This is a genomic window from Rhodanobacter koreensis, assembly GCF_054782855.1.
Window position 1 is genome coordinate 1,204,602 of record NZ_BAAGRR010000001.1, and the last position, 57,671, is coordinate 1,262,272.

47 protein-coding genes (2 of these 47 cut by a window edge) are annotated in these 57,671 nt (G+C 64.3%); 20 read left to right on the top strand and 27 right to left on the bottom strand.

All coding sequences use genetic code 11. The features are described 5' to 3' along the window. From recF to dnaA, 3 genes are all read right to left on the bottom strand, one after another. Nucleotides 1–785: the 5' portion of a DNA replication/repair protein RecF gene (gene recF, locus ACYVKM_RS05045; protein ID WP_460876541.1), read on the bottom strand. Its footprint begins 295 nt before the window's first position; 785 of the gene's 1,080 nt are visible here — the first part of the coding sequence; the start codon lies at nt 783–785; its stop codon lies beyond the left edge, outside the window. A gap of 95 nt (nt 786–880) precedes the next feature. Next, the gene (gene dnaN / locus ACYVKM_RS05050; RefSeq protein WP_460876269.1) at nt 881–1,981 is read right to left on the bottom strand and encodes a DNA polymerase III subunit beta; all 1,101 of its coding nucleotides are present in this window, start codon (nt 1,979–1,981) and stop codon (nt 881–883) included. A gap of 254 nt (nt 1,982–2,235) precedes the next feature. After that, complete coding sequence (gene dnaA, locus ACYVKM_RS05055) at nt 2,236–3,570, bottom strand: chromosomal replication initiator protein DnaA (protein ID WP_460876271.1); 1,335 nt, start codon at nt 3,568–3,570, stop codon at nt 2,236–2,238. Nucleotides 3,571–3,760: 190 nt separating this feature from the next. On the opposite strand from dnaA, the gene rpmH reads away from it, so the two are divergent. The 5 genes from rpmH (at nt 3,761) to ACYVKM_RS05080 (ending at nt 8,982) form a co-directional block, all read left to right on the top strand. Further along, on the top strand, nt 3,761–3,895 hold the full coding sequence (gene rpmH / locus ACYVKM_RS05060) for a 50S ribosomal protein L34 (protein ID WP_007510029.1): 135 nt from the start codon (nt 3,761–3,763) through the stop codon (nt 3,893–3,895). A gap of 14 nt (nt 3,896–3,909) precedes the next feature. Continuing rightward, a complete protein-coding gene (gene rnpA, locus ACYVKM_RS05065) occupies nt 3,910–4,278 on the top strand; it encodes a ribonuclease P protein component (RefSeq protein ID WP_460876274.1) in 369 nt (122 codons plus the stop codon). Nucleotides 4,279–4,374: 96 nt separating this feature from the next. After that, entirely contained in the window at nt 4,375–6,105 is a 1,731-nt protein-coding gene (gene yidC, locus ACYVKM_RS05070; RefSeq protein WP_460876275.1) for a membrane protein insertase YidC, read from the top strand. Nucleotides 6,106–6,184: 79 nt separating this feature from the next. Beyond that, nucleotides 6,185–7,531 carry a tRNA uridine-5-carboxymethylaminomethyl(34) synthesis GTPase MnmE gene (mnmE, locus tag ACYVKM_RS05075; RefSeq protein WP_460876277.1) on the top strand — a complete coding sequence of 449 codons (1,347 nt, stop codon included), beginning with the start codon at nt 6,185–6,187 and terminating at the stop codon, nt 7,529–7,531. Between the two features lie 44 nt (nt 7,532–7,575). Continuing rightward, complete coding sequence (locus tag ACYVKM_RS05080) at nt 7,576–8,982, top strand: MFS transporter (RefSeq protein ID WP_460876279.1); 1,407 nt, start codon at nt 7,576–7,578, stop codon at nt 8,980–8,982. Here ACYVKM_RS05080 and ACYVKM_RS05085 read toward each other — a convergent pair. Further along, nucleotides 8,906–10,018 (bottom strand): helix-turn-helix domain-containing protein, encoded by a 1,113-nt coding sequence (locus ACYVKM_RS05085; protein ID WP_460876280.1) that lies wholly within the window; start codon nt 10,016–10,018, stop codon nt 8,906–8,908. The two genes, ACYVKM_RS05080 and ACYVKM_RS05085, sit on opposite strands and share 77 nt — an antisense overlap. Before the next feature lie 407 nt (nt 10,019–10,425). Here ACYVKM_RS05085 and ACYVKM_RS05090 point away from each other — a divergent pair, with 407 nt between their 5' ends. From ACYVKM_RS05090 to ACYVKM_RS05100, 3 genes are all read left to right on the top strand, one after another. Continuing rightward, nucleotides 10,426–10,950: a hypothetical protein gene (locus ACYVKM_RS05090; protein ID WP_460876282.1), complete on the top strand. Its 525-nt coding sequence runs from the start codon at nt 10,426–10,428 to the stop codon at nt 10,948–10,950. A 725-nt stretch (nt 10,951–11,675) separates the two neighbouring features. Further along, nucleotides 11,676–12,491 (top strand): sulfotransferase family protein, encoded by an 816-nt coding sequence (locus tag ACYVKM_RS05095; RefSeq protein WP_460876283.1) that lies wholly within the window; start codon nt 11,676–11,678, stop codon nt 12,489–12,491. Between the two features lie 125 nt (nt 12,492–12,616). Beyond that, nucleotides 12,617–22,882, top strand: coding sequence for an autotransporter-associated beta strand repeat-containing protein (locus ACYVKM_RS05100; RefSeq protein WP_460876285.1), 10,266 nt, complete (start codon nt 12,617–12,619; stop codon nt 22,880–22,882). 242 nt (nt 22,883–23,124) lie between these two features. Here ACYVKM_RS05100 and rbsK read toward each other — a convergent pair whose 3' ends face one another. Beyond that, nucleotides 23,125–24,021, bottom strand: a complete 897-nt coding sequence (gene rbsK, locus ACYVKM_RS05105) for a ribokinase (protein ID WP_460876287.1) — start codon at nt 24,019–24,021, stop codon at nt 23,125–23,127. Between the two features lie 118 nt (nt 24,022–24,139). After that, the gene (locus tag ACYVKM_RS05110) at nt 24,140–24,580 is read right to left on the bottom strand and encodes a hypothetical protein (RefSeq protein ID WP_460876289.1); all 441 of its coding nucleotides are present in this window, start codon (nt 24,578–24,580) and stop codon (nt 24,140–24,142) included. A 198-nt stretch (nt 24,581–24,778) separates the two neighbouring features. Here ACYVKM_RS05110 and ACYVKM_RS05115 point away from each other — a divergent pair, with 198 nt between their 5' ends. Further along, a complete protein-coding gene (locus ACYVKM_RS05115; protein WP_460876290.1) occupies nt 24,779–25,468 on the top strand; it encodes a glutathione S-transferase N-terminal domain-containing protein in 690 nt (229 codons plus the stop codon). A 37-nt stretch (nt 25,469–25,505) separates the two neighbouring features. Here ACYVKM_RS05115 and ACYVKM_RS05120 read toward each other — a convergent pair whose 3' ends face one another. The 8 genes from ACYVKM_RS05120 to lptM all read right to left on the bottom strand — a co-directional run bounded on the left by ACYVKM_RS05120 (nt 25,506) and on the right by lptM (nt 31,323). After that, a complete protein-coding gene (locus ACYVKM_RS05120) occupies nt 25,506–26,132 on the bottom strand; it encodes a hypothetical protein (RefSeq protein ID WP_460876291.1) in 627 nt (208 codons plus the stop codon). A 27-nt stretch (nt 26,133–26,159) separates the two neighbouring features. Continuing rightward, on the bottom strand, nt 26,160–27,500 hold the full coding sequence (hslU, locus tag ACYVKM_RS05125; protein ID WP_460876292.1) for an ATP-dependent protease ATPase subunit HslU: 1,341 nt from the start codon (nt 27,498–27,500) through the stop codon (nt 26,160–26,162). A 135-nt stretch (nt 27,501–27,635) separates the two neighbouring features. Next, complete coding sequence (gene hslV, locus ACYVKM_RS05130; protein WP_460876294.1) at nt 27,636–28,172, bottom strand: ATP-dependent protease subunit HslV; 537 nt, start codon at nt 28,170–28,172, stop codon at nt 27,636–27,638. A 77-nt stretch (nt 28,173–28,249) separates the two neighbouring features. Continuing rightward, nucleotides 28,250–28,582 (bottom strand): GlpM family protein, encoded by a 333-nt coding sequence (locus tag ACYVKM_RS05135; protein ID WP_460876295.1) that lies wholly within the window; start codon nt 28,580–28,582, stop codon nt 28,250–28,252. Between the two features lie 22 nt (nt 28,583–28,604). Further along, nucleotides 28,605–29,489, bottom strand: a complete 885-nt coding sequence (xerC, locus tag ACYVKM_RS05140; RefSeq protein ID WP_460876297.1) for a tyrosine recombinase XerC — start codon at nt 29,487–29,489, stop codon at nt 28,605–28,607. A gap of 6 nt (nt 29,490–29,495) precedes the next feature. Beyond that, the gene (locus ACYVKM_RS05145) at nt 29,496–30,182 is read right to left on the bottom strand and encodes a DUF484 family protein (protein WP_460876298.1); all 687 of its coding nucleotides are present in this window, start codon (nt 30,180–30,182) and stop codon (nt 29,496–29,498) included. 93 nt (nt 30,183–30,275) lie between these two features. After that, entirely contained in the window at nt 30,276–31,124 is an 849-nt protein-coding gene (dapF, locus tag ACYVKM_RS05150) for a diaminopimelate epimerase (RefSeq protein WP_460876300.1), read from the bottom strand. Between the two features lie 13 nt (nt 31,125–31,137). Beyond that, nucleotides 31,138–31,323, bottom strand: a complete 186-nt coding sequence (lptM, locus tag ACYVKM_RS05155) for an LPS translocon maturation chaperone LptM (RefSeq protein WP_460876302.1) — start codon at nt 31,321–31,323, stop codon at nt 31,138–31,140. A gap of 119 nt (nt 31,324–31,442) precedes the next feature. On the opposite strand from lptM, the gene ACYVKM_RS05160 reads away from it, so the two are divergent. After that, nucleotides 31,443–32,135, top strand: coding sequence for a hypothetical protein (locus ACYVKM_RS05160; protein ID WP_460876304.1), 693 nt, complete (start codon nt 31,443–31,445; stop codon nt 32,133–32,135). A 204-nt stretch (nt 32,136–32,339) separates the two neighbouring features. Next, nucleotides 32,340–32,612 carry a hypothetical protein gene (locus ACYVKM_RS05165; protein ID WP_460876306.1) on the top strand — a complete coding sequence of 91 codons (273 nt, stop codon included), beginning with the start codon at nt 32,340–32,342 and terminating at the stop codon, nt 32,610–32,612. A gap of 51 nt (nt 32,613–32,663) precedes the next feature. Here ACYVKM_RS05165 and ACYVKM_RS05170 read toward each other — a convergent pair whose 3' ends face one another. Next, nucleotides 32,664–34,163 (bottom strand): efflux transporter outer membrane subunit, encoded by a 1,500-nt coding sequence (locus ACYVKM_RS05170; protein ID WP_460876307.1) that lies wholly within the window; start codon nt 34,161–34,163, stop codon nt 32,664–32,666. Between the two features lie 133 nt (nt 34,164–34,296). Then, the gene (locus tag ACYVKM_RS05175; protein WP_460876309.1) at nt 34,297–34,770 is read right to left on the bottom strand and encodes a GNAT family N-acetyltransferase; all 474 of its coding nucleotides are present in this window, start codon (nt 34,768–34,770) and stop codon (nt 34,297–34,299) included. A 269-nt stretch (nt 34,771–35,039) separates the two neighbouring features. Here ACYVKM_RS05175 and ACYVKM_RS05180 point away from each other — a divergent pair, with 269 nt between their 5' ends. After that, the gene (locus tag ACYVKM_RS05180) at nt 35,040–36,524 is read left to right on the top strand and encodes a RimK family protein (protein WP_460876311.1); all 1,485 of its coding nucleotides are present in this window, start codon (nt 35,040–35,042) and stop codon (nt 36,522–36,524) included. Between the two features lie 37 nt (nt 36,525–36,561). On the opposite strand, the gene ACYVKM_RS05185 is transcribed toward ACYVKM_RS05180, so the two are convergent. Continuing rightward, complete coding sequence (locus ACYVKM_RS05185; protein WP_460876312.1) at nt 36,562–36,852, bottom strand: hypothetical protein; 291 nt, start codon at nt 36,850–36,852, stop codon at nt 36,562–36,564. 111 nt (nt 36,853–36,963) lie between these two features. On the opposite strand from ACYVKM_RS05185, the gene aroE reads away from it, so the two are divergent. From aroE to ACYVKM_RS05205, 4 genes are all read left to right on the top strand, one after another. After that, on the top strand, nt 36,964–37,794 hold the full coding sequence (aroE, locus tag ACYVKM_RS05190) for a shikimate dehydrogenase (RefSeq protein ID WP_460876314.1): 831 nt from the start codon (nt 36,964–36,966) through the stop codon (nt 37,792–37,794). 2 nt (nt 37,795–37,796) lie between these two features. Then, nucleotides 37,797–38,057 (top strand): YkgJ family cysteine cluster protein, encoded by a 261-nt coding sequence (locus ACYVKM_RS05195; protein WP_460876542.1) that lies wholly within the window; start codon nt 37,797–37,799, stop codon nt 38,055–38,057. A gap of 108 nt (nt 38,058–38,165) precedes the next feature. After that, nucleotides 38,166–39,938, top strand: a complete 1,773-nt coding sequence (locus ACYVKM_RS05200; RefSeq protein WP_460876316.1) for a peptide-N4-asparagine amidase — start codon at nt 38,166–38,168, stop codon at nt 39,936–39,938. Between the two features lie 160 nt (nt 39,939–40,098). Further along, nucleotides 40,099–40,656 carry an energy transducer TonB gene (locus ACYVKM_RS05205; protein WP_460876317.1) on the top strand — a complete coding sequence of 186 codons (558 nt, stop codon included), beginning with the start codon at nt 40,099–40,101 and terminating at the stop codon, nt 40,654–40,656. Nucleotides 40,657–40,674: 18 nt separating this feature from the next. On the opposite strand, the gene ACYVKM_RS05210 is transcribed toward ACYVKM_RS05205, so the two are convergent. Both ACYVKM_RS05210 and ACYVKM_RS05215 read right to left on the bottom strand, forming a co-directional pair. Continuing rightward, the gene (locus tag ACYVKM_RS05210) at nt 40,675–41,208 is read right to left on the bottom strand and encodes a gamma carbonic anhydrase family protein (protein ID WP_460876318.1); all 534 of its coding nucleotides are present in this window, start codon (nt 41,206–41,208) and stop codon (nt 40,675–40,677) included. Continuing rightward, entirely contained in the window at nt 41,205–42,971 is a 1,767-nt protein-coding gene (locus ACYVKM_RS05215; RefSeq protein WP_460876320.1) for a patatin-like phospholipase family protein, read from the bottom strand. The genes ACYVKM_RS05210 and ACYVKM_RS05215 overlap by 4 nt, the downstream gene beginning before the upstream one ends. A 142-nt stretch (nt 42,972–43,113) precedes the next feature. On the opposite strand from ACYVKM_RS05215, the gene ACYVKM_RS05220 reads away from it, so the two are divergent. Then, nucleotides 43,114–45,186 (top strand): M3 family metallopeptidase, encoded by a 2,073-nt coding sequence (locus tag ACYVKM_RS05220; RefSeq protein WP_460876321.1) that lies wholly within the window; start codon nt 43,114–43,116, stop codon nt 45,184–45,186. 109 nt (nt 45,187–45,295) lie between these two features. On the opposite strand, the gene ACYVKM_RS05225 is transcribed toward ACYVKM_RS05220, so the two are convergent. Then, nucleotides 45,296–45,505: a cold-shock protein gene (locus ACYVKM_RS05225; protein WP_007809889.1), complete on the bottom strand. Its 210-nt coding sequence runs from the start codon at nt 45,503–45,505 to the stop codon at nt 45,296–45,298. A gap of 335 nt (nt 45,506–45,840) precedes the next feature. Between ACYVKM_RS05225 and xth the strand changes: the two genes are divergently transcribed. The 3 genes from xth to ACYVKM_RS05240 all read left to right on the top strand — a co-directional run bounded on the left by xth (nt 45,841) and on the right by ACYVKM_RS05240 (nt 48,256). Beyond that, nucleotides 45,841–46,620, top strand: coding sequence for an exodeoxyribonuclease III (xth, locus tag ACYVKM_RS05230; protein ID WP_460876324.1), 780 nt, complete (start codon nt 45,841–45,843; stop codon nt 46,618–46,620). A 5-nt stretch (nt 46,621–46,625) separates the two neighbouring features. Continuing rightward, on the top strand, nt 46,626–47,303 hold the full coding sequence (locus ACYVKM_RS05235; RefSeq protein ID WP_460876326.1) for a YecA/YgfB family protein: 678 nt from the start codon (nt 46,626–46,628) through the stop codon (nt 47,301–47,303). A 119-nt stretch (nt 47,304–47,422) separates the two neighbouring features. Next, nucleotides 47,423–48,256, top strand: a complete 834-nt coding sequence (locus ACYVKM_RS05240) for a pirin family protein (RefSeq protein ID WP_460876328.1) — start codon at nt 47,423–47,425, stop codon at nt 48,254–48,256. A 42-nt stretch (nt 48,257–48,298) separates the two neighbouring features. Here ACYVKM_RS05240 and ACYVKM_RS05245 read toward each other — a convergent pair whose 3' ends face one another. The 7 genes from ACYVKM_RS05245 to ACYVKM_RS05275 all read right to left on the bottom strand — a co-directional run. After that, on the bottom strand, nt 48,299–49,120 hold the full coding sequence (locus ACYVKM_RS05245; protein ID WP_460876330.1) for a carbohydrate ABC transporter permease: 822 nt from the start codon (nt 49,118–49,120) through the stop codon (nt 48,299–48,301). After that, nucleotides 49,117–49,995, bottom strand: a complete 879-nt coding sequence (locus ACYVKM_RS05250) for a carbohydrate ABC transporter permease (RefSeq protein ID WP_460876332.1) — start codon at nt 49,993–49,995, stop codon at nt 49,117–49,119. The genes ACYVKM_RS05245 and ACYVKM_RS05250 overlap by 4 nt, the downstream gene beginning before the upstream one ends. Next, complete coding sequence (locus tag ACYVKM_RS05255) at nt 49,992–51,269, bottom strand: sugar ABC transporter substrate-binding protein (protein WP_460876543.1); 1,278 nt, start codon at nt 51,267–51,269, stop codon at nt 49,992–49,994. Before ACYVKM_RS05255 ends, ACYVKM_RS05250 begins: the two co-directional genes overlap by 4 nt. 53 nt (nt 51,270–51,322) lie before the next feature. Then, complete coding sequence (locus ACYVKM_RS05260; protein ID WP_460876333.1) at nt 51,323–52,789, bottom strand: glucoamylase family protein; 1,467 nt, start codon at nt 52,787–52,789, stop codon at nt 51,323–51,325. Nucleotides 52,790–52,870: 81 nt separating this feature from the next. Beyond that, nucleotides 52,871–54,391, bottom strand: coding sequence for a tryptophan halogenase family protein (locus ACYVKM_RS05265; protein ID WP_460876335.1), 1,521 nt, complete (start codon nt 54,389–54,391; stop codon nt 52,871–52,873). A gap of 120 nt (nt 54,392–54,511) precedes the next feature. Further along, the gene (locus ACYVKM_RS05270) at nt 54,512–57,541 is read right to left on the bottom strand and encodes a TonB-dependent receptor (protein ID WP_460876337.1); all 3,030 of its coding nucleotides are present in this window, start codon (nt 57,539–57,541) and stop codon (nt 54,512–54,514) included. 49 nt (nt 57,542–57,590) lie between these two features. Then, a protein-coding gene (locus tag ACYVKM_RS05275; protein WP_460876338.1) for a LacI family DNA-binding transcriptional regulator crosses the window boundary here: on the bottom strand, nt 57,591–57,671 show its final stretch. 957 nt of this gene lie beyond the right edge of the window; the window shows 81 of its 1,038 coding nt (coding positions 958–1,038); its start codon lies off the right edge, out of view — the gene reads right to left on this strand; the stop codon is at nt 57,591–57,593.

Consider the following 57,671-nt stretch of genomic DNA (forward strand, 5'->3'; position numbering starts at 1 on the left):
AAGGCGATCGACCAGTCGGCCCGATGCGCACCCAGCGTGGTGTGTCCCCGTGCCATGTCCCTGCTCCGCTGCTCTCGCAGTTGCTGAGCCAGATCGTGATCCTCGGACCAGCCACGGCGATAGCGCAGTTCGAGCGAACCCAGCTCCGGCAGCAGACCGGCAATGCTGGCGAGCAGTTTCGGGCGCAGCAGATCCAGGTAGGCACGGCGCTGCTGGTCGATCTGGTGTGCCGCCTGCGCCAATTCGGCTTCCCAGGGAGCGAACAGCGCATCGGTGGGTGCCCCGGTCGAGCGCAGCAAGCTGTTGCGTTGCTTCAAGGCCCGCTGATAGCGCCGCCAGCTGGTCAGGAAGTCGTGTTCCACGTGGAACACGCCCCAATCGAGATAGCGACGGCGTTCCTCCGCGGCGCCCGCAATCAGCGCGTGCGATCCCGGCTCGAAACAGACCACGGCACATTCGTGTACCAGTCGCCCGATCGTGACACCGGCACCGTCGACCTTTGCTTCCCAGCGCACACCGTCACGGCCCAGGCCCAGCCGACAGATTCGATCGTCCGCATGACGCAATTCGGCGAAAATGAACAGTTGCGCTACCCCCCGCTGCAGTAATGCTTCGCGAGCCCCGCTGCGGAACGAGCGTGCATGCGACAACAAAAAGGCAGCCTCAAGCACACTGGTCTTGCCAGCGCCATTCGCCCCCACAAACACGTTGATGCCGGGGTCCAGCGCGATGACGACATCGGTCAGGCAGCGCAAACCATGAATGCGCAGTTGCTCAAACCGCATCGGCATGCGCCCACAAGCAAGAACGCCGGGGAACCTGATGGATTCTCCGGCGTTGCCTGTTGCTGCTGCACCTGGTGACGACCATGCGTTGAGTGTCAGAGCCGCAACGGCATGATGACGTGGCGCGAATGCTCGTTGTCGTGTTCCTGCACCAGACAACTGGATTGTGCATCACGCAGGCTGAGCCGGGCCTTGTCACCTCGCAGCGCGGCTAGCGCATCGAGCAGGTAACCCACGTTGAAACCGACGGCCAGATCCGAGACGTGCGTGTCGGCTTCCACTTCCTCGACAGCTTCTTCCTGCTCGGGGTTGTGCGCCACGATGCGCAGCTTGCCGGGCGACAGTTCCAGGCGAACACCGCGGTATTTCTCGTTGGAGAGAATCGCGGCACGCTGCAAGGCACCCCGCAACACCTCACGGTCCAACGTGGCGTTCTTGTCGGCACCCAGTGGGATCACCGCCTCGTAATCCGGAAACCGGCCGTCGATCAGCTTGGACGTGAACACCACATCGCCGCGACGTACGCGCAAATGGTTGCGCCCAAACTCCAGCTCCACCTGGCCGTCGCCGGTTTCCAGCAGACCGATGAGCTCGTTGACGCCCTTGCGCGGAATGATGATCTGTCGACGCGTGGTCACCAAACTCTGTAGCTGGGTTTCCTTCATCGCCAGGCGATGGCCGTCGGTAGCCACGCAGCGCAAGGTGTGTTCCTGCAGGTCCAGCAGCATACCGTTGAGGTAATAACGCACGTCCTGGTTCGCCATGGCGAATGCAGTGCGCTCCATCAAGTCGCGCAACGCTTCCTCGGGCAGGCTGACCTTCTCCACCAGTTCGATTTCGTCGATGGTGGGAAATTCGCTGGCTGGCAGCGTGGTAAGCGTGAAGCGGCTGCGGCCGGCATTCAAGGCCACCCGGTCGCCATTGAGCTTGAGTTCGATCCGTGCACCATCAGGCAAGGCACGGACGATGTCGAACAACTTGCGTGCGGGAATGGTGATTTCGCCGTCAGCCAGTTTTTCGGCATCGGCTGTGGCCACCATCTCGACTTCCAGGTCAGTGCCCGTCATCGAGAGTCGGTTATTGGTGACCTTGACAAGCAGGTTGGCCAGCACGGGCAGCGTCTGGCGGCGTTCGACGACGCCCACCACTTGTTGCAGTGGCTTGAGCAACGCTTCTCGTTGGATGCTGAATTGCATGGCTTGGCTTCCCCTCTCTTGCTGTTTTGTCTTTAAAAGAAGTTTAGTGGTTGTAGTAGGCGCTGTGGGTAACTTTTTTTTCGCACTATTTCTTTAAATATCAGCAACTTGAATGAACAAAAAGCTGTGCTTGAAGTGGCTGTCTGACGGTGGGCTGTTTGTGGATAACTTCAGACACGATTCCATCCACCCATTATCCACAGCTTCAGCCCCCGGTTATCCATAAATTTTGTGTCCGTGCACGGACATCGGCTTCAGCCGGTCAGCGTGCGGATCAACTGTTCCCAATCCTGGCGCATGCGCGGATCGGTTTCGACAAATTTGCGGATCGTCTTGCAGGCGTGCATCACGGTCGTGTGGTCGCGCCCACCAAACGCCTCGCCGATCTCCGGCAGGCTGTGCTCGGTGAGCTCCTTCGACAGCGTCATCGCGATCTGGCGTGGCCGCGCCAGCGAACGCACGCGGCGCTTGGACAGCAGATCCTGCAGCCGCACGTTGAAATACTCGGCGGTGATCTTCTGGATGTTCGGTATCGTGATCGCCTGGGCATGCGTAGCCAGCAGGTCGCGCAGGGTTTCCTCGGCGAAATCGGTGGTGATCGGCTTGCCGTAGAAGTTCGCTCGCGCTGCCAGCGTGTTCAACGCACCTTCGAGGTCGCGTACGTTGGAGCGGATGCGCTTGGCCAGCAGCATCGCCACGTTTTCGTCCACCGCCACGCCCTTTTCGTGCGCCTTGGCCAGCAGGATCGCTGCCCGCGTCTCGAAATCCGGTGGTTCGATCGCCACACTCAAACCCCATCCGAGGCGTGATTTCAGCCGTGGCTCCAGCTTGTCCACTTCCTTTGGATAGCGGTCGCAGGTCAGGATGATCTGCTGCTTGGACTCGAACAGCGCGTTGAACGTGTGGAAGAACTCTTCCTGCGTGGTGTCCTTGCCGGCGAAGAACTGGATGTCGTCGATCAGCAATGCGTCGACCGAGCGGAAGCGCCGCTTGAACTCGTCCATGCTCTTGGTGCGCAACGCCTCGATCATCGAGCCGACGAACTGTTCCGAGCGCAGGTACAACACCTTGCAGCCCGGATTGATTTCGCGCATCAGATTGCCGGCGGCATGCATCAGATGGGTCTTGCCCAGGCCGGTGCCGCCGTACAGCAGCAACGGGTTGTAGGCGCGGCCCGGATTCGTCGCCACCTGCATCGCGGCAGCCTTGCCGAGCTGGTTGGATTTGCCCTCGACAAAGGTCTCGAAGGTGTAATGCGGATCCAGATTGTGGGTGAACGCGGGTGCCGGCGGTTGTGCATGTGTGGCCTGGAGCGCGGCGACCGGCTTGACCACGGCAGCGGGCCTGGCCGAGCTGGAACCTACGTCAAGCCGGACCAGGCAGGCGTGGCCGCTCAGCCGCATCAGCATGGCCTCGATCTGCGGCAGATAACGCTCGCGTACGGTGTCCAGCGTGTAGGAATTGGGTGCGAACAGTTGCAGACCGTCGGCATCCTCGCGTGCCTGCAGCGGCATCAGCCAGGTATGCAGGTCTTCAGCGCTCACATCGCCTTCGAGACGCTCAAGGCAGCGCCGCCACAGATCACTCATGGGTAAAATCAGCCACTTAGCTTGGCGCTGGTGCGCGGGTAATGAGCTAGTCTAGCAGCAGCATCCACACGGCCACCGCAAGATATCCACATGAGTATCCACAGGGCCGTGTCAAGCGCCATTTGACAGTGGTGCCGGATACCCGACATACTTTCCAACCTTTTTATCCACATTCCCTTCGGAGTAAGCCATGAAGCGGACCTTCCAGCCCAGCAAGCTCAAGCGCGCCCGCACCCACGGTTTCCGTGCCCGTATGGCCACGGCCGATGGTCGCAAAGTCCTCAACGCGCGTCGCGCCAAGGGTCGCAAGCGCCTGATCCCGTAAACGAGGCACGCGTCATGTCCACCGCCGGGCTGCCGCGCGATGCGCGGCTACGTCGGCCGGGTGACTTCGCCGCCTTGCGGACAAGCAGCGGACGCGCAGGCGGCCGCTGTTTTCATTTGCGTTATCGCAGCAACGAACTGGGCCATGCCCGGCTCGGGCTGGCGATCTCCAAGCGTGTTTCCAAGCGCGCGGTGGAGCGCAACCGCATCAAGCGGTTGCTGCGTGAATCGTTCCGGCGCATCCGTCACCAGCTGCCGGCGATCGACCTGATGGTGATGGCGCGCGAGCAGGCGGCCGGTGTTCCCGGTCCGCAATTGCTGGCCGAGCTCGACGGGCTGTGGAAAAAACTGCTGACGAACCGGTCCGAGGGCTCCAGCCATTGAAGCGGGCTGGCGCCACCGCCACAATCGAGTGTTGATCTTTTCCCTTTTGCCCTCCGCGGCGTTCAAGTGTCGTGGCGTTACCGGATCTGCTACGCGATGAATCAAACGCGCACCTTCCTCATGTTCGCCCTGCTGGCCGTGGCCTATTTCCTGTTCCTGGCCTGGGAGAAGGATTACGCACCGCCGCCGCCGGCTGCGGTCGCGGCGGCATCCTCCAGTGCCGCCATTCCCTCGACCACAGACGGCAGTGTGCCGGGTGCGATTCCGTCGGCCAGTGCAACATCCGGCAATACCCCGGCAATCGCCAGCGACGCAGTCGGCCACGCTCAGGCACAACTGGTCACCATCACCACCGACGTGCTGAAGCTGACCGTGGACACCCGCGGCGGCAGCGTGGTGCATGCGGATCTGCTGGCGTACCCCGATGCGCCACGCACCCACAAGCAGCCGAATCCGGCGCCAACGGTGCTGCTGGACAATGACCCGACGCACTACTTCGTGGCCCAGAACGGCCTAGTCAGCAGCAGTGACACGGCGCCGCAGGACCAGCCAAGCCATCAGGCCGTGTTCCAGAGTGCGAAGACCTCATACGTGCTGCCTGCAGGCCAGGACGAACTGAAAGTCGACCTGACCTGGCAGGACGCGGCCGGCCTCAAAGTCACCAAGACCTACAGCTTCAAACGCGGCAGCTACGTGATCGGCCTGAGCCAGCGTATCGACAATGGCAGCGACAAGCCGTGGCAGGGCAATGCCTACCAGCAGCTGCTACGGGTCGAGCCGCCGAAGGCCGGCAGCTGGCTGGCCAACTACACCAATCCCGAGATCCGCAGTTTCCAGGGTGCTGCCTGGTACACCGGCGAGAAGTTCGAGAAGCTGCTGTTCAAGGACTTCAAGGAGCCGAAGGACCAGCTGGACAGCCAGATCAAGGGTGGCTGGGCGGCGATGCTGCGGCTGTATTTCTTCGCGGCCTGGATCCCGCCGGCCGACCAGACCGATCACTACGTCACCGAGACGATCAACCCGGACAGCGCGCAGCCACGCTATCTGATTCGCGCCGTCGGCCCCGCGTTGAGCGTGGCGCCGGGACAGAGCACCACCAGCACGGCGCGTCTGTATATCGGCCCGAATGTGCAAGGCACGCTGGACGCGATCGCGCCCGGGTTGGACCTGACCATCGACTACGGCATGTTCAAGCTGATCGCCGTGCCGATGCATGGCGTGTTGTCCTTCCTGCATGGCATTGCACATAACTGGGGCGTGGCGATCATCCTGCTGGTGCTGCTGATCAAGGGCCTGACCTGGAAGCTGACGGCGATGCAGTACCGTTCCAGCGCGCGGATGCGCAAGCTGGCGCCGCGCATCCAGGCGCTGAAGGAGCGCTACGGCGACGACAAGCAGAAGATGCAGCAAGCCACCATGGAGCTGTACAAGAAGGAGAAGGTCAATCCGATGGGCGGCTGCCTGCCGGTGCTGATCACGATGCCGGTGTTCTACGGCCTGTTCTACGTGCTCGAGTACAGCCTGGAACTGCGCCATGCGCCGTTCCTGTGGATCCCTGACCTGAGCGCGCCCGATCCGCTCTACATCCTGCCGATCATCTACGCGATCGTGATGCTGGGCACGCAGTGGCTGAACCCGGCCGCCGCCGGCATGGACCCGGCGCAGGCAAAGATGATGAAGGTGATGCCGCTGCTGTTCACCGTGATGTTCGCGTTCTTCCCCGCCGGCCTGTGCCTGTACTACGCGGTCAACGGTCTGGTCGGTCTGGGCCAGCAGTGGTGGGTCACCCACCACATCGAACGCGAGGAAACCGCCAAGGCGGCCTGATCAATCATCTCCTCCGATACACCTTGTCAGCCGTGCACGGGTCACCGTCGCGGCTGACTTCGTTTAGAGTCCCTGCATCATGTCCGATCACACCGCCGAGACGATTGCCGCGATTGCCAGCGCGCCCGGTGCGGCCGGTATCGGCGTAGTGCGCGTGTCGGGCCCCTTGGTACCGCTGATTGCGCAGACCCTGCTCGGCTACATGCCGCAGCCACGCCACGCGCACTTCGCCGCGTTCCGCGACGCCGGCGGCGGCCTGCTGGATCGTGGCCTGCTGCTGCACTTCCCTGCCCCCGCTTCCTACACCGGCGAGCACGTGCTGGAGCTGCAAGGCCACGGCAGCACCGTGCTGCTCGATCAGTTGCTGCGCCGTGTCTGCGAACTGGGTGCGCGGCTGGCCCGGCCCGGCGAATTCACCGAGCGTGCCTTCCTCAACGGCAAGCTCGACCTGGCCCAGGCGGAAGCCGTCGCCGACCTGATCGCCGCGCGCTCGCAGGCCGGTGCACGCGCTGCGCTGCAGTCGATGGAAGGCGTGTTCTCGCGCAAGGTCGAGGTGCTGCTGCAGGCGCTGATTGCGCTGCGCGTACACATCGAGGCGGCGATCGACTTTCCCGAGGAGGAAATAGATTTTCTCGCCGATCCCGCCATCGCTCGTCAGCTCGAAGCCTTGCGCGCCGAACTGGGTGAATTGTTGCGTGAAGCGCAACGTGGCCTGCGCCTCAACGACGGCCTGCGCGTGGCGATCATCGGCCGCCCCAACGCCGGCAAATCAAGCCTGCTGAATGCCCTCGCCGGCAGCGATCGCGCGATCGTCAACGCTGCCGCGGGTACTACCCGCGACGTGCTGCGCGAAAGCCTCAGCCTCGACGGCATCGCATTGGAGCTCGCCGACACCGCCGGCCTGCGCGAGACTAACGACGAAGTCGAACGCGAAGGCGTGCGCCGCGCGCATGGCGAACTGGCACGCGCAGACGTGGCGCTGCTGGTGACCGATGCACAGCATGTGCAGCACGACCTGCGGCTGCTAACCGGGCTGCCGGCGAACGTCGAACGGCTGGTACTGATCAACAAGATCGATCTCGACCGGGCGAGTGCGCATCGCGAAGCGCATGACGGCATGACCTGGTTATGGGCTTCGGCGAAAACCGGCGCTGGTCTCGACGCCCTGCGCGAGCATCTCAAGCGGCTCGCCGGTGCCGGCGGCGGCGAAGGCACCTTCAGCGCGCGTCGCCGTCACGTACTCGCGCTGCAACAGGTCGCCGCACATCTCGATCACACCGCCGCCGTACTCGCCGGCAGCCGCGCCGGCGAACTTGCCGCCGAAGAATTGCGCCATGCCCAGCACGCGCTGGGCGAAATCACCGGCAGTTACAGCAGCGACGACCTGCTGGGTGCCATCTTCGGATCGTTCTGCATCGGCAAGTAGATTCATGTCCACGGACGTCCGCCAAACATTCGCTCGGAAGCACGATGTCCCGTGCGATGCCGATCCCCGCAAAGTCTTCCATTTCCTGGCCGCTAATGTTCAGACCCTTTCGAAGCCATAACGGGAAAACTGCAAGGCACAAGTCGGCAGCACCCGGGCACGATGCTGCTGGCAAGTTGACCCACGCCGGCTTCACGCGAGTCATCGCGGCGATCGCGATCGGCAACGGCTTCGTCACATACGACTTCACGATCTACAGCCTGTCGGCGGTGACGATCGGCCAGCTGTTCTTTCCTTCCAGCAGTCCGGTGTCGTCCCTGCTGTTGTCGCTCGCCACGTTCGGCGCGGGTTTTGTGATGCGCCCGCTCGGTGCGATCGTGATCGGCCATATCTCCGACAGCTACAGCCGCAAAGTGGGCATCGGCGTAGCGCTCACGCTGATGACGATCAGTACCTGGATGATCGCGTGCATGCCGTCTTATGCGTCGATCGGTCCCGTTGCGACGATACTCATCGTCGTTGCGCGATTGGTGCAGGGGCTCGCAGCCGGCGGGGAGATTGGCCCGGCATCGACCTTGCTCATGGAGTCGGTTGGATACGAGCGCCGCTGCTTCATCGTCAGCTGGCGCGGCGCCAGCCAGGGCGTGGCCGCGTTAGTGGCGGCGCTGATTGGGGCAAGTACCACGGCATTGCTTTCACCAGAGGCCATGCAAGCTTGGGGCTGGCGTATTCCTTTCGTGTTGGGCGGCTTGATCGGTCCGGTCGGCTGGTACCTGCGTCGCCACATGCCTGCGGCCCCCGAACGATCAAGCAGAAAGTTCATGCCAAGCCACTTGTTTGCCGAGCATGCCCGCCCGCTCGTCTACGGCATTCTGATGATGGCAGCACCGTCGGCGAGCTTTTATGTCACGGTGTTCTACATGCCAAGTTATCTGGTCCAGACACTGCACTGGCCCGCCGCGATCAGTCTGGTGACGGCCTGCCTCTCGGGTCTTGTCATTCTTGTGGTGACGCCGCTGGTCGCGGGCGTTGCCGACCGTCATGCGAGCCGAAAGACGCTGCAGTACCTGACTCTCGCGGCATCATTGCTGACGACCTATCCGGTCTTCTGGGCGCTGACCCATGGTGTCGGCCAGGTCGCTGCACTCGCCATCATTGCCGTGTACGTGGCGCTTTCGTTGAACAATGCTGGCGCCAGTTCGGTGTTGATGCTGGAGGCATTTCCGCGGCATCGGCGCGCGGCAGGCCTTTCGGTGATCTACAGCGTGGGGGTGGCCCTCTTCGGCGGCTTTTCACCGTTCCTTGTCACGTGGCTTATCCACGTGACCGGCAATGCCATGATGCCTGCGTGGTATCTGATGGCCACGATCGGTATCACGCTTTATGCGTTGAACCGGTTTCCTGAAGATGTCGATGCACGTGTTCTGCAGCACCGGGCAAATGCTTGCTGACCATTCTGGTTGCCTGGATTTGTTGCAGGCCAAGGGCCCGTGCGCGCATGTCTTGCGGATTCATGTGGAAGGTGCGACGAAACGCACGTGTGAAATCCGAGGCGCTCTTGAAGCCGAGCCCGTAGGCGATGTCGATCACCGGGACGTGCGGGAAACGCACGAGCTCGTCTGCAGCCATTCGCAACCGGCGGTGACGGATGTAAGCACCAAGCCCACCTTCGTGCTCGAACCAGCGATAGATCGTGGCACGCTTCAGTTGCAATGCGTCGATCACATGCGTGGGAGTCAGATCGCTCTGATGCAGGTTGGCTTCGATGAAACGACGCACCTGCCCCATCACCGCGGTTTGAAGGGCGGCGCGGTCGTCGCCCGTCAGGCGGGATGCTTTCCGGAATCCGGCGACCAGGAGCTCGGCACTAGCGTGCAACGCGTCGATCGCGCCGACGGTGTCGAGCCTTGATATTTCCCTGCCGACCGCCGTGACGTGATCCAGGACGAGGCCAGCAAGTGGCGTGCCCTGTGGGAGAACCCGACCATGAATCGACTCGCCATCAGGCAGGCCGGCATTCACGATGGCCCTCGGAACGAACAGGCTGAGAACACGACAAGCCGGTCGGTCGACATGAAACGGCTGGCTCAGGTCGAACGCAATGATTCCCCGGGTTGAGTCCGTCACGCTGCGCTTTTTATGAATGCCCGTCACATTGCCGATCTCACCTTCGAGAAAAAGGTGAAAGACATAGTCCCGACGGGAATCGGTGGAAACCCGCGCCACCGAGCGATCAATCACCATCGCGTCGGTGCGGCAGTCGGAAAAGGCCATGCCGTTGACCGCATAAAAATCGATATTTGCGACGAGCCCTTCCGTCACCTGCTTTTTCGAGGGTAGTACGTCGACCACATGCCCAACGCGCTTGCGCCAAGCCAGGACCTGCACATCGGCAGGCAGCGCGTGCGTGCTGAAACTGCTGGTGTCGATCCCCGGGCACTGCGCGTCGTCATCAACAGGCCGACGCGTCATTGAGCATTGAGTCATGGATGCATTCGACGAACGAAGGATACGGTTTCCGTGAAGCGACCCCTGCAAGTGCCACATGCGCAGCCGCTGAATGCGAAACAGGGTGCAAGTAGCGTACCAAGTGGCGTGATGCGAGGCATGACTACGACGCAATGGGTATGGACGGTCTCTGCATCGCAGGGAAGTCCGGGCGGCCCGGTTTGGTTCGCCAGATCAGCAAGCTGCTGCTGACGCATGGCGTCACCTCGCGCCCAAAGACGACTTTCGCGGATACGGTTTTTTGCTCAACCCTGCCATGACTGGCCGGTAGGGCTGGAGGTCGGCAGTTTCTCGATCAACCCGGTATCTCCGGTGGGTCAGCGCTTGGCATAGAGATTGCCTGCCAACTTGCTGCTGCGGGACATGCCCGTGGACAGGAATGCTCCATGATCAAAACGCCCTCGGCACCGGCTGGCCCACTCCAGGATTTTCAGGTCCAGTGGGTATTCGGCAACATATCGGAACCCCTGCGGCAGCAAATCGTGGCGTTCTGGTTGCAGGAAGGAGCGGTGACAAATCCGGACGAAGCATGGCGTCGCGCATGGGAGGTGGCATGCGTTCTCCGGGAAGTGGAAGGCGGCAATATCGCTGGCGTCTGCACGGTGGCGATTCGCCTGGATGACCATGGCGTGTCTTATGGATTCGTTCGCCTGTTCATCCGTCGGGCCAGCCGCCTGGCAGGCCTGAATGTTCGTCTGATGGAGACGATGATCGAAGGATTCGAAGCGATGGAGAGCGAGCCCGGGGCGCCTCGGCATCTGGTGGCCACCATCGAGAACCGCAAAATGGAACGTCGGGCTGCTCAGAGGATTCTCGCAAGGCTCCGTTTCGTCCACATCGGCACAGCAGCCAATGGCGAACTCGTCATGCAGCGTAGCCTGACGGCACAGCGCGATCAGTTAAACAGATGACGCGTCGCGATGCCTCGATCGGTTCATGCCCTGAGGCATCGCACAGGCACATTTGCCTGAAACACCCTCATGAAACTCATGCTCACGGCACTTCCGTTGAGAAGAGTGGAGGCTCGTGTCCGGCAATCCACAGCCTTCCATGCTGAGCGATGCTGCCAGCTGCCAGTCCTGGACTGGCTAACAACACCTGTGGCGGCATAAACAAGCCGAGCGCGTAGGCAATCTCGATCACCGGGAGCGGGGGGGGGAACGTACCCGCTTGTCGGTTGCCATTCGCAACCGCGGTGGCGGATAAGCCCATCCACGATGGCGCACGGCACGAGCAGCGTCAGCAAGCAGCTTATGACGCATGGCGTCACCTCACGCCCCAAAGCCGACTTTTGCCCGGCACCACCATGGCTGTCTGGTCGGGCTTGAAGAGGGCAGCGGGTCCTCGATCAACCCGGTTTCTCGGGGGTGTTTGCCCTTGGCATAGAGATTGCCTGCCATAAAAGATCGTTTTAGGAAAGTGAGACGCAGTGTCAAGGGTGCTGAATTTATGTGTCGATACTCACAGAAAAAGACATTGGTCGTGCCCTGGCTGCCTGTCTGGGTCGGTCGGACCCAGGTGAGTGGGTAGGCCTGACGCAACCCGCACAGGCATGGATGTACCGACATGCCGTTTAAAAATTGATGCGCAGAGTCTTGGTTGCCGCCCTGCGGAGCTGGCCTCTGCAGGGGGAAGGATGGGACGTCGATTTCACTTTATTTCGGGCCTGCCGAGATCTGGCTCCACATTGCTTGCGGGTCTTCTTCGTCAAAATCCGCAGTTCCATGCAGGCATGAGCGGCCCGGTCGGTGGCCTGTTCAACACCCTGCAAGGCGAGATGAGCGGTCGCAACGAATACTCGGTATTCATCAGCGACGCACAGCGCCGTCGTGTTCTGGAAGGCCTGTTCGATGCCTACTACGCCGCGGAGTATCCGGTGGAGGTGGTGTTCGATACCAACCGCATCTGGTGCAGCAAGCTGCGGGTGCTGAGGGAGCTGTTCCCCGCCGCCAAGGTGATCGCCTGCGTGCGGCATATGCCGTGGATCATCGACAGCATCGAACAGCTGGTGCGCAAGAACGCGTTCCAGCCCTCGTCCATCTTCAGCTACCAGCCCGGCGGCACCGTGTACTCGCGCGCCGAAGGCCTCGCCAATGGCGATGGCATGGTCGGCTTTGCCTACAACGCGCTGAAAGAGGCGTACTACGGCGAAGACAGCGCGAACCTGCTGCTGCTGCAGTACGAGACGCTGACCAGCGATCCGGCCGCCGCCGTGAAGGCGATTTACGACTTCATTGGCGAACCTGCCTTCGCTCACGATTTCGACAACGTCAGCTACGACGCCAACGAGTTTGACCTGCGTGCCGGCACGCCAGGTCTGCACGCCGTGCGCAAGAAGATCGAAGCGCGCGAGCGCAGCACCATCCTGCCACCGGACGTGTTCCGCCGTTTCGAGAACGACGCCTTCTGGCGCGATCCGCAGCTCAACCTGCGCGAGGTGCGGGTGGTCTGATCGGATCGCCAGCGCAACGCACGCATTGCACCCACATTTTGTCTTCCATCCGGATCGGGCGTGGCCTGACCGGAGCAGCACCTAATTATCCGAATTCACTCGTTACATCCTTCAGGGGGCACACCATGAATCGCATTTATCGTCTTGTCTGGAATTGTGCGCTTAACGCCGTTCAAGTCGCTTCGGAATTGACGCGCGCATCGAACGGGCACATGGCGACCAGCGCCCCGGCGCGCGCCAACCGGCTGAAGCCGCTGGTATTGGGCTGCGCCTTGGCGCTAGGCCTCACGATATCCTTGCTGCCGTTCGACGCGCACGCGGATGGCGGCAAAGGCGGCGTTTCCGGGCCCGGCATCGGTGTGGGGGGAGCGGGTGGCACGGTCGGCTCGCCGGCGGGTGGTGGAGGTACTTTTGGACCATCAGGCCCCTATCTGCCAGGTGCTGGTGGTGGTGGCGGTGCTGCGTATTTGACCGGCGCACAGGCTGGACAGGGCGCCAGTGGCGGTGCTGGTGGCAATGGTGGTGCAGGTGGTAGTGGCGGTGCGCTGAGTACGACCGTCACAGCGGATACGGTGGAGTCCACCAATATCACTGGTGGTGCGGGTGGTGGCGGCGGTGTGCCGACGAACCCCGTCGGCGGCATTATCGATGGCGGTGGCGGCGGTGGCGGTGGCGGCGGATTCGCCGTGGGTCTAACGGCTGGCAACCTGACGCTCAATGCAGGTTTTTCATTAACTGGTGGCGCGGGCGGAGCGGGAGGGTCGGGCAACACGGGCGCGCCAAATGGTTATGGCGGTGGCGGCGGCGGCGGACAAGGGGGCGGTGGCGCACTGCTTGGCAGTTCAGGGAGCACTTTCACTAACGCCGGTACCACCGTAGGTGGTGCGGGTGGTGCTGGCGGAAAGGGCGGCCCGGATGCGGGGGCCGGTGGTTTCGGTGGCGATGGCGGCGTGGGTGTTCTGTTCAACGGCTCAACCGGCGGTAGTGTTGTCAACACGGGCACCATCCGTGGCGGCGCTGGCGGTGCCGCGGGAGCCGGAGGTTCGTCGGGAGCCATCGCGGGCGTCGCAGGTGCCGGCGGCGTCGGCATTAGCGGCAGCAATCTCAGTGTGATCAATAGCGGCACGATCAGCGGTGGTTTGTCGGGTAACGGCGTTACTCAGGCTGCGGCCATTACCTTTACCGGTGGCACCAATTCGCTGGAACTGCAATCCGGATCGACCATCACTGGCAACGTCGTGGCCGTGGCCGGTGGCAACGATACGCTGGCCCTGGGCGGTAGCAGCAGCACGGGTACCACGTTCAATGTCGCGAACATCGGCGGCCAGTACCTCAATTTCAGGAATTTCCTCAAGAGCGGCACCGGCACCTGGACCTTGACCGGCACCACGACGGCAGTGACGCCGTGGACGATCAGCGGCGGTACGCTGTCGGTGTCCTCCGACGCCAGCCTCGGCGCCACCAGCGGCGGCCTTGCGTTCAACGGCGGCACGCTGCAATTCGGCAGCAGCTTCAATCTCGCCAGCACGCGTGCGATCACGCTCGATGTCGGCGGCGGTACCATCGACACCAACAGCTATGCCACGACGATCTCGCAGGCGATCACCGGCAGCGGCGGCATGACCGTGACAGACAGCGCCGGCGGCGGCGCGCTGACGCTCACCGGCGCCAACACCTACACCGGCAACACCTCCATCAACGGCGGTGGCGCACTGACACTCTCCGGCACGGGCAGCATCGCCAGCTCCAGCGACGTCATCGCCAACGGTACGTTCGACATCAGCAATACGACTAACGGCGCGTCCATCGTGTCGCTGGACGGCAGCGGCAATGTCAATCTGGGCGCGCAGTCATTGTCGTTGACCAACGCCACCGGCAATTTCGGTGGCGTTATCAGCGGTAGCGGAAGTCTCAGCGTGGCCGGTCGCTCCGAATACCTGGTGGGAAACAACACCTATACCGGCGGTACGGCGATCGGTAATGGTACTGAGCTGTTTATCGGCGCCCAGGGTACGACCGGTTCGATTGTCGGTGACGTAACCGACAACGGTATGCTGCTTTTCAACCGCACGGATGCCCTGACGTACGATGGCGTGATCAGCGGCACCGGTCAGGTCTATCAGTATTCCTCCGGTATCCTCACGTTGACGGGTGCCAGCACGTACACCGGGTCGACAGTGATCTACGGCGGCAGTTTGGCGCTGAGCGGCAATGGTGGCATTGCCAACTCCGACCGCGTCTACGATTACGGCACGTTCGACATCAGCAACACGACCAACGGCGCATCGATCAACTCTCTGTTTGGCACCGGCAACGTCAATCTCGGTGCACAGACGCTGACATTGACCAACGCACACGATGAGTTTGACGGTGTCATCGGCGGCGGCGGCGGCCTCACGGTGGCGGCGGGCAGCGAGACGCTGACCGGTGCCAACAGCTATACCGGCATCACCACCATCAACGGCGGCACGCTGGCGATCACCAGTGGCGGTAGCGTGGCCAGCACCGCGAATGTCATCGACAACGGCGCGTTGATCGTGGACGGCACCGGTTCGAGCATCACCTCGACCATCGGCGGCACACCGTTCCAGGTGGGCAGCAACGGCACCGGTAACCTGACGGCAAGCAATGGCGCGTCAGTCAATAGCGCGGGTGAACTCAACATCGGCCAGAACGCCGGTGATACCGGCATGGTGACTGTCACCAGTGGTGCTCAGGTGACCGCGGGGGCGAGCATCAATGTCGGTAAATACGGCAGCGGTACGCTGACGGTCTCCGATGGCGGTTCGGTCGACAGCAGCTTCCTCTCAATCGCCGACCAGTCCGGTTCGACCGGCACGATGATCGTGACGGATGCCGGTTCATCGGTGACAGTTGCGCCGGGCGGCCAGATCGTGGTCGGCAACCATGGCGGCAACGGCATGCTGACCATCGCCGACGGTGCTTCGGTGACCGGCGACAGCGTGCTGATTGCGGCGGATGCGGGCTCGACCGGTATGCTGAACATTGGTGCGGCCGCAGGCAGTGCCGCGACAGCGGCGGGCACGCTGGATACGAGTACCGTCACGTTTGGCGCGGGTACCGGTTCCCTGGTGTTCAACCACACCGATACCGGCTACACCTTCGATCCGACGATCAGCGGCAACGGTGCAGTCAATGTGCTGGCCGGCACGACCATTCTTACCGCAGACAACACCTACAGCGGTGCTACCACGATCAGCGGCGGCACGCTGGCGTTGAGCGGCACGGGCAGCATTGCCAATTCCAGCGGCGTGATCGACAACGGCACGTTCGACATCTCGGGTGTCACGGCCGGCTCCAGCAGCGGACCGGCCGATGTGGTGGTGGGAAGCCTTTCGGGCAACGGCACGGTTCTCAACGGAACGAATGCGCTGATCGTTGGCAGCAACAATGCCAACACCAGCTTTTCGGGAACCATCATCAATACGGGTGACGGCTGGGATGCTGCTTACGGTACCTTCTCGAAAGTCGGCAGCGGCACGTTGACCATCGACGGCGCGACGATTGAACATGGCGAGTCCTACATCATGGACGGAACGCTCGCACAAACGTCCGGCAACTCCGCGATTGACTATCTCTCGGTCGGAACGGGCACGGCGGGTAGCGCGCCGAATATTGGTGCGCTCACGGTCAGTGGCGGCACGATCACCTTTGGAACGGGCCTGCAGGTGGGTGATTGGGGTGGCACCGGTACGGTGACGCAAACCGGTGGCACGGTCGTTGTCAATGATGGTTGCGGCAACCTCGCGCATTGCGCGTCGCTCAACATCGGCAACCAGGGTGGCACGGGAAGCTACAACATTTCCGGCGGCACCTTGGCGTTTAGTAACGGCTTCTTCGATATCGGGCGCAATGCCAGCACCAATCCCGCGAGCCATGGCGAGCTCGCCATAAGCGGTGCTGCAACGGTGAGCGTCGGCAATAGCGGCGCGATGATCATCGGCGACTGGCTGTCCATGGGCACATCGGGCGCGGCGGCCGGCACCGGCGTGGTCAACCAGACGGGAGGCACGCTTGCCGTCGATGGCACGTCGCGGCTCTATCTTGCCGGCAGCGGCGATGGTACCTACAACCTCGCCGGGGGCATGCTTCAAATCGGCGGCAACTCGCTGCTCGGTGACTACAACAATCTTGGCGGCCATTACACCTTCAATCTGGGTGGCGGTTCGATCCAGGTGGTTGGTTCGGCGTTGAACACCAGCGTGAATGCCAATCTGGCAAGCGGGACTGCCTCGACCATCGATACGAACGGTATCGGTGCCACATGGAACGGCGTGCTGTCTGGCCAGGGTGCGTTGGCCAAGAGCGGCGCTGGAACGCTCACGCTGACCGGTGACAATACCTACGCGGGTGGCACGACGATCAACGGCGGCACGCTGGCGTTGAGCGGCACGGGCAGCATTGCCGGTTCCAGCGATGTGATCGACAACGGCACGTTTGATATCAGCAACACGTCAAACGGTGCGTCGATCGCGTCACTGGGTGGCAGCGGCAATGTCACCCTCGGGACGCAATCGTTGTCGCTGACCAATGCCAACGATACTTTCAACGGTGTGATAGCAGGTAGCGGAGGACTGGTTGTTGCAGCCGGTCAGGAGGTGCTTGATGGCGTCAACACCTATATCGGTGCGACGACCGTCCAGGGCGGCACGCTGCTGATCGGTGACAGCGCCAATCCAGGTGCGTCGATTGCCGGTGATGCCAATGTCGACAATGGCGCAACACTTGGCGGCTATGGCTCGATAGGCGGCAACGTGGATGTCGCCAACGGCGCGCATCTTGCCCCGGGCGTTGCCGGCAGCATCGGCACGCTGACGGTAAACGGCAACCTGACGGTGGCGCAGGGCGGCATGCTCGATTACGAGTTCGGCGCCCCGGGTGCGGGGTCTGGTGTGGCCGGCACCGGCGATCTGGTCAATGTCGGCGGCAACCTGACACTCAATGGCGCGACGCTCAACGTCAACGCCGATCCTGGCTTCGGGCAGGGCCTGTACCGGCTGTTCAACTACAGCGGCACGCTGACCGAAACCAACGGCGGCATCACGTTCGGCAGTGTCCCGGCTGGCGACACGCTGGCGATCCAGACGCTGACGACGGACAAGCAGATCAATCTGGTCAACACCGGCGGCCAAACCCTCAACCTCTGGAACGGCAACGGTCTGGCCTCGGCCACGCAGATGGGCGGCGGTACGGGTACGTGGTCGGCCACTTCGTCAAACTGGACTGACGTCAATGGCGACGTGTCGGCAACGATGAGCCCGCAGCCGGGCTTCGCGATCTTCGGTGGTGCCGCAGGCACGGTCAGCGTGGATGGCAGCGCCGGTGCGGTATCCGCTACCGGCCTGCAATTCATGACCGATGGCTACGCCATGAACGGCGATGCGCTGACCCTGGTCGCCGATGCCAACGGCAATGCACCGGTCATCCGCGTGGGTGATGGCAGCACGGCTGGTGCGAGCGATGTCGCCACGATCGACAATGTGCTGCAGGGCACCGACGGTCTGGTCAAGAGCGACTACGGCACCCTGGTACTGACCGGCGCCAACACCTATACCGGTGGAACCATGATCGAGGGCGGTACGCTCTCGGTGGCCAGCGATGCCAACCTGGGCGACGTCAGCGGTGGTCTGACTCTGGACGGCGGCACGCTGGAGAACACCAGCAGCTTCACCTCGGCCCGGGCGATCACCCTGGACGGCGCCGGCGGCACGTTCAATACCGATGCGGGCACCACGCTGACGCTGAATGGCACGCTCAATGACACCGCTGGCCTGACCAAAACGGGCAACGGCACATTGATTCTTGGTGGTCAGGGCACGAGCAACACGCCGTGGTCGGTCAGCGCTGGCGAACTGGATCTGGACGGCAACGGCAGCAGCTTCAACGGCGGTATCTCGCTGGCCAGCGGAACCACGCTGCTGGTAGGCGGCGCGGGTGCCGGCGTCAGCGTGACGGGTGCTGGCGGTGTGTCTGGTTCCAACGGCGGCACCTTCGCGACCAACGGTTCGGGTTCCAAATACTTCAAGGGTGGTGCTGGCGGCAACGGCAGTGTCGGCGGTGCCGGTATCAGCGGCAGCGGCTTTGCGCTGACCAACAACAGCAATATCAGCGGGGGTTCCGGCGGCGCCGGTGGCCAGGGCAAATATGCCAATGGGTTCAGCGGCAGCGGTGGCGCGGGAGCAGCCGGTGGTGCGGGCGTGAGTGGCTCGGGCTTCAGCTTGACCAACACGGCCTTTATCGGTGGTGGTACCGGCGGCTACGGCGGCCGTGGCGGCAACGGGGTCGCAAACGCGGGCCAGGGAGCGGCTGGCAACGGCTACAACGGTGGCGCGGGCGGCGCGGGCAATGACGGCGTCACGGGTACCGGTTTCACCTTGAGCAATGCGGGTGCCATTGTCGGTGGCTACGGCGGCCACGGCGGCCAGGGTGGTTACGGCGCCCAGGGTACGGTCGATGCGAGTCAGGCCGGTGGCAACGGCGGTGTCGGCGGCCATGGCGGCAACGGCGGCGTCGGCGTGAGCGGTACCCAGTTCAGTCTGGACAACAGCGGTCTCGTTCTTGGCGGCGCCGGTGGTTCGGCAGGCACCGCGGGCCCGGCGGGCAGCGGCAGCTACTCCAGCGGCAGCGCGGTGCCTGGCAACGGCGGCACGGGCGGCGTGGCCGGTGTGGGCGGTGCCGGCGGTGCCGGCGTGGCGGGCAGCTACTTCAACGTGACGAACGAAACGGCCAGCATCATTGCCGGCGGCCAAGGTGGCTACGGTGGCTACAGCCGCCGTGGCGGCCGTGGCGGCTCCACGGCGGGTGGCGGCGCGATCGGCAGCTATGGCGCAGGTGGTATCGCGAGCGTGGCGGGTGTCGGCGGTGCGGGCATCAGCGGCGATCACTTCGGGGTCGTCAATAATGGCGCGATCAGCGGCGGCTACGGCGGCTTTGGCGGCGAGCCCGGCGACAATGCCACGACTGCCGCGGCGATGGCCGGCGGTGCCGGTGGCGCCGGCGGTGCCGGCATCAGCGGCAGCAATGCCGACGTCACCAACAGTGCCACCGGTACCATCACCGGTGGTCAGGGTGGCACGGGTGGCTACGGCAGCTACAGCAACGCCACCGGAGCCACGTCCGGTGCGGGCGGCGCCGGCGGTGTCGGCGGTGCGGGTATCAGCGGCACCCAATTGCTGATCGGCAATGCGGGCGCCGTCAGCGGTGGCACGGGCGGTCGCGGCCACTACGGCGCTAGCGACTCCAATGATTCCGACGCGATGTCGGCCGGTGGTGCGGCTGGCGCGGGCGGCATCGGCGGTGCCGGTATCACGGGCTCATCCTTCAGCGTGACCAACACCGGCACGATTACGGGCGGCGTCGGTGGCGCTGGCGCCGTGGGCAACACGGGTCCCGCGGCGAGCGGGAGCGGTGCCAACGGCAATGGCGGCAATGGTGGCATCGGCGGTGCCGGCGGTGCCGGCATCGGCGGCGCATCATTCACCGTGATCAACAGCGGCAGCATCGTGGGCGGTGCCGGTGGCATGGGCGGCACCGGTGGTGCGGGTGGCAGCAATGGCACGGCGCCCGGCGGCAGTGCCGGCATGGACGGTGCGGGTGGTGCCGGTGGCGTGGGCGTGGTGTCGACAGGCAACTCGATCGTCATCAACAGCGGCAGCATTGCCGGTGGCCTGGGTGCGGACGGCACGCAAGCCGATGCGGTCGACTTCAGCGGCGGCAACAACATGCTGGAGATCGAGGCGGGCTATACCTTCACCGGCAAGGTGGTCAGCACCAGCGGCACGACGCAGGGAGGCGACATGCTGGCACTGGGTGGCGCCACCAATGCCAGCTTCGATCTGGGTCAGGTCGGCGCGGTCGGAAGCGCGGCTTCGTTCCAGGGCTTTGCGAACTTCGCCAAGGCGGGCAGCAGCACATGGACGCTGACCGGTACCGGCAACGCCAGCGAAGCATGGACCATTGCCGACGGCACCCTCGTCGGCAACACGGCCAGCCTGGTGGGCAATGTGGCCTTTGCGCCGGGTGCGGGTGACACCGCGGTGGTGGAGTTCGCTCAGACGCAGAATGGCACCTACGCCGGCGCGCTGTCGGGTGACGGCACGCTGCTGAAAGTGGGCAATGGAATGCTGACGCTGACCGGTACGAACACCCATACCGGCGGCACGACGATCAGTGCCGGCACGTTGCAGCTCGGCAATGGCGGAACCAGTGGTTCGATCAGCGGCGACGTGACGGACAACGGTACGCTGGCGTTTGATCGCAGCGATGCGTCCAGTTTCGGGGGCACCATCAGCGGCACCGGCAGCGTCGTGCAGTCGGGCAGTGGCACCCTGGCGCTGACCGGTACGAATACCTATACCGGCGGCACGACGATCAGTGCCGGCACGTTGCAGCTCGGCAGTGGCGGAACCAGTGGTTCGATCAGCGGCGACGTGACGGACAACGGTACGCTGGCGTTTGATCACAGCGATGCGTCCAGTTTCGCCGGCACCATCAGCGGCACCGGCAGCGTCGTGCAGTCGGGCAGTGGCATCCTGGCGCTGACCGGCACGAACACCTATACCGGCGGCACGACGATCAGTGCCGGCACGCTGGTGCTGGGCAATGCGTCGGCGATCGGCAGCGGTACGCTGGCAATGGCGCAGGGCACCACGCTGGACTTCACCAGCGGCTTCACGCTGGCCAATGCGATCACGCTGTCGGGTGATCCGACGGTCAACGTCAACGCGGGCCTGACCACCACGCTCAGCGGTGGCATCAGCGATGGCACGCAGGCCGGCGATCTGGTCAAGACCGGCACCGGCACCCTGGTCCTGACCGGCACGGACACCTATACCGGCAGTACCGAAGTGGCGGCCGGCACGCTGAATGTCCAGGGCAGTCTGGTCAGTAGCGTCACTGTGGACAACGGCTCCGAGCTGCTCGCTACGGGCAGCATAGGTGGCTTGACGCTCGCCAGCGGCGCCACGGTGTCGCCGGGTGGCAATGGCATCGGCACGCTGATGGTAAACGGCAACGCGAGCCTGGCGGCGGGTTCGACGTATCAGCTCGATGCGACCGACACCGGCAGCAGCGATCTGATCCATGCGACCGGCACGGCGACGCTTGGCGGCGGTTCGGTTGTCTCGATGGAGGCGGGCAGCAACTGGAGTGTGTCGACCAAGTACACGATCCTCACCGCCGACGGCGGAATCAGTGGCACCTTCGGCACCGCGACGTCGAACTTTGCGTTCCTGACGCCGACGCTGAGCTATGACGCCAAGGATGCGTACCTGACGCTGACACGCAACGCCACCAGCTTTGCCTCGGTCGGTGTGACGCCCAATGAGATCCACACGGCAACGGCCGTCGAATCGAGTTCGTCCGGCACGGTCTACAACGCGATCCTTCCGCTGGCGTCGGCGCAGGCGCGGGCCGCCTTCAACGAACTGGCCGGCGACAGCCTCGCCAGCACGCGCACGGCGATCGTCGATGACAGTCACTATGTACGTGATGCCATCAGCGACCACCTGCAAGGCGTGCAGGGCGCGAACGAGATCGGTCAGCAGGCCGATGCACAAGGCAGCGTGTGGGCCAGTACCTGGGGCCATGGCGGCAACCACGACAGCGACGGCAATGCGTCAAGCCAGGGCAGCAACGGCAGCGGCCTGCTGGTGGGCACCGATAAAACCCTTGGCGCATGGCGCGTGGGCGCGGTGGCCGGTGCGGGTGAACTGTCCAACAGCAGCACCGGCAACAATGCGGCCGATGCGCACAGCACCAGCACCGTGCTGGGTCTGTACACCGGTGCGGATCTGGGGGCGTGGCAGTTCCAGGGTGGTGCGGCACACAGCTGGTACAAGACCAGCAGCCATCGCTACTTCGACGTACCAGGCCTGGGCAGCCTCGCCGCCGCCAAGTACGACAACGGTGTCACGCAAGCCTATGTCGATGGCGGCTACAAGTTCAGCTTTGCCACGGGCAGCCTGACCCCGTTCGCCAACCTGGCACGCGTATGGCTTCATCAGGATGCCATCAGCGAAGGCGGCGTGGCCGGGTTGGATGTGCAGGCCAACGACAGCAGCGTGAATTACGGCACGGTGGGTCTGCGCGCGGCGTGGGCACCGAATGCCTGGACGCAGTGGTATGCGAGCGTGGGTTACCAGCACGCCTGGGGTGATCTGGCCTCGGTCGACCAGCAGCGTTTTGCCAACGACGGCACCGGCAGCTTCTCCGTTGCCGGCCTGCCGGTGGCGGCGAATGCCGGCATCGTCGACTTCGGCATCCGCTTCCCACTGGGCAAGAACGTCACGTTCGATGCGAGCTACCACGGCCAGTTCGCCAGTCAGGCCAAGGACCAGGGTGCACGGATGGTGCTGAACGTCAGTTTCTGACACCGGCCGCCCCGCTCCGATTCTTGTCGGAGCGGGGCGCAGGATCACACTGGTCAAGCGTAAGGATGCACACGCGGCATCAGCAGTTTTCAGAGCGCCCGATGGGCGCTCTTTTTTAATCCGTCGTCGGTGCCGGCCACGCAATCGGCACAGGCAGATCGCGGGTGTTCATCATGGCCCGATGGGTGGCCACCGGCTTCGCGTTTGTCGGCCTGCGTGCGTTTCTCGCATCAGCAAGGTAATCAGCTGGCCTGCTGGGCGAGCAACGTCTCGATTTCACGCAAGCCGGGCATGCCGCCCTGCGCACCGAGTTTGCCAACCGACAGGGCGGCGGCGGCGCAGGCTTTGCGCACGGCCTGTGACAGACCTTCATGCAGGAAGACGGCGAGTGCGGCGTTGAAGGTGTCACCGGCGCCGGTGCTGTCGACCGCCTCGACGTCGAAGCCATGCTGGTGGATCGGCTCGCCCTGTTCGCGATACCACGCACCTTCGGCGCCGCGGGTGAGCACGACGGGACACGGCGTGCGCTGCATCAGCTTGCGGAAATCCTCTTCGGGATCGAGGCCTAGCAGGATGGCCAGCTCGTGCTGGTTCGGCGTGACGTAGCGGGCGAGTTTCAACCATTCGGTCGGCAGCTTCTGCGCGGGCGCGGGATTCAAGATCACGGGTACATCGAGCCGCTGGCCGAGTCGCAGGGTCGCTTCCACCGTTTCCAGCGGAATCTCCATTTGCACCAGTACGGCATCGGCGCGGGCGATCACGGCTTGTGCCCGCTCGACCTGTGCGGGCATGACGCGCGCGTTGGCGGCAGGTACCACGATGATCTGGTTCTCGCCGTCGGCGACGGTGATCGAGGCGGTGCCGCTGGCTGCATCATCAAGTCGGCGCACGTGCTCGAGCGCGATGCCCTCCGAGGCGAGGCCGTCATACAGCTGGTCGCCGAACGTGTCCTGGCCGAGCGCGCCGACCAGGGCGACCTCGGCACCGAGTCGTGCTGCAGCCACCGCCTGGTTCGCGCCCTTGCCGCCCGGCACGGTGAGAAAGCGTTCGCCCAGGATGGTTTCGCCGGGGCCGACGAAGCGCGGCGCCTGGGTGACCAGATCCATATTAATGCTGCCGACGACGACGATACGGGTCATGACATCCCAATCCGATGAATCCCGACAAGGGGACGAGCATAAGCGATTACGTCAGCGCGTAAAGGCGCAGGGCCGGCAGCAAGCCGGCCCTGGGCTGGATGCACCCTGCGGGGCGACCTTACTGATTGCCGGAATCGTCACCCGATGAACTTTTCTTGTTCTGGCGCTGCTGCATGGCCTGTTGCAGCATCTGCTGGTATTGCTGCTTCTGGCTGTCGGTGAGTACAGCCTGCAGCTGGTTGCTGCTGTCCTGCATGATCGTGCGCATCCTGGCGCGGCGATCGCGCGGTGCCAGTGTGGTGTCCGCATGCAACTGCTGCATTTGCTGCTGTCGATTCCGCAGTATCGGTTCGATCCTGGCGGCCTGATCCGGTGTCAGCTGGAGCTTGCGGCTGAGCCGCGCGATCTGGCGTTGCGGGTCAGGCGCGTGGCGCGATGGTGCCGTGGACGTCGAATCGGCGGAAGTGGCAGTGTCCTGAAACGGCTGCGCCATGACGACACTAGTGCCGGCGATAGCCAGGGCGAAGCCGAGCAAGCCAAGACGACGAATGGGTTTCATCGCGGAATCTCCAGAAAAAGTGGGCAACAAGGCATGCAACGCGAGATGGGAGTGGGCGTTGACGAAAGTTGTGCGATTTCCTCGCCAGGCCATGTGCCGGCGTGGCCAGATCCGGAGCGAGATCCGGCAGTCGCAGCTTGAAACAGGAGCTGTCGCCCTGATCCTCTTGTTGTTGACGCCCACGCCGAGGAGATGGCGATGATCGAACTGCATTACTGGCCGACCCCGAATGGCCACAAGATCACCATGTTCCTCGAGGAAGCTGGCCTGCCTTACGAGATCAGGCCGGTGAACATCGGCAAGGGCGATCAGTTCAAGCCGGAGTATCTGAGGATTTCGCCGAACAACAAGATGCCGGCGCTGGTCGATATCGATCCGCCCGGTGGCGGCGTGCCGCTGGGCATTTTCGAGTCGGGTGCGATTCTGCAGTACCTGGCGGAGAAGACCGGCAGGTTCATGCCTGCGGCGATACGTGAGCGCTATGTCGTCACGGAGTGGCTGTTCTGGCAGGTGGGCGGGCTCGGTCCGATGCTGGGCCAGAACCATCACTTCAACCGCTACGCCGCCGAGAAGATCCCGTATGCGATCGACCGCTACGTCAACGAAACCCACCGCCTGTATGGCGTACTGGATAGACGTCTGGACGGCCGCGCTTTCATCGCAGGCGCCAACTACACGATTGCCGACATGGCCGCTTATCCATGGATCGTGCCGCATGAGGCGCAAGGCATGACGCTGGAGGAGTTTCCCCACCTCAAGAGCTGGTTCGAGCGCATCCGTGAACGTCCGGCGACACAACGTGCCTATGCCGTGGGCGAGACGTTCAAGGAACAGACCGACCTTCGCACGGATGAAGCCGCGCGCAAGATCCTGTTCGGACAAAAATAAGTGGATGTATGGACGGCGCCGACAACCGCCACCCGCATCACTCGATGCGGGTGACCGATTCCTGGCTGCCCGGCTCCAGCGGCGGAGCAGCGCCGGCCACGGCCAGCAATGACTGCGCGTAGCTGTCCTCGATGCTGACGGTGGAGACCTCATCCCAGGAGAAGAACGAAGCTTCACGCATCCACTCCGCATCCGGGCTGAGTTCCTGCATGTGGAAACCATCGTCGTCCACACTGACCAGCCGGCCGATGTAGCAGACCTCGGCTTCGTCCTCGCTGTCCACGTGCACCCCGATCACCGGGGCCTGCGCGCCGGCGGCCTGGATGACCTCGCGGATGTTGTCCAGCGGAAAACCGCGCGGCGGGCGCGGCAGGATGTGTTTCAGCGCCAGCGCCTTCTCGAAGAACACATGGTGCTTGTCCGGCGCCTCCAGTTCGGAGACGTCGCGATGGCGCATTACGTACATGCCGTCGTAGGTGATGCCGTCGCCGACCACCCAGAGCAGGAAAAACTCGCGGCCGACGCCGCCGACGTAACCGCAGAAGCTGCCGTGCTCGAGATCTTCGCGCCACAGGCGGACCAGGGTCTGCTGCTGCTGCGCTTCGCGCAGCTGGGCGCGCTGGCCGGTGGTTTTCAGTTCGATGATGTTGCTCACGGTTCTCATTTTACCAGATCGGTCCCGGCGGCTTGTTTACAGGATGTAGCGGCTCAAGTCTTCGTTCTGGACCAGGCTACCCAGGCTCTTGTCTACATGTTCGGCGTCGATCTTGTAATTTTCGCCGGATTTGTCTGCAGCTTCGTAGGAGATTTTTTCCAGCAGGCGCTCCATCACGGTATGCAGCCGGCGCGCGCCGATGTTCTCGGTGCGCTCGTTCACCTGGAATGCCACCTCGGCCAGCCGGTCGATGCCGGAGTCGGTGAACTCGATCGTCACCCCCTCGGTGCTGAGCAGGGCCACATACTGCTTGGTCAGCGCATTGTGCGGCTCGCGCAGGATGCGCTTGAAGTCGTCCACGCTGAGCGCCGACAACTCGACGCGGATCGGCAACCTGCCCTGCAGCTCCGGAATCAGGTCGGATGGCTTGGCCAGCGAGAACGCGCCGGAGGCGATGAACAACATGTGGTCGGTCTTGATCGGGCCGTACTTGGTCGACACGGTGGAGCCCTCGACCAGCGGCAGCAGGTCGCGCTGCACGCCTTCGCGGCTGACGCCGGCGTGGCCGTGGTCACTGCGCTGGGCCACCTTGTCGATCTCGTCGATGAATACGATGCCGTTTTGCTCGGCCGCCTCCATCGCCTGCGCGCGGACTTCCTCATCGTTGAGCAGCTTGCCTGCTTCCTCGTCGATCAGCAGCGGGCGCGCAAGCTTGATCGCCAGCTTGCGGCTCTGCGTCTTGGCGCCGCCCAGGTTCTGGAACATCTGGCGCAGCTGCGCGCCCATCTCCTCCATGCCGGGCGGTGACATGATCTCGACGCCCACGTTCATGGCGAAATCCAGCTCGATCTCGCGTTCGTCCAGTGTGCCTTCGCGCAGCTGCTTGCGCAGTTTCTGGCGGGTGTCGCTGTCGATCGCCGGGGTGGTCGGCGCGTCGTGGCTCCAGTCGGAAGGCGTCTGCCGGCGCGGCAACAGGGCGTCGAGGATGCGGTCCTCGGCACGGTCCTCGGCCTGCGTGCGCACGCGCTTGACCGCGTGCTCGCGGGTCAGCTTGTAGGCCACGTCGGCGAGGTCGCGGATGATCGATTCGACATCCTTGCCCACGTAGCCGACCTCGGTGAACTTGGTCGCCTCCACCTTCACGAACGGTGCGTTCGCCAGCGTGGCGAGGCGGCGCGCGATCTCGGTCTTGCCCACGCCGGTGGGGCCGATCATCAGGATGTTCTTCGGCGTGATTTCGTTGCGCATCTCGGGCGCCAGCTGCATGCGTCGCCAGCGGCTGCGCAGCGCCACCGCCACGGCGCGCTTGGCGTCGTGCTGGCCGATGATGTAGCGGTCGAGTTCGTTGACGATTTCGCGGGGAGTGAGTTCGGACATGGGATGCACCTGGAAGTGTGGTGTTCTATGGCCCGTCATTCCGGCGAAGGCCGGAATCCAGTGTCGTTGCGGTTGAAGGCGCTGGATCCCAGCCTTCGCTGGGATGACGACGAGGAAAGCCGTAGCGCGTAGCGCCTACAACTCTTCGATCGACACGTTGTGATTGGTGTAGATGCAGATGTCGCCGGCGATCTTCAGCGCCTTCTCGACGATCGTGCGTGCATCCAGTTCGGTGTTTTCAAGCAGCGCCATCGCCGCCGACTGTGCAAACGGGCCGCCGGAACCGATCGCGATCAGTCCATGCTCGGGCTCCACCACGTCGCCATTGCCGGAGATCAGCAGCGATGCTTCCTTGTCGGCTACCGCCAGCATCGCCTCGAGTCGGCCGAAGCGACGGTCGGTACGCCATTCCTTGGCCATTTCCACCGCGGCGCGGGTGAGGTTGTTGTTGTGCTTTTCGAGCTTCTGCTCGAACAGCTCGAACAGCGTGAACGCGTCGGCGGTGGCGCCGGCGAACCCGGCCACCACGTCACCGGCCTTGCCCAGTCGGCGTACCTTGCGGGCGTTGCCTTTCATCACGGTATTGCCCAGCGTGACCTGGCCGTCGCTGCCGATCACGACGCGGCCTTCGCGGCGTACGCAGACGATGGTGGTGGCGTGGAAGGTTTCCATGAGAACTCCGCAGACGGTGGATGTCGTTCGAGGTGGGGCCGTGCCCATGGGAATCCAAGGCGCCGCGGTGGCCTGGCTCAGCGACGGTTCCACAGCAGCACGGCCGCCGCGGCGAACACGCACCAAACCAGCAGCGCACCGGCCAGCGCAGGCAGCAGGCGCATCCGGTCGATCAGCCAGTACAGTGCGGCCAGATAGGCCACATACGGCGCTACCGCCCACAGACCGAACACGATGGTGGCCTTGAGCTCGGCGGTGCCGCGTTCGCTGCCGACGATGTAATGGGCCATCAGCGCGAAGGTGGGGAACAGCGGCAGCAGGCCGGCTATGTAGTAGTTGCGGGTGCGTGCCAGCAGGCCGATCAGCAACACCATCAGCGCACCGATCACGGACTTGATGAGCAGGTTCATGTGCAGCGTGGTCCGACCGTACTCATTTGCGCCGCGCGCGCGGATGTGCGGCGTCGTACACCTTGGCGAGGTGCTGGAAATCCAGGTGGGTATAGATCTGCGTGGTGGCGATATCGGCATGGCCGAGCAGTTCCTGCACCGCGCGCAGGTCGCCGGAGGATTCCAGCATGTGGCTGGCGAAGGTATGTCGCAGCAGGTGCGGATGGATGTGCTTCGGGATGCCTTGCTGCAGTGCCAAGGTTTTCATGCGCAACTGCACCGTGCGCGGGTTGATCGGCGCGCTGCCGCGACCGCGGAAGACGGCGCTGTCCGCCTGCATGCCCTGCTGCGCGCCAAGCGCGCGCAGCGCGGCGATCGCGTGGCGGCCAACCGGCACGATGCGGGTCTTGCCGCCCTTGCCGAGCACGCGCACTTCGCCGCCGTCGAGATCCAGGTCGATCCAGCGCAGGCCGACCAGTTCGGACAGGCGCAGTCCGCTGGAATAAAACAGCTCCAGCATCGCGCGGTCGCGCGCGGCCAGCTTGCCGCCGCTGTCGGTTTCGACCAGCGCGCCGGCCTCGTCCACGTCGAGCACCTGTGGCAGCTTGCGACGCACCTTGGGGCCGCGCACGCCGAGGAGCGGATCGCTGGCCAGCTGGCCTTCGCGATTGAGCTGGCGGAACAGGCTGCGGCAGGACGACAGCAAGCGTTGAAGGCTTTTCGGCGCGAGGCCGGCGCGATGTTCGCCAGCGATGAAGCTGCGCATCAGGTTCGCATCCAGCGCGTCGAACGAGGCCAGCTGTTGCGCCTGCATGAAACGCAGCAGCTTGACCAGGTCGCGACGGTAACCGGCGACCGTGTGTGGCGAGGCATGTCGCTCGCCGGTCAGGCGGTCGAGCCAGCGGTCGACCTGTTGCTCAGGTGTCATGGTGACTCAGGAGACATCCCGCGCACGCGCCAGGGCGGCGGTGATGGTGGCGGCGATCATTTTCAGGAACAGCGTGCCCATACCCGGCTGGAAGCGATCCGCATCGTGGCTGCCGATGGCCAGGATGCCGGAGTCACCCAGCCGCATCATCGCCACCGAGCGGATCTGTCCGGCGTCGGGGCCGAACAGCCGGGTGAGCTTTTCGCTGGAAAGGCGCCCGGAGACCGGTTCGTTGTTGTGCAGGAATTCGGCAAATTCCGGCAGCTCGTCGGCTCCTCCCGGAATCTGTTGCAGCCATTCGGCGCGTGGCAATTGCGGCTCGTCGCCAAACAGCAGCAGGCGCACTTGCTCGGTGTGGAAATCCGCGCTGAGCTTGGCGACGATGCTGCGCGCGGTGACCTCCATCGTGTTTGCGCGCAGCAATGCCACGGTGAGCGCGTGCACGCGCTCCATCAGCTTCTCGTTCTCGGCGGCTATCTCGATCAGCTCGGCCAGCCGGCGCTCCAGCTCGGTGTTCTTGTCGCGCAGGCTCTGCAACTGATACACCGCCAGCGACGACACCGGGCCCTGCTCGCGCGGCATCGTCAGTTTCGCTGCCAGCTCGGGATATTCGCTGAGAAATTCCGGATGGCGCTTCAGATAGGCGGCGACCACGCGGGCCTGGGTGGCGTCGTCAAGCAGGGTTGCGGTCATGCGCGGGTGTCCTCGAACCGTGGCGGGGCACGTGGGTAGGCGTGCCGTCAGGCTGGAGTGTGCGATGGACGCGGGCGCGCATCAACCGCCGTGTCAGCTCCCGTCCACCGGAATGGTCCATTCACCCTCGAACGCGAACGCGGCCGGCCCGGTCATCCACAGCGCGTGGCCGGGGCCCGCCCAGTCGATCTGCAGTGTGCCGCCGGGCAGCTCGACGGTCACCGAATCGTCAACTTCGCCACGCTGATGCAGCACCGCCATCGCCGCGCAGGCACCCGTGCCGCAGGCCAGCGTCCAGCCCGCGCCGCGCTCGTGCACGCGCAGGCTCAAATGGGTGCGATCGCGTGGTTGCACGAAACCCGCGTTGGCGCCCTGGGCGAAGTGTTCATGTGTGGAAAGCAAGGGGCCAAGTTGTTGCAGCCCGGGATCGGTCAGGTCATGCACGACCACCACGGCATGCGGATTGCCCATCGACACCGCACCGATTTCCAGCATGTCGTCGCCTGCGCGGATGTCGTAGCGATCGACTGCCGCTGCGGCTGCAAACGGAATCCGCACCGGTTCGAAGATCGGCTCGCCCATGTCCACGGTGATCTCGTGTGCACCAAGCAGGCGTACTGTCACCGGGCCGGACGGGCTTTCGATCCTGACGTTGTCGCCGAGCGACAGTGCACCGGCGCGATGCAGCCACGCCGCAACGCAACGCACGCCATTGCCGCACTGGCCCGACGGCGAGCCGTCGGCATTCCAGATGCCGTAATAGAACGCACAGGACGGATCGCGTGCAGCCTCCACGCTCAGCAGCTGGTCGAAACCCACCCCGGTATGCCGGTCACCCAGCGCACGAATCTGCGCGGAATCCAGCGGGAATGCACGCTGCCGACAATCCAGCACGACAAAGTCGTTGCCGATGCCATGCATTTTCGAAAAGCGCAGCTGCATGGTGCGGTTGCGATCAGTGCTGGTCGTTGGTCGATGCTGCGGTGCTGGTCGCCGGAGCTGGCGCCGTCACATGAGGTTTTGCCGTGCTCGATGCCGTGGCCGGCCTGGCTGGTGGCAGCACCAGCGGGCCCTTCTGGCCGCAGCCGGCAAGCAGGGCGGCAACAAGGCAGAACGGCAGCAGCAAGAGGGATGGGCGCATGGCGAGGTTTCCTGTGGACGGCTGCAGTATAGCGAGGCCGGCTGAATCGGCCGCAGCGCCGGGCCATCGCCGTTATGATGCTTGTCTGATCGCACGCCGAGGCAACGAGGTACGACACGATGGACTGGAGCACGCTGTTGCGCATGCCGATGACGGTGCTGCTGGTGCTGGCCGCCGTCTTCCTGCTGATCACGCTGGTGCAGCTGGTGGTGTTGCGCCGGCACCTGCATCGCGGTCGCCGGCTCGCAGCCAGCTGGCGTGCACTGCTGTGCCTGCTCTGCTTCGCCGTCACCCTGCTGCTGGCCGGTACCGGCTTCGCACTGCGCGGCTATCGGCTGCTCAGCGAGGAAACCCCGGTGGTCGATATCGATGCGCGCATCCTGTCGCCACAGCGCTGGGCGCTTGCCCTGAGCTGGCCGGATGGTGGCCTGCAGCAGGTGCAGCTGTCCGGTGACGACTGGCGGGTCGAGGCAGTGGTGCTGAAGTGGAAACTGCCCGCGTTGCTGGCCGGCCTGCCGCCGCTGTACCGGCTCGACCGGCTGTCCGGCCGGTATGACGATCCGGCACAGGAGGCCAGCGCGCCGCGTACCGTGATCAACCTGGGTGGTGAGGCGAGCGCCTTCGATCTGCTCACGCTCAGCAAGCGATATCCGCAATGGCTGCCCGAAGTGGACACTGTTTACGGCAGCGGCGCGTTCCTGCCACTGGTGGATCAGGGCCATTACAGCATCAGCCTGATGCGCACCGGTGCGCTGGTGGCGCGGCCGGATGACGCCACTGCGCAGCGGATCGGCTCCCGATTCGGCGGTTGAGCAGGTGTACTGGCACCGGTGGCGATGATGCCCAACTGCAGATAAATCGCAGGAACTTGAGCCATCGCGGCATCGGATCGCACTGTTAGATTTGCGCGGCAGTCTGCCCGGTCGCCTGGCATGCATGGGGGGAGTCCCGTGCCAGCTCGAACACGATTGCAACCGGGGCGGGCTCGTCGAGCCAAACTCAACCAGGAGAGCAGCATGAAGCGTATGCAGTCCATCGTAGTGATTGCCGGTCTTGCATTGGCCGCCACCGCCGCGTTCGCGGCACCGCCGGTGCGCGATGTCAGCGCACGGCACCATCCGAATATCGCCGCCGCGCAGCGCCTGACCGACCAGGCGTTCAAGCGCATTACCGATGCGCAGCAGGCCAACGAATGGGATATGGACGGTCATGCGGCAAAGGCCAAGGATCTGCTCGACCAGGCCAGCCGTGAACTCAAGATGGCCGCCGAGGCAGCAAACCACCACTGATTGCTGCAACAACGCGTGGACGATCCCGCCCGCAATGGCGGGATCGTTGTTTTAGCGACCTGATGGCGTGCTGGTGGAACTCGTTTTGACGGCATCGGTGCCCGCGGCTGGCGCCGATGCCGGAGCCGCCGTGTCGTAGCCGCCGCCAAGCGCCTGGATCAGCTGCACCGAAAGATCCATCTGCTGACTGTCCAGAGCCGCCATGCGCTGGTCGGCGGCGAGCAGTTGCTGACGGGCGACCAGTGTTTCCAGCGAGCTGCCCAGGCCACCCTTGTAGAGTTTCAACGCATCGTTCCAGGCCTGCCGGGCATCCTGTTGCGCACGCTGTTCGGCGGCGAGCTGGGTGCGCATCGACTTGAGCGCGGAGTAGTCATCGGAGACTTCATTGACCGCGTGGATGAGGGTTGTGTCGTATTGCGCCACCGCGTGGTCGTAACCGGCGTCGGTCGCCGCCAGGTTCGCCCGTCGCCGGCCGCCATCGAAGATCGGCAGGCTCAGCGCCGGGGTGATGCCGTAGGTGCGGGCCGGCAGCTGGAACAGGCTGGTGCTGTCGCCCACCGCGACGAAACCGGCCATCGCGCTGAGGCTGATGTTCGGCAGGAAGGTGGTCTTGGCCGCCTCGATCTCCTTGCCGGCAGCCTCGACACGCCAGCGCGCCGCCACCAGATCGGCGCGGCGACCGATCAGGTTCACTGGCAGGTTGTCCGGCAGCGCGAGATCGAGCGGCGTCAGCAAGTGTGGCCGCGCGATCTGCAGGCCGCGGTCGGGACCTTGGCCAAGCAGCACCGACAGGCTGCTGCGCATCGCATCGATCGCGCGCTCGGCCTGGGCTTTCTGCTGTTCGGCGCTGGCCACGGCGAAGTCGGCCTGATGCAGTTGCTGCGGTGTGCCCAGGCCGGCGGCGAGATAACGGCGAGCCAGCGCGAGCACCTTGCCGGTGCGCTGCAATTCCGCGTCGGCCACGTCCTGCTGGGCGAACGCATAACCAAGCTGGATATAGGCGCGTGCCACGTTCACCGACAGCTGGATGCGCGCGGCATGGGCATCGATCTCGGCGGCACGGCTGCGCCCCAGCGCGGCCTCCCACGCGGCGCGCTTGCCGCCCCACAGGTCCAGCCCCCAGGAAAAATCGAGCGTAGCCGATTTGGCCCAGGCAAACGTGCCCAGATCCTCGATCGGATAACTGTAATCCTTGCTGGACAGTCGCACGCCGGACGCCGCCAGATTCGCATCCACCTGCGGGCCGCGGGCCGCGTTGGCGCCCTGGACTTGAGCCTGTGCCAGCTTCGCCAGCGCATCGGCGGCCGCCAGCCCGGGATTGTTCCTCAGCGCTTCGTCGATCAAGGTCGACAGTTGCGGATCGCCCAGACCGACCCACCAGTCCTGCGCCGGCCATGCTGCCGGGGTGAGCTGGATGCCGGCCAGGCTGTGCTCGATGGCGAGATGCTGCGGGTCGGTCAGCTGGCCATCGGGATGCAGGCCACGGCTGGTTGCACAGCCGGCCAGTGCCAGGGTCAGCGCGGTTGCAAAAGAGAGGATGCGGACGGACATCGGGAAAGCTCACAAGACAGGACGCGGTACCGCGATACCCCACTATTCCCCGAATCGCGGCGACATTATAAGCCCGGTACCGCCCTTCGCGTGGCGTATGGCATCGACCGGGCTGCTTCAGTCCAGCGATCCCTCAGTCCAGCGATTTCTCGTAGCGCCAGGCATGGGTGCCATCCTGGTAGTAATGCTGGTAGTGGCCGATATGCCGGTAGCCGTGGCGTTCATACAGGCGTACCGCACCGGCGTTGTCGTCGCGCACTTCCAGCCGCACGGCGTTGCAGCGACGCTGGCGGGCCGCTGCCTCGATGGCTTCCAGCAGGGCGGCACCGACGCCCTTGCCGCGCGCCTCCGGCTTGCTGGCGATCGAATAAAGTCGTGCCACGCGGCTGCCCTTGCGGAAGAACACCACCGCGGTGCCGAGGAAGTTGCGGTGATTGGCGCTGGCCACCAGCACCAGCGCGGAGTCGCTGTCCAGGTGCCGGCGGTATTGCGCGCGGCTGAGCCGATCGGTGTCGAAGCTGCTTTCCTCCAGTGTCACCAGATCATCCAGGTCGGACAATTCGGCGCGGCGCACGCGCACGCTGGCGCTCGCAGGAAGTGGATGCATGCTTTCGGGTTCCTTCCGGCGAGAGTCGTACAGCAGGTGAGCGGGGGTAATCAGCACGCGCGGACTCTAGCAGCCGGTGCCATGCAACACTCGTGTTTTCTGGCACGGCTCGATCACGCTCGATGCCGTTTATTCAGGCTTCAGCGCTTCACCCTTATGTAAGGCAGGCCTTGTGCAGGGCAGGCCCTGTGCCAAACTGCGCGCCTTGCGTGTCCCGCCGCACCATTCGCAGGGCATCTCCGCCATAGCTGGATCACCTGAGTGGTGCCATGACCCGTCTGGTCATCGTTGTCGAAAAAGCCTCCGACTGGAGTTCGTACTACCCCTCCGTCGACGTCATGAGCGCGATGGACTACCTGCGCGAGCCGGTCGGCGGCGACGACGAACGCACCCACGTGATCAACCTGTGCCGCAGCTACAAATACCTGGGCACCGGCTACTACGTGTCACTGCTGGCCGAGGCGCGCGGACACAAGGTGATGCCGTCGGTACGCACGGTGAACGACCTGCGCCGGCGCTCGCTGTACGGCGTGGATATCAACGACCTCAACCAGAAGCTGACCCACTTCCTGCCAGCCGGCGGCCGCGACACCACCGACTTCGGCATCCTGGTCTATTTCGGCGAGACCGCCTATCCGGCGTTGCAGGATCTGTCGCGCCAGGTGTTCGAGTCGTTCCCCTGCCCGCTGCTGCGGATCGAGTTCGAGCGCGACCGCGTGTGGCAGGTCAGCTCGATCAAGCCGGTCGGCCTGCAGACGCTGGACGATGCGCAGGAGGATGCGTTCGCCGAGGAACTCGACCGCTTCTCCAAGAAGCTGTGGCGCAAGCCGCGTGCGCGCAAGCTGTACCGCTACGACATCGCGATGCTGGTCGATCCGGCCGAACAGATGCCGCCGTCGAACAAGAAGGCGCTGAAAGCCTTCATCGCCGCCGGCAAGCAGCTCGGCATCGAGGTCGATCCGATCGGCAAGAACGACTACCAGCGCCTCGCCGAATACGACGGCCTGTTCATCCGCGAGACCACCGCCAGCGACAACCACACCTACCGCTTCGCGCATCGCGCAGAGAAGGAAGGCATGGTGGTGATCGACGATCCCACCTCGATCCTGCGCTGTACCAACAAGATCTTCCTCAACGACCTGATGGTGTCGCGCAAGCTCGCCGTGCCGCGCACCGAGATCCTCTACCGCGACGACAGCAAGGGCATGAAGGAAGTCGTCGCCAAGCTCGGCTTCCCGCTGGTGCTGAAGATTCCCGACGGCTCGTTCTCGCGCGGCGTGGTCAAGGTGGAAAGCGAAAAGGCGCTGGAGCAGGCCGCCGGCGAACTGTTCCAGCACAGTGCCCTGCTACTGGCGCAGGAATACGTCTACACCGAGTTCGACTGGCGCGTGGGCGTGCTCAACCGCGAGCCGCTGTACGCGTGCAAGTACTACATGTCGCGCGGCCACTGGCAGATCTACAACCATGGCGCCAAGGGCACCGCGAAGTCCGGCGGCTTCGAGACGATCGCGGTGAGCGAGGCGCCGGCCGAGGTGATCAAGCTGGCGCTGAAAGCGACCCAGCCGATCGGCGACGGACTCTACGGCGTCGACCTCAAGCAGGTCGGCAACAAGCCGGTGGTGATCGAGGTCAACGACAATCCGTCGATCGATGCCGGCGTCGAGGACGCCCATCTGGGCGACGGGCTGTATCTGCAGATCATGCAGGAATTCCTGCGCCGGATGGAGCGCAAGCGGCAGGGCATCACCGGCTGAAGCCGTGGCGGATAGCCCTGCGCGCAGGAGGCAAGCCTCAATGCCACACAACGTCGTGCTGCACGCGTCGCCGCGACCGGCGCCACGCCAGCAACTGACGCGGCAGCGACGGTTCCAGCACCAGCAGCACGGTCAGCGGTGCACCGACCAGCCAGAACGCCGGTGTCCAGCCGAGCAGCGCGGTACGTACAGGAACCACGGTGCTCAACAGCAAGAGGCTGCCGCCCAGCAGCCACAGCAGGGCGGCGGCAAGCAGGTGTGCGTGACGTGAGGCATGAGGTGTCTGCGGGCGCATCTGGCGTATCCGTTCGGTGAGGGATGGCGGCATCCTGCGATGCACCCATCTCACGGACTGCGACCTGGGTGTGGATGAAGGCCCCGACCGTCATGGCTTGTAGAATGCGTGTCTGCACGCCAGCCATCATCACAGGGAAACCACGTGGATCCAGCCCAGTTCGCCGTGTTTGGCCATCCGATCAGCCACAGCCGGTCGCCGCAGATCCACCATGCTTTCGCACAGCAGTTCGGTATCGCTCTGGAATACCGCATGATCGACGCGGTACCCGCCGACTTCGTCACGGCGGTGCGACGTTTCTTCGGTGATGGCGGTCGCGGCGCGAACGTCACGCTGCCGCACAAGGCAGCGGCCTTCGCCCTGGCCGACCAGCACAGCGAGGCGGCCACGCGCGCCGGCAGTGCGAATGTGCTGACCCGGCTGGCCGACGGCAGGCTGGCCGCGCACAACACGGATGGTGACGGCATGGTGCGCGACATCACCGAACGTCATGGCGTCGATCTGCGCGGCCACACCGCCTTGCTGCTCGGTGCCGGCGGTGCCGCGCATGGCGTGGCGTGGAACCTGCTGGATGCCGGCGTGGATACGCTGACCATCGTCAACCGTTCGCCGGAGGCTGCCGATGCACTGGCCGATGCGATCGGCGAGCCGGCGCGGGCGCATACCCGTTACTGGGAGGATCTGGCCGACATCGGCAGTTACGACCTGATCGTCCAGGCTACCTCGGCCGGGGTGCTGGGCACGTCGCTGCAGCTGCCGTTCTCGCTGGTCGGCGCCCGTGCGCTCTGCTACGACCTGTCGTATGGCATCGCGGCCAGCGGATTCCTGAGCTGGGCGAAGACCGCCGGCGCACGCTACGTGTTCGACGGCCTCGGCATGCTGGTGGAAACCGCCGCCGATGCGTTCGAGCTGTGGCATGGCCAGCGGCCGGATACCGAGCCGGTATATCAGTTGCTGCGCCGGCAGACCGCGTGAGCATGCTGGCCTGTCGAGCCGGCTGTGGCGCCTGCTGCATCGCGCCGTCGATCAGTTCGCCCATTCCCGGCATGCCTGATGGCAAGCCGGCCGGCGTCCGCTGCGTGCAACTCACTCATGACAACCGTTGCGCGATCTTCGGCGATCCGCGCCGGCCGGCGGTGTGTGCCAGCCTGCAAGCCGAACCGGCGATGTGCGGCAGCGACCGTGCACACGCGCTGGCGTGGCTCACGATGCTGGAAACGGCAACTTCCTGCGCCTGAGTCATCGTTACGGGCGGGGGCCAAAATGCTGACGGCATCTCCATTTCGGCCCGGCTGCGCTGTGCTAGCGTAAACGGACAGGGGGCATCATCACGTGGGGATACGCGCATGTTGCCGAAGGGGTTCTTCCGTCGTTGCCTGGCAACCGCCGGGCTTTCTGTGGCGTTTGCCTGCAGCGCATTTGGTGCCGCTGCCAGCACCAGTCCGGTAGGTTCGACCAATGTCACGGTGGCCGATCCCACCGTGCCGCGCCCGCCAGGTACACCTTGCGTGGTGCAGCTGTTCAGCAACGAGACCTTCACCGATTTCAACACCCGGCCCTATGCCTATACGCCACCAGCCGGTTGCGGCACGCGTTGGGCCAAGGTGGTACTTGAGGCGGATTTCTCGGTCACCGCCGGACGTCAGTACGACCGCACCGCCACGCTGTGGCTGGGCGGCGTGAACCTGTACTTCGGTACCACCGAGGAACCTTCGTCCGCGGTGGCGCCGAGCTGGCATGTCGAGCGTGACCTCACTGACTACAGTGCCTTGTTGCGGCAGGCCGGCAACGGCCAGGCGATCATCGGCAACGTGGTCGACAGCACCTACACCGGAGTGATCGCCGGCAGCGCACGGTTGTTGTTCTACCCGGTTTCTGCGCGCACGCCAGCGGCATCCGCACCGGATGCGGTGTATCCGCTTGGCAGCGACCCGGTGGGCAGCACCACCGAACTGGACAATTCCGGCAGCCAGTTGATGAAGGCGCTCAGCCTGCCGCGCAATGTCGAGCGCGCCTATCTCGATGTGTTCGTGCAGAGCCAGAATGCCGACGAATTCTGGTACACCTGCGTACCCGATCAATATGCCGCCGAGGTACAGGAATGCGGCGGTGGCAATTTCCGCGAGGCCGAGATCAGCATCGACGGGCAGCCTGCGGGCGTGGCCCCGGTATATCCATGGATCTATACCGGTGGCATCGATCCTTACCTGTGGCGCCCCACGCCGGGGGTGCAGACGCTGAATTTCATGCCATACCGGGTTGATCTCACGCCGTTTGCCGGTGTGCTCAGCAACGGTGCACCGCATCAGGTGTCGGTGAGCGTGGCCGGTGCCAGCAATTATTTCTCGGCCACCGCCAGCCTGCTTGTTTATCTGGATGCGCATGCGAAACAGGTCAGCGGACAGATCGAGCGCAATACGCTGGTCGGCCAGTCGCCGACTCCGACGATCAGCGACACCCTGAATACCGATGCCTCCGGCAACATCACTGGCGACATCAACACCAACCTGAGCCGGCATTTCATCATCCAGGGTTATGCCAACACCTCGCACGGTCGCGTGCATACCAAGGTGGAACAGACGGTGGGCTTTGCCGACACCCAGGGTTTCACCATCAACGCCACCACGTATCGTCAGGTAACCGACCAGCTGACCTCGGCCGACAGCGTCAGCCAAAGCAGCGTCGGCGGTTTCGTCACTGGCGAATACCGCGAGCGTGTGCGTTATCCGCTGCATCTGGACATCAACGAGCAGTTTGCGGCTGACGGCAGTTTCACGCTTGCCACGGTGGCACATCAGGATTATGCGAAGCGGGGCGAACATGAGCTGTTCGGCATCACGCTCTATTCGGCCAAGGTGAACAATACGGTGGACAGCGCCGATACGCTGGACTTCGACGCCAGCGGAAACGTGACCGGCCATACCGGCCAGCAAAGTGCGCAGACCTTCGCGTTCCAGGATTCGCTGGGCGGTTGCTATCGCCGTGACGTGGGCACGGCCAGTGGTGCCGTATCCAGCTATGACAGCGGCAAGGGCTGCCCGGATCATCAGAATCGCGTGTACTGGTTCACCCATCCGGACGGTTCGCCCGATAACGGCAACACCATGCTGGGTTGGTGAGGATCGGGCCGTCGCCGCCCGCGCTGGCGGCGACGGCTACCTGCCTGCGCTGCGCCGCCACATGGTTGAAACACGGCGCGGCTATCGTGGCGGGATCCGCCGGGAGCGTGTCGACTGCGGCATCTTCCGCGTGCGGCCGAAAGCCCATGCAGCAGGTGTCATGTTCCGTTTTCTCTCCGTCGTGTCGCGCCGCCACGCGCTTGTTCTCGTTCCATTGCTGCTCGTGATCGTGGCTGGCGGTGGCGTCTTCTGGTACAGCTACGCCACGGCGAACGCTTCACCGAATGTCGCTGCCGGCACGCCATCCGGTAGTGCGGCAGACGCATCGAGTGACGATGCGCAGAGCGGTACTCACATCCTGCTCGGCCTGGCCCGCGATGCGATGCACGACGGTCGCCTGGTAGCGCCGGCGGGCAGCAACGCCTACGAGTTCTACCTCAGCGTGCTGCAGCTGGAGCCGCAGAACCGGGGTGCGCAGGAAGCCTTGCGGGAATCCTTTCCGCGTGCCGCGGAGGAAATCGAGCGCACCATCAACCAGAATGATCTGGACGAAGCGCGGCGGGAGATTGATCTGCTGCGCGAGTTCGACAGCACCAACTTCACGCTGGCCCTGCTCGGCGGCAAACTCTCGGCGGCACGCAACATCGAAACGAAACGGCACGAGGCGGAAGCCGAACGCATCCAGCAGGCGAATGCCGGGCACGCAGCAGGGATGTAAACAGGCGTCGCGGCACCCTCAAGCAGAGGCCAGGTACTCGTCCTTGAGTCGCACGTAATGGTCGGCCGAGTAATGCAGCTGCTCGATCTGGCGGTCGCTGAGCAGGCGCACGAACTTCGCCGGGTTGCCCAGCCACAGCTCGCGCTCGCCGACCACCTTGCCCGGCGGAATCAGCGCTCCGGCGCCGACGAAGCCGTACTTCTTCACCACCGCGCCGTCGAGCACGCTGGCGTGCATGCCGATCAGGCAGTAGTCCTCGATCGTGCAGGCATGCACCACCGCGGCGTGGCCGATGGTGACGCCCGTGCCGATCAGGCACGGAAAGCCGGGGCCATACGGGCCGGCGTGGGCGACGTGCACGATGCTGCCGTCCTGGATGCTGGTACGGGCGCCGACGCGGATGTAGTTCACGTCGCCGCGAAGCACGGTGCCGGGCCAGATCGACACGTCGTCGCCGAGCACCACGTCGCCGATGAGGGTGGCGGCCGGGTCGACGTAGACGCGTTCGCCGAGGGTGGGCGTGATGCCCTTGAAGCTGCGCAGGGAATTCATTCGCGCATGGTAGCGGCCGGCGCGGCGTTGCGCGCGCGGGCCTCGAGCACTTCGATCGCATGCCGGTAGCCGGCATCGATCGCGCGTTGCCAGTCCTTCCAGTCGAGCATGCCGATGTGCTCCAGCGGCGGCGTGATCAGCAGGTCGGCGCGCTCGCGGCGCTGCTCGCTGGCCGTCTCGCCGTTGACCATGCCGGCACGTACCAGGGTCGAGACCAGGCCAGGCCGGCGGATGTCCTGCCGTTGCTGCAGCAGCAACCGCCACAGCGGCGGCGTGGCCGACTCCTCGGCGGTGGTGAGCAGGGCGATATCGGCGCGTATATCCAGCGCGGTGATATGGGCGATGCCGTCGACGGCCATCACGTCGGTCGGCAGGTTGTTGACCAGGGCGCCGTCGACATGGACGCGGCCTTGATGCAGCACCGGTGGCAGCACGCCGGGAATCGCACTGGAGGCACGCAGCCACAGCCACAGCGCACCGTGCCGGTGTATCGCCATGCCACCGCCGGACAATTGAGTGGAAACACAGAAATACGGCAGCGGCAGATCCTCGATCTCCAGCGCGCCGAAGGCCTGCTGCAGCATCAGCGAAGCTCGTCGGCCGCGTGTCATTGCCACCAGCGGCAACGTCCAGTCCGACAGCGGTCGGCCCTGCACGAATGCACGACGGAAGGTTTCCGTCATCACATCGAGTTCCCAGCCGCAGGCCATGCCGGCGCCGATGATCGCGCCGATGCTGGTGCCGCCGACGGCATCGAAGACATGGCCCGCTTCGCGGAGTGCGCGCAGTACGCCCAGATGCGCCAGCCCGCGGGCACCGCCGCCGGCCAGCACCAGTCCGCGGCCATGTCCGCTGACCAGTCGTGCCAGCCGCGCGATATCGGCACCGGTGCAGACGTGGTGATGGCGCAGCACGCCGCTGAACGGTGCGCGCCAGCGCTGTGCCGAACCGAGGCTGGCCTGGTGACCGGCATGCAGCAACAGCAGATGTCGCGAACGATGGCCGGTACGCTGCGGGTCGAGCAGGGCGGTCTCCGGCCACGGTCGTGCCGGCTGCGCGGCCAGTGCCGGCAACAGCAGCACATCGGCCTGGCGCAGGCAGCGCTGGCGCCATAGCGGATTGCCACTGGCGTCCAGGTAGATCACGAAACGCAACTGTGCCTCGCGCTCGGCGAACCAGTCGCTGCTGCGGCCAGCGCCCTGCTCGCCGTCGATCACCGCGCAGCTGCCGTAAGCTTCCAGCGCCTGCGCCAGCTGCATCGCCAGTGCCCGCGCCGGCACAGCCTGATCGATCGGCAGCATGGCAAACGTGCGCGGCAGCCCGGGCCGGGTCGCATCACGATCGCGCTGCTGCAGTTGCTCGATCGTCATCCGCGCCACGGCCAGCATGGCATGCGGATGGCGCCCGAGCAGGGCCTCGAAGGCGGCGCGATCCAGCCGCAGCAGCTCGGAGTCACGCAAGGCGCGTACCGTGCGGGTGCGCCGCTCGCCGCCAAGCAGACTGACCGCGCCCACGCTTTCTCCCGCCGCGATCAGCCGGACCAGTTCGGCCACCTCCTCCGTCGGCCCGTCGTCGAACACGCCGAGGCTGCCGCTCTTCAGCAGATACAGCGCATCTGCCGCTTCGCCGGATTTGAACAACGGTCGTCCGCCAGGCAGGCCCAGCCACACGAGCTCATGGGCCAGCGCTTCACGTGCCGATGCATCCAGTGGCGCAAACATGGCACTGCGCGCCAACAGCTCGGTGATATCCGATAGCGACATGGCAGCAAGGTTACGGTGCCATCCATGACAAAACGGCATGGCCTGGCCGGATACCGGGGCGGCATGGGGCATGGCATCCGGTCGCATGGCCGCTTGATTTCGGCGGGCGCGGTTGCCACGCTGGCGGCCTCAAGGAGATCCCATGAACCAAGACAATCCGCTGCTGGCCGACGCCACCCTGCCGGCGTTCTCGCAGATCCGTCCCGAGCATGTCGAGCCGGCGATCGACGCCATCCTCGTCGACTATCGCGCCGGCATCGATGCACTGGTAGCACCGGGTGCGCCACGCGATTTCGCGACGGTGATGCTGACCCAGGAACGGTTGGAGCAACGGCTGGCGCGTGCATGGGCGCCGGTTTCGCATCTGCATTCGGTGGCCGATGGCGAGGCCCTGCGCAAGGCCTACGGACCGGCCGAGGAAAAGCTCACCGATCACGCGATCGAACTGGGCCAGAACCGCGCGTTGTACGCCGCCGTGCAGGCACTGGCCGATGCACCGGACTTCGCGACCTTGCCGCGCCCCGAGCGCGCCCTGGTCGAGCATGCATTGCGTGACTTCAAGTTGTCCGGTGTGGCGCTCGAAGAACCGGCGCGCTCTCGCTTCCGCGAGATCGGGGTGGAGCTTTCGAAGCTCTCCACCGAATTCTCCAATGCCGTGCTCGACGCCAGCGAGGCTTGGCACGAACACATCACGGACGAGCGCGACCTCGCCGGCATCCCCGAATCCGGGCGCGCGGTACTGCGCCAGTACGCCGAGGATCAGGATCTGGCCGGCTATCTGGTGACGCTGAAGCAGCCCAGCGTGCAAGCCGTGCTGACCTATGCCGACAACCGGGGTCTGCGTGAACGGGTGTACTGGGCGTACCAGACCCGCGCCTCCGACCAGGGCCCGAACGCGGGCAAGTTCGACAATAGCGCGCGCATCGAGCAGATCATGGCGCTGCGTCACGAAGCGGCGCAGCTGCTCGGCTTTCCCAGTGCGGCGGAAGAATCGCTGGCGACCAAGATGGCCGACTCGCCGGCCGAGGTGCTGGAATTCCTGCGCGATCTGGCCATGCGCGCGAAACCGGTGGCGCAACAGGAGCTGGCCACGCTGCGCGAGTTTGCCCATGACGAACTGAAGCTCGACAACCTCGAGTCATGGGATGTCGGCTACGCCTCGGAGAAGCTGCGCCAGCAGCAGTACGCGCTGGACGAGGAGCAGCTGAAACCGTATTTCCCGCTGCCTGCGGTGATCGACGGCCTGTTCGGCCTCACCACAAAACTGTATGGGATCACCCTCGCCGCCCGTGATGGCGTCGATGTATGGCATCCGGACGTGCGTTACTACGACGTGCGCGATGCCGATGGCCGCGTGTTCGCCGGCGCCTACGTCGACCTGTATGCGCGCAACGGCAAGCGTGGCGGCGCGTGGATGGACGTCTGCCGTGCCCGCTTCGACGACGGCGCCGACTCCGTAGGTGCCGGGACCCAGCTGCCGGTGGCCTTCCTCACCTGCAATTTCGCGCCGCCCACCGAAGGTAGGCCGGCGCTGCTCACCCACGACGACGTGCTCACCCTGTTCCATGAGTTCGGTCATGGTCTGCACCACCTGCTGACCGAAATCGCGCTGCCCTCGATCGGTGGCATCGACGGGGTCGAGTGGGATGCGGTGGAACTGCCCAGCCAGTTCATGGAGAACTTCGGCTGGAATCGCCAGGCACTCGATCTGTTCGCGAAGCACTACCAGACTGGCGAGAAGCTGCCCGACGAACTGTTCGAACGCATGCTCGCCGCGCGGCATTTCCATGCCGGCCTGTTCCTGGTGCGCCAGCTGGAATTTGCGCTGTTCGATTTCCTGCTGCACCTGGAATACGACCCCACCCAGGGCGCACGCACGCTGGCAGTGCTGGAGCAGGCGCGCAAGCAGGTCGCGGTGCTGCATCCGCCGGCGTGGCAACGCTTCCCGCACGGCTTCAGCCACATCTTCGCCGGCGGCTATGCGGCCGGTTACTACAGCTATCTGTGGGCCGAGCTGCTGTCTGCCGATGCGTTCGGTGCATTCGAGGAAGTGGCCGGGCAGGGTGCCAGCGTGATCGACCGGGACACCGGCGAGCGCTTTCGCCACGAGTTTCTCGCCGTCGGTGCCAGTCGGCCGGCGCTGGAAAGCTTCATTGCGTTCCGCGGCAGGAAGCCGGAACCTGAGGCCCTGTTGCGGAGCCACGGCTTGATCTGAACCCCGCAATCCCTGTCGCGTCGTCCGTTCGACGGTGCGACAGGTTTGTTCAAGGCGAAAAAAAGCCCGCCGAAGCGGGCTTTTCAAGATCGCTCAATTCCCGAGGGAATTAGGCAACCTGGACTTCCTCAGCCTGCAGGCCCTTCTGGCCCTTGGTGACGACGAACGTGACGCGCTGGCCTTCCTGCAGGGACTTGAAGCCCGTGCCCTGAATCGCGCGGAAATGCACGAACAGGTCGTCACCGCTTTCCGGGGTGATGAAGCCAAAACCCTTGGCGTCGTTGAACCACTTGACTGTACCGCTCTGACGATCCGACATGTAACATACCTTTGAAGCATTGATGGTTTGCGGCTCGGAGCGAAGTGCACTTGACCGCAAGATGAGCAGGAATTCGGAGTTTTCTCGGACTCTTGCCTCACCAGCATACATCGGAATGCAAGGTTTCGGTGGGTTTTTCGTTGAAATTCATGGCTATTGACTGGCTGGCGTCGCCAAAATGGCGCTATCTGCCCGCCCGAACCGCAGCGCAGCGCCGTTTGACGGCTGCCTGATGTGTCGACCATGATGCCTCAAGGCATCGCTGCGGGCGGCCGGTTTGAGCCCGAGGAGCTGTTTTGGGCAGCCCACGCCAGCGCATCCCTTACAATGCGGCGATGAAGATCGCCTCCTGGAACGTCAACTCGCTGAAGGTGCGCCTGCCGCATCTGACCCAGTGGCTGGCCGATGCCCAACCGGACATCGTGGCGCTGCAGGAAACCAAGCTCGAGGATGTGAAGTTTCCGGTCGACGAGCTGGCCGCGGCCGGTTATCGCGCGGTGTATTCGGGCCAGAAGACCTACAACGGCGTGGCGATCCTGGCCCGCGAGCAGGCCCATGGCGGGTTCAGCGACATCGTCACCGACATCCCCGGGCTGGATGATCCGCAGCGGCGGATCATCGCCGCCACCATCGGCCCGCTGCGCGTGGTGGATCTGTACGTGGTCAACGGCAAGGCGGTCGGCGACGAGAAATACGCATACAAGCTGGACTGGCTGGCCAGGGTGCGCGAATTCCTGGCGCACGAGCTGGAGCGTCATCCAAACCTGGTCGTGCTGGGCGATTTCAACATCTGCCCGGACGATCGCGATGTCTACGATCCGGTCGCCTGGGGCGAAGACATCCTGTGTTCGCCGCCGGAGCGCGCCGGGCTCAAGGCGATCACCGACCTCGGGCTGCATGACAGTTTCCGGCTGTTCGAACAGGGCGCTGAACACTACAGCTGGTGGGACTACCGGCAGGCTGCGTTCCGTCGCAACATGGGCCTGCGCATCGATCTGATCCTGATCGGCGAGGCATTGAAATCTTCTGCCAAGGCGGCAGCGATCGACCGCGAACCGCGTCGCTGGGAGCGCCCTTCCGACCACACGCCGGTGACGCTGGAACTGGATATCTGACTGAAATGACCTCGAAGACCGAATGGCCCAGCTCGCTGGACGACAACGAACTGGATGAGCTGGACCGCTACCTGCGTGCGCATACTGGCGAAGGCGACCTGCTGCTCGACGGCGTGCACGGCCTGCTCAGCGCGCTGGCGGTCGGCCCGCTGCTGGTGCTGCCGGACGAATGGTTGCACGAGGTGCTGCACGAACCGTTCGCGGACGAGAATGAAGGCAACCGCGTGCTGGCGCTGCTGGCCAAGCTCAATGATTCGATCAGCGCCGAGCTCGACGTCGACGCTTACGAGCCGATTCTCGGCGAGGTCGAGCAGGAAACCGGCCCGATGTTATCGGCCGCTGGCTGGTGCGAAGGCTTCAGCCGTGGCATCGACCTGCGCGCGAGCCTGTGGGAAACCCGGCTCGCCGAAGACCCGCAGCTGATGGAACTGCTTGGCCCGGTGATGGCGCTGGCGGTGGACGAGGGCATCCTCAGCGCTGACACCGAGTTCGAGAAACTCAGCGACGACGAATACGACGAGTGCCTGTCGCAGGTGCCGGCGGTACTCGGTGCGGTCAACCAGTACTGGCAGGCCAAGCCCGTCACCGAAGCCGAGGTGGAGGCGATGGTGCATCAGCAGAGGCCGGGCGATGATGGCGATAACTCACCGCCGCGTCAGCGCAGCGGGCACTGGGTGCACTGAAGGCCGGGTCGCTCGTCGCAGCGTTGCCGGGATAGAACGATCCGTTCCGGTGCTGGCGCTTGGATAAGCAAGGCAACAGGGCCATCTTGGCGCTCAGACATCTCTGACTGGAGCCACCCATGAGCGATCGCCACATCACCCGCCGCATCCGCGGCACCGACACGTCCGACGGCGCCGGCGTGAAACTGAAGCGCATCATCGGCCAGCCCGGACTGGACATGCTCGATCCGTTCCTGCTGCTGGACGAATTCCGTTCCGACGATGCAGGCGACTACATCGCCGGCTTTCCGGAGCATCCGCATCGCGGCTTCGAGACCGTCACCTACATGCTGGCCGGGCACATGCAGCACGGCGACAACCACGGCAACCGCGGCGACCTTACCCCGGGCAGCGTGCAGTGGATGACCGCCGGCCGCGGCATCCTGCATTCGGAAATGCCGCAGCAGGAAAACGGCCTGATGTGGGGTTTCCAGCTGTGGGTGAACCTGCCGGCGAAGGACAAGATGACCGCGCCGCGCTACCAGGACATCGGTCCCGAGCGCATCCCGGTGGTGCATCCGGCCGAAGGCGTCGAGGTGAAGGTGATTGCCGGCGAACTGGCCGGGGCCACCGGTCCGGTCGAAGGCATCGTCACCGCACCGGTCTACCTGGACATCAGCCTGCGGCCGGGTGCGTCGTTGACACTGGATCTGCCTGTCGGGCATCACGGCTTCGCTTACGTGTTCGAAGGCGAATCGGCGCTGGTCGGCGGCGAGTCACTGCAGCGTAGCGAACTCGGCGTGTTGTCCGAAGGCGAGCAACTGCAAGTGGCCGGTGGCGACAAGCCGTCGCGTGTGCTGGTGGTCGCCGGCAAGCCGCTGAAGGAAAGCGTCGCGCGCTACGGACCGTTCGTGATGAACACCCCCGAGCAGATCCACGAAGCGATTGCCGACTTCCGCGCCGGCAAGTTCTGATCACGTCGGCCCTCTCCTTCGCCGGGGGAGAGGGCGAGTGCATCAACCCTTCACACTGCCCAGCAGCAGCCCTGCCAGGTAATGGCGCTGCATCGCCAGGAACAGCACGATCACCGGCAGCACGGTGACCACCGAGCCGGCCATCATCAGTTCGCTGTCCTCGGTGTGCTCGCGCGCCAGCGAGGCCAGCGCCAGCGGCAGGGTGTAGTGCTCCTGCCCGGTCAGCACGATCAGCGGCCACATGAAGTCGTTCCACGCAGCGAGAAAGGTGAACACGGTCAGCGTGACCATGATCGGCTTCAGCAACGGCAGCACGATCTGCATGAAGATGCGCCACTCGCCGGCACCGTCGATGCGCGCCGCTTCCAGCAATTCGTCCGGCACGCCTCGGGCGTACTGACGCACCAGGTAGATGCCGAAGATGGTCGCCATGCCCGGGACGATGACGCCGGCGTAGCTGTTGACCAAGCCGGCATATTTCAGCAGCAGGAACAGCGGCAGCATCGCCACCTGGGCCGGGATCACCAGCGCCCCGATCAATGCCTGGAACAATCGTTCGCGACCGGCAAAGCGCAACTTGGCGAACGCGTAGCCGGCCATCAGGTTGCACGCCAGCGCGAACAACGCGATCGCGCTGGAAACCAGCAGGCTGTTGAGCACGTAGCGACCCATGCCGGCATGCGCGAACAGCTCGCGGTAATTGCCCAGGGTCGGATGTGCCGGCAGCAACGGCGGCGGCAGCGAACTGGCGGCGCCCGGCGCCATGAACGAGACCGACAGCATCCACAGCAGCGGCAACAGCGCGATCGCGGCGCAGCCCAGCAGGGCGCCGTTGACCAGCCAGCGTGCGAGCCGTGGCGTCATGCCGGCTCTCCCCGTCGCGACAGCCGCAACAGCAGCATGGTGACCGCGAAGATGATGCCGAACAGCAGGAACGCCACCGCCGAGGCCACGCCCAGGTTCCACCATTTGAAGCCGTCCTCGTACATCAGGTACAGCACGCTCACCGTGCTCTGCAGCGGGCCGCCTTCGGTCATCACGTAGGGCTCGGCAAACAGCTGGAAGTAGCCGGCGACGGTGAGCACCATCACCATCACCATGGTCGGTTTCAGCATCGGCAGGGTGATGTGCCAGAACTGGCGCGGCGCCGTCGCGCCATCGATGCGGGCCGCCTCGTACAGCTCCGGCGGGATCGCCTGCAGACCGGCCAGGAAGATGATCATGTTGTAGCCGAAGTTCTTCCACACCGCGAACGCGATGATCGTCGGCATCGCCCAGTGCGGATCGCCGAGCCAGTCGACCGGATGCAGGCCGAGTTCCGCCAGGCCATAGTTCACCAGCCCGTACTTGGTGTTGAACAGGTAGCGCCAGATCACCGCCACCGCCACCACCGTGGTCACTACCGGGGCGAACAGCACGGTGCGGTAGAACGACTTCATCCGCGCCAGCGGCGAATTGAGCAGCAGCGCGGTGCCCAGCGACGCACCGATCGACAGCGGCACACCGACCGCGACGAAGTAGAAGGTGTTGCCCAACGCCGACCAGAACAGCGGTCGTTGCAGCAGCATCCAGTAATTGTGCAGGCCGACGAAGCGGAGATTGCGGATATTCGCCAACGCATACAGATCGTAGTCGGTGAGGCTGAGCACCAGCGCGCCGATCACCGGCAACACGAAGAACACGCCCAGCACCAGCAAGGCCGGAGCCAAGAACAGCCACGCGGTGCGCGGGCGATTCATCGCGGCGGATCCCGTCGGTGATCGAGCATCCAGCGGCGCTTCTCGAGGATCGCGTCGGCACGGTGGTCGATCTCGGCGGCCGCTTGATCCACCGTCAATTCGCCATGCGCGGCCTGGGCGGCAACCAACTGCATCTCGGTCACGATGCGTTCCCATTCGGGCACCGGTGGAGTGGGTTTGACCCGTTCGAGCTGCTCGCGAAATGCCTGCACCGCGGGATCGCTGCGCAGTGCGCCGTCCTGCCATGCCGAACGACGCGGCGGCATGTCACCGAGCAGCTCGTAGAACTGCCGCTGCACCTGCGGTCGCGACAGGTACTCGATCAGCAGCCACGCCTGTGCCTGGCGCACCGAGCGGCGGAAGATCACCAGGCTGGAGCCGCTGGCGATGCCGGCACCCGGGCCATCCGGTCCGGGTAGCGGTGCGGTCGCCCATTCGTCCTGCTGCGACGGCGGCAGGCGATGGCGGAATTCGCCGATGTTCCACGGTCCGGAAAAATAGAACGCATACACGCCGCGGCCAAATTCAGTCCACGGATTGGGTACCTCGGTGTTGGCCAGAAGCGGTGCTTCGTGCTGCCGGAATGCATCGACATAGAACGCCAGCGCACGCTTGAAACCGGCGCTCTCGAAATTGCCGTAGCGCCCGCCGTCACGCAGCAGCCCGTCGCCCGGATGCGGGCCGTAGTCCTGCTGCAGCGCCAGCGAGAGCAGCTGCTCGAACTCATTGGTCGGCAGCAGGATCGCGTAATGATCCGGCCCTGTGTGCGTCTTCAGGGCTGCCATCTGATGCGACCATTCGGCCCAGTCGTGCGGTGGTGCATCGAAGCCGGCCGCCTTGAGCAGATCCTTGCGATAGAACAGCAGGCGCGTGTCGACGTACCACGGGATCCCGTACAGCCGGCCGTCGATGCGGTTGGTGGCCCAGATGCCGGCGAAGTAGTCGGCCGGCTGCACCACCTGCGAGCGGTCGACGAACGGCTGCAGCGGCTGCAGCGCATCGAGTGCCTGCAGTTCGGCGATCCAGGTATTGCCGAGTTGGGCGACGTCCGGGGTGGTATCGCCGGCGAAAGCCGTGAGCAATTTCTGGTGCGCGGCTTTCCACGGCAGCTCCTGCACATCCACGTGGATATCCGGATGTTCGCGTTCGAACGCCGGGATCAGCTGCGCCACCGCCTCGCCTTCGCGACCCATGCCCCAGAAGGTCAGCGTATGGCGCGAGTCATCGTGCCGACTGCAGCCAGCCATGCCGGCCAGCATGCCGGCGAGCAGCATCGCCAGCGGCGCATGTCGCCACCGCGAGGCATACGCTCGCCGGTGGCGACATCTCACGGCGACGCCGCCGGATGCTCCAGCCAGCCGCCGGTGAAGCCGGCGCGTTCGAGTCCCTTGCGCACGTACAGGTTCTTCTTCATCACCTTCCATACGAAATCGCTGCGCCAGTTCTCGATCATCAGCACGATGGGGCCCTGATCGATGCCGAGCTGCAAGGTATCGGCCCAGCCGAATCCGGGTACCACTCTGCCGGTGCGCGACCCGGTCTCCGTATGGAAGCTCGGGTTGAATGCATCGACAAAGCCATACTGGTTGTAGATCCACTGGCCGTAGCGCTGCTTCATTTCCTGCAACGCAGGGATCACGATTTCCGGTGCGAAGGCGATCGAGCCGCCCGCTGCCGTAGGTGCGATGGTGCCATCATCGGAAATGTAGTCCAGTCCCGCGCCGCGTGCGGTATATCCGTCGAACTGGCGTTCACCCGTCGCGCTCTTCACGACGAAGCTGCCCGGGCCATTGCTGGCAGTCAGGCCCCAGACGTTCTTGCCATAGCCGGTCCAGTGGCCGGGATTGGCGATGGCGTAGCTGCGCTGGCTGTAGACGGCACGGCGGCTGTTCTCGAAATAGTCCAGGTCGTGCTCACGGCTCCACGCATCGCGGATGCCACGGAAGTCGACCCACACCTCGGTGAACTGGTGGCCGAACAGCGGCGCGAAGTTGAGAAAGGTCTGGCCCTGGAACGCGCCCCAGGTCAGATGATTGGTGGACAGCCACGCCTGCCAGGCTTCGGGTCCGACCGGATGGGTCGGCGAGCCGAGCGCGAGGATGTAGACCAGCATGCCTTCGTCGTAGCCTTTCCAGTCGGCCGGGATGAACTGACCGCCCGGCGTCCAGCCCATGCTGATCAGCGGTTTGCGCGGCTGCATCCAGGTCCAGTCGACCTCGCGGTAGATCGCGTCGGCGAGTTGCCGGATCTCCTTCTCCTGCGGCGTGTCGCGGTCGTAGTACGACTCGGCGAACAGCACGCCGCCAAGCAGCAGGGTGGTATCGACGCTGGACAGCTCAACAGAGCGCATTGCGCGCTTGCCGGTCTGCATGTCGAGGAAGTGGTAGTAGAAGCCGTGGTAGCCGGCGGCATCGTCCTCGCTGTCGTTCTGCGGCGCATGCCTGAAGAAGCGCAAGGTTGCGAGGGTGCGCTCGATCGCCTGCGCGCGCGTGATGTAGCCGCGCTCGACGCCCACGCCGTAGGCGGTCAGGCCGAAACCGATCGCGGCGATGCTGGAAAACGAATGGCCGGGCGCGGAGTCGGGTACCAGTCCGGTCTTCGGGTCGGCGCTGTGCCAGAACCACTCGAACGTGCGCTGCTCCAGGTCGTCGACCAGCTGCTGTTGCTGCCTGGGCAGGGTGGCGTAGCCACGGTCCGCTGTTCTGGCCGCGACCGGTGACTGCCAGCCGGCACCAAGCACAAGGAACGCGGTGAATGCGGTGGCTCGCAGGATCCGGAAAAGCTTGCTGGTCATGGGGAAGCGCTCTGTCTCACGATGGGGAGGTCGTGCGTAGCCGTCGCCGCGGTTGCAGGTCGGACGGCCTGGAGAAAACGGTCAGGCCGCCATGCCGGGTGCGGCGCAGTAGCGGTCGATGAAAGCCTGGTGCGACGGCATCGCCTCGACACAGGAATTGACGACCTGGCCGACGCTTGCCATGAACCCGGCCAGTTCCTTGTCCGGCATCTGGTCGACCAGCGGATGGTAATGCTGCGGCACGATGCGCTGACCGAGCATCACCTGCACCCAGCTCACCGTGGCGAACATTTCTTCGGCATCGCGGAAGAAGCGGCCGCTGTCACGGAACAGGCGGATGTTGTCCTGCAGTTGCGCCGGGATCGACATCGTGCGGCACTGGTTCCAGAACGGCGTGTCGGTACGTTCGGTAGCGTGGTAGTGCAGGATCAGGAAATCGCGGATGTGCTCGTATTCGAACGCCGTCTGCGCGTTGTAGCGATCGATCACGATCTCGCTGAAATCGCGCTGTGGAAACAGGTTGAGAAGCCGGGCGATGCCGGACTGGATCATGTAGATACTGGTCGATTCGAGCGGCTCCAGGAAACCGCTGGCGAGGCCCAGCGCAACCACGTTCTTGTTCCAGGATTTCTTGCGCACGCCGGTCGTGAAACGCAACAGGCGCGGATCGCCCATCGGCTTGCCGTCGAGATGCTTGAGCAGGGTCGCCGTCGCTTCATCGTCGCTGACATGCGCGCTCGAATACACATAGCCGTTGCCGGTGCGGTGCTGCAGCGGGATGCGCCACTGCCAGCCGGCGGGACGCGCGGACGAGCGTGTATACGGTGTGGGTGGTTCGACCTTCTCGCAAGCGACGGCCAGCGCGCGATCGCATGGCAGCCAGTGGGTGAAATCGAGATAACCGGTATGCAGCGCCTGTTCGATCAGCAGGCCGCGGAAGCCGGAGCAGTCGATGAACAGCTCGCCTTCGATGCGTTCGCCGCTGTCCAGCACCACTGCCTCGACGAACCCGTCGTGTGGTCGCAGCACGGTCTGCGCGACCTTGCCCTCGGTGCGGCGTACACCGCGCTGTTCGGCGTAGCCGCGCAGGAATTTCGCATACAGACTCGCGTCGAACTGATAGGAGTAGGCGATATTTGCCAGCGGCGAACCGGCGGGCACGTCGGTGGCCGAGGTCATGAACTTGCCGAGCGGCGCCGCCAGCGTATTGATGGAGTAGGCGCCGATGTCCAAGGCCATCCCTTTCTGCATGGCCTTGATCCAGAACTGGTGGAACGGCAGCAGGCTCACGTCGTGGCCGATCGTGCCGAAGCCATGGATATACGAATCACCCAGGCGGCCCCAGTCATTGAACTGCACGCCGAGCTTGAACGTGCCCTGGGTATTCTTCATGAACTCGATGTCGTGGATGCCGAGCAGATCGTTGAACAGCTTCAGGTGCGGCACGGTGCCCTCGCCGACGCCGACGGTACCGATCTCTTCGGACTCCACCAGCCTGATCGAATACGTGGGGCCGAGTACCTTGGCGAATGCCGCCGCCGCCATCCAGCCTGCGGTGCCGCCGCCGATGATGACAATGTTCTTGATGCGAGGGACGGTCATGGGAAGCCTGCGGATGGCAAGAGGGTGTTCATGACGAGATACCGCAAAACAAAGCCCGCACGGAGCGGGCTTTGTTTCAGGCATGGATGCCGTTGCCGGCATGAGCCTTCACAAGCGGGCCTAGAAATTTATACCCATCGAGACTTTCAGCGTGCGTGGATAACCGGAAATATCGCCGGTCGGGTTGAAGAGCACCGGGGTCTTGTTCAGCACGCCGTTCGTGCCCCAGCTTTCCAGATAATCGACGTAATTGTTCCAGTTGAATGCATTGATCAGGTCGATACGGACGTAGGCGTTGAGGCCGCCGTAAATCCTGAAGTTCTTCGTGGCCTGGAAATCGAGGTCGCGGAAACCGAAGATCTTGGGGCCGAACAGGAAGCGCCCCTCGCCCGGCGGTACGACCGACGCCGAGAAGCAGCCGCTGCCGGCCACGCCATTGCTGTCCTGGTTGGTGGCTGGCGCTCCGTAGCAGGCCAGGTTGAGATCGGGAATCGGCGTGGCCAGGGTCAGCTTGGCGCCCATCACGAAGCCCCATGGGCCATCCAGCGTACCGGTGACCACCAGGCGGTGCTTGGCAACACCGGAGCCGGTGAACGGGTAGTTGCCGATCTTCTCGTAGTCGAACGCGTACTGGTCGGTCGGATCGCTGTTGTCGTTGTTCTGACGCGATTGACTGTAGGTATAGGCGATCGTCGTGCCCCAGTGCGATTCCTTGGTATAGGGTTTTTCGGCGTACAACAGCAACTGGGTCGTGTCGGTTCTCAGGCCGTTATTGCCGATGATCAGGCTGCCGAAACCCGGGATGCCGTTGTTCCATGGCTGGCTGCCGTTCTGCCAGAAGCTGCCGTCCGGATAACGGTTGCCGAGGGTGTAGACCAGGCCGTCGTAGCTGCGCACCTCGGCGAACGTGACGCTGGTGTTCCAGTCGCCGATCTTGTTGCGCATGCCGATGCTGAACTGGTCGGAGTACGGCGCCTTCAGGTTGTTGTTAACCAGGTCGACTTCCTTGCCGGCCGAGGTTCCAGCCACCAGGGCCTGCAGGGTCGGAATGCTCAGATAGGACGGATCCCACGTGTAGCAGGAATTCTGGCCGACCGTGCATGGCACATCGGGTGTGTTGAAGTTGAGCGTGGGCTGCGACAGCACCGACTTGGTCTGCTCGACCTGGAGCGATTCGTACAGGTCACGGTCGTAGGAGCGGCCGATACCGCCGAAGACCACATGGTTTTCGTCGCCGTTGACGTCATAGGAGAAACCGAAGCGCGGCTGCCACTCGTTCTTCGGTGCATGACGGTTGTTGCCGGTGCTGATGTAGTCGTTGATGTTGACGCCGCCCTTGGCCAGCGTCTGTGCATAGGTCTGCCCGGCCGGTGCGTTCGGATCCTGGCTGTTGAATGCCGCGATCACGTTCGCCGGAGTGACATAGTCGAGATACGACGGGGTCTTCTCGTAGTCCCAGCGCACGCCGAGGTTCAGGGTCAGGTGGTCGTCGACTGCCCAGTCATCCTGGATATAGGTGCCGAACTGCTTGTCCGAGCTGTTGGCGACCGGGCTCAGCCCGGGTGTCGGCGAACCGAATTGCACCTTGTACGGAGTCGCCTCGGTGCCGGCGGAAGTGACCGCATAGTTGTAGAGCGCGTTGGTGTCGCCCGCGTCCTGTGCGGTCAGCTTCACCGCCTTGTACTTGACGCCCATCTTGATCACATGGTCGCCATGCCATTCGAAGTCGTTGAAGGTCAGGTCGTCCTGCAAGGACGGACCTTTCTGACCCTTGTTCTGCTGGGCCAGTGGCGAATTGCCGGTCTGCAGGATCGTGGTATTCAGCTGTGCCCCGGTCAGCGTATAGGCATTGCCGTCACCGATAAGCACCGGCGTCGGCGTGTAGAACGCATCCTCGTAGGTGGCTTGCAGGCGGTTGAACCAGCTGTCGGTGCTGTGATCCCAGCGGATGTCGAAGCGCTTGTCGGTGTTGAGCGTATTGAGCGCAGCCGACGCGGTGTCGACGCCGCCGATGCCGCTGATGGAAGTCTCGTGGCGGTAGTGGCCGCTGACCTCGAAACGGTCCTTGTCGCTCGGCTCGAAGTCGATCTTGCCGAACCAGTCGTTTTCCTTGAACGGGAGGCCAACCGGTCCGATCTGCGACTGTACGTCAGCGGGCAACAGGCTGTCATAGCCGGAGACACCCGGCACCACGGTTTTCGGGGTGTCGAATTCCTTGCCTTCGTAGGCGATGAAAAAGTGAGCCATGTCCTGCAGGATCGGACCGCCAAGATCGAAGCCGTAGTCCTTTTCATGCGACGGGGTCTTCTTGTCGGCGGCTATCTCGGAGGGAGTCTCGGCGCGCATGGCGGTATCGGTGAAGCTGCCGAACACGTCACCGTGGAATTCATTGGTGCCGGACTTGGTTTCGGCGGTCACGGCGGCGCTGGAGATCTGGTCGTACTCCGCCTTGTAATTGGAGGTGATGACCTTGTATTCGCCGATCGCCAGCTGCGGGAACGGATTGCCCTGACTGGCGTTCTGGCCGGTGACGCCACCGGACAGCACATAGTTCTTCTGGCCGACGCCGTCGATGTACACATTGATCGCGCTGTTCGCCTGGGCACCTGAGCGCAAGCTGGTGGTGCCGTCCGCACTGCGGGTGAACACCATGCCCGGCACGGTGTCGGCGAACTCGAGGAAATTGCGCGAAGCCTGTGGCGTGGTTTCGATCTGATGCAGCGAGACCTCGGTGCCCACTTCCGAAGTCTTGACTTCCTGCAGACTGACGGCAGAGGCGGTGACCGTGACAGCGTTGAGGTTGGTGGCGTTGTTGGCCGCTGCCGCAGGGGCCGTCAGGTCAAGCGTGGCGGTGGAGGCCACGCTGAGCGTGACGTTTCGTTCGGTACCCGCCCCCGCATCCACCTGGTAGGTGCCGGGCGGCAGTCCGACCAGCGCGTAGCTGCCATCGGTATCGGCCTTGGTGCGGCGTACCGCGCCGGTGGAAATCTGCTTGGCCGTCACCACCGCGCCCGGAGCAGCATGGCCACGCAGGTTGGCATCGGAGCTTGCAGCAATCGAGATGGCCGAGGTGCTGATGGCAACCGCAGCTATCGACGCCTTGATCAGACTCGCGAGCAGTTTCTTCTTGAACTTCGTTGTCGTGTTCATTGTGCCCCTCCGAGATATACCTACGGACCTGTTTTGGTGACGGCTTTCTTTATGAGCGACGTCCGTGTGCGGATGACACTTTGCTGAGATTCGTGCCGCAGCTTTCGCGAACGACAATTTCGCAACCGAG

Excerpts from the sequence above, each read along its gene's own strand:
- ACYVKM_RS05090 (WP_460876282.1), top strand. The coding sequence starts at position 10,426 with ATGATCAAAACGCCCTCGGCACCGGCTGGCCCACTCCAGGATTTTCAG.
- rbsK (WP_460876287.1), bottom strand. The coding sequence starts at position 24,021 with ATGACCCGTATCGTCGTCGTCGGCAGCATTAATATGGATCTGGTCACC.
- ACYVKM_RS05110 (WP_460876289.1), bottom strand. The coding sequence starts at position 24,580 with ATGAAACCCATTCGTCGTCTTGGCTTGCTCGGCTTCGCCCTGGCTATC.
- ACYVKM_RS05115 (WP_460876290.1), top strand. The coding sequence starts at position 24,779 with ATGATCGAACTGCATTACTGGCCGACCCCGAATGGCCACAAGATCACC.
- ACYVKM_RS05185 (WP_460876312.1), bottom strand. The coding sequence starts at position 36,852 with ATGCCGCCATCCCTCACCGAACGGATACGCCAGATGCGCCCGCAGACA.
- xth (WP_460876324.1), top strand. The coding sequence starts at position 45,841 with ATGAAGATCGCCTCCTGGAACGTCAACTCGCTGAAGGTGCGCCTGCCG.
- ACYVKM_RS05175 (WP_460876309.1), bottom strand. The coding sequence starts at position 34,770 with ATGCATCCACTTCCTGCGAGCGCCAGCGTGCGCGTGCGCCGCGCCGAA.
- ACYVKM_RS05225 (WP_007809889.1), bottom strand. The coding sequence starts at position 45,505 with ATGTCGGATCGTCAGAGCGGTACAGTCAAGTGGTTCAACGACGCCAAG.
- ACYVKM_RS05170 (WP_460876307.1), bottom strand. The coding sequence starts at position 34,163 with ATGTCCGTCCGCATCCTCTCTTTTGCAACCGCGCTGACCCTGGCACTG.
- ACYVKM_RS05100 (WP_460876285.1), top strand. The coding sequence starts at position 12,617 with ATGAATCGCATTTATCGTCTTGTCTGGAATTGTGCGCTTAACGCCGTT.
- ACYVKM_RS05085 (WP_460876280.1), bottom strand. The coding sequence starts at position 10,018 with ATGACTCAATGCTCAATGACGCGTCGGCCTGTTGATGACGACGCGCAG.
- ACYVKM_RS05145 (WP_460876298.1), bottom strand. The coding sequence starts at position 30,182 with ATGACCGCAACCCTGCTTGACGACGCCACCCAGGCCCGCGTGGTCGCC.
- ACYVKM_RS05165 (WP_460876306.1), top strand. The coding sequence starts at position 32,340 with ATGAAGCGTATGCAGTCCATCGTAGTGATTGCCGGTCTTGCATTGGCC.
- ACYVKM_RS05205 (WP_460876317.1), top strand. The coding sequence starts at position 40,099 with ATGTTCCGTTTTCTCTCCGTCGTGTCGCGCCGCCACGCGCTTGTTCTC.
- ACYVKM_RS05245 (WP_460876330.1), bottom strand. The coding sequence starts at position 49,120 with ATGACGCCACGGCTCGCACGCTGGCTGGTCAACGGCGCCCTGCTGGGC.
- ACYVKM_RS05240 (WP_460876328.1), top strand. The coding sequence starts at position 47,423 with ATGAGCGATCGCCACATCACCCGCCGCATCCGCGGCACCGACACGTCC.
- ACYVKM_RS05265 (WP_460876335.1), bottom strand. The coding sequence starts at position 54,391 with ATGACCGTCCCTCGCATCAAGAACATTGTCATCATCGGCGGCGGCACC.
- lptM (WP_460876302.1), bottom strand. The coding sequence starts at position 31,323 with ATGCGCCCATCCCTCTTGCTGCTGCCGTTCTGCCTTGTTGCCGCCCTG.
- dnaN (WP_460876269.1), bottom strand. The coding sequence starts at position 1,981 with ATGCAATTCAGCATCCAACGAGAAGCGTTGCTCAAGCCACTGCAACAA.
- ACYVKM_RS05215 (WP_460876320.1), bottom strand. The coding sequence starts at position 42,971 with ATGTCGCTATCGGATATCACCGAGCTGTTGGCGCGCAGTGCCATGTTT.
- ACYVKM_RS05095 (WP_460876283.1), top strand. The coding sequence starts at position 11,676 with ATGGGACGTCGATTTCACTTTATTTCGGGCCTGCCGAGATCTGGCTCC.
- ACYVKM_RS05220 (WP_460876321.1), top strand. The coding sequence starts at position 43,114 with ATGAACCAAGACAATCCGCTGCTGGCCGACGCCACCCTGCCGGCGTTC.
- ACYVKM_RS05250 (WP_460876332.1), bottom strand. The coding sequence starts at position 49,995 with ATGAATCGCCCGCGCACCGCGTGGCTGTTCTTGGCTCCGGCCTTGCTG.
- ACYVKM_RS05180 (WP_460876311.1), top strand. The coding sequence starts at position 35,040 with ATGACCCGTCTGGTCATCGTTGTCGAAAAAGCCTCCGACTGGAGTTCG.
- rnpA (WP_460876274.1), top strand. The coding sequence starts at position 3,910 with ATGTCCACCGCCGGGCTGCCGCGCGATGCGCGGCTACGTCGGCCGGGT.
- dnaA (WP_460876271.1), bottom strand. The coding sequence starts at position 3,570 with ATGAGTGATCTGTGGCGGCGCTGCCTTGAGCGTCTCGAAGGCGATGTG.
- hslU (WP_460876292.1), bottom strand. The coding sequence starts at position 27,500 with ATGTCCGAACTCACTCCCCGCGAAATCGTCAACGAACTCGACCGCTAC.
- ACYVKM_RS05255 (WP_460876543.1), bottom strand. The coding sequence starts at position 51,269 with ATGCTGCTCGCCGGCATGCTGGCCGGCATGGCTGGCTGCAGTCGGCAC.
- rpmH (WP_007510029.1), top strand. The coding sequence starts at position 3,761 with ATGAAGCGGACCTTCCAGCCCAGCAAGCTCAAGCGCGCCCGCACCCAC.
- ACYVKM_RS05135 (WP_460876295.1), bottom strand. The coding sequence starts at position 28,582 with ATGAACCTGCTCATCAAGTCCGTGATCGGTGCGCTGATGGTGTTGCTG.
- ACYVKM_RS05200 (WP_460876316.1), top strand. The coding sequence starts at position 38,166 with ATGTTGCCGAAGGGGTTCTTCCGTCGTTGCCTGGCAACCGCCGGGCTT.
- mnmE (WP_460876277.1), top strand. The coding sequence starts at position 6,185 with ATGTCCGATCACACCGCCGAGACGATTGCCGCGATTGCCAGCGCGCCC.
- hslV (WP_460876294.1), bottom strand. The coding sequence starts at position 28,172 with ATGGAAACCTTCCACGCCACCACCATCGTCTGCGTACGCCGCGAAGGC.
- ACYVKM_RS05120 (WP_460876291.1), bottom strand. The coding sequence starts at position 26,132 with ATGAGAACCGTGAGCAACATCATCGAACTGAAAACCACCGGCCAGCGC.
- ACYVKM_RS05195 (WP_460876542.1), top strand. The coding sequence starts at position 37,797 with ATGCTGGCCTGTCGAGCCGGCTGTGGCGCCTGCTGCATCGCGCCGTCG.
- yidC (WP_460876275.1), top strand. The coding sequence starts at position 4,375 with ATGAATCAAACGCGCACCTTCCTCATGTTCGCCCTGCTGGCCGTGGCC.
- ACYVKM_RS05260 (WP_460876333.1), bottom strand. The coding sequence starts at position 52,789 with ATGACCAGCAAGCTTTTCCGGATCCTGCGAGCCACCGCATTCACCGCG.
- dapF (WP_460876300.1), bottom strand. The coding sequence starts at position 31,124 with ATGCAGCTGCGCTTTTCGAAAATGCATGGCATCGGCAACGACTTTGTC.
- ACYVKM_RS05160 (WP_460876304.1), top strand. The coding sequence starts at position 31,443 with ATGGACTGGAGCACGCTGTTGCGCATGCCGATGACGGTGCTGCTGGTG.
- xerC (WP_460876297.1), bottom strand. The coding sequence starts at position 29,489 with ATGACACCTGAGCAACAGGTCGACCGCTGGCTCGACCGCCTGACCGGC.
- ACYVKM_RS05235 (WP_460876326.1), top strand. The coding sequence starts at position 46,626 with ATGACCTCGAAGACCGAATGGCCCAGCTCGCTGGACGACAACGAACTG.
- ACYVKM_RS05270 (WP_460876337.1), bottom strand. The coding sequence starts at position 57,541 with ATGAACACGACAACGAAGTTCAAGAAGAAACTGCTCGCGAGTCTGATC.
- ACYVKM_RS05080 (WP_460876279.1), top strand. The coding sequence starts at position 7,576 with ATGTCCCGTGCGATGCCGATCCCCGCAAAGTCTTCCATTTCCTGGCCG.
- ACYVKM_RS05210 (WP_460876318.1), bottom strand. The coding sequence starts at position 41,208 with ATGAATTCCCTGCGCAGCTTCAAGGGCATCACGCCCACCCTCGGCGAA.